This window comes from Terrisporobacter hibernicus (genome assembly GCF_020809405.1).
GTDB classification, from domain to species: Bacteria; Bacillota; Clostridia; order Peptostreptococcales; family Peptostreptococcaceae; genus Terrisporobacter; species Terrisporobacter petrolearius.
The window spans coordinates 3,344,945-3,402,615 of sequence record NZ_CP081135.1 but is presented as its reverse complement, the minus strand read 5'-3'; the positions used below and the strand labels follow the sequence as shown (position 1 = coordinate 3,402,615).

The window sequence follows — 57,671 nt, the reverse complement described above, 5'->3', positions numbered from 1 at the left end:
AATAGCATCTTGAAGTTGTTTTTCATTTTCCGCGTCTACATTTGCTGTAGCTTCATCTAAAATTATAATGGGTGCATCTTTAAGCATGGCTCTTGCTATAGATATTCTTTGTTTTTCCCCTCCAGAAAGGGATGTTCCTCCTTCACCGATTACGGTATCATATCCATTTGGTAGATTTATAATAAAATCATGGCAACTAGCTTTTTTAGCTGCTTTTATTACGTCTTCTCTAGATGCATTATTACTACCAAATTTTATATTATTAGCCACTGTGTCTTGAAATAAATAAACATCTTGAAATACCATACTAATATTTTTTAGTAAACTATCTAATTTATATCTTCTTATGTCATTTCCTCCCAATGTTATTTTTCCCTTATCCACATCAAAAAATCTAGCTATTAAGTTGCATATGGTAGTTTTACCTCCTCCAGAAGGCCCTACAATTGCTGTGGTTGTATTTTGTGGAATATCAAACAACATATTATCAATTACTTTTCTATTGTCATAACTAAAACTTACATTATCAAAATTAATATCATAATTTTTAGGAATTATTTCACTACCCTCCACATCCATTACAGGAGTATCAAATACTGTATTAACTTTGTCTACACAATTATCCATTACTCTAAGAAGAGCAGAATAATTACCTGCTGATTCCAATTGTCCATAGATTATAAATGAACAAATTATCATTAATACACAGTTTATAAGAGTCATTGAATTATTTAAATAAAAATAGATTGAGGCTAATATTACTAATATTCCCATAGATTTTAGTACAAAAGTTTGAAGCCCCATAATAGGTATAAATGTTTTTTCCATTTTATAATTTATATCATTATTATCATCAATAGCTTTTATTACTTTTTGATTTGATTGATGTGATAAATTATAAGATTTCACTATGGAAATTCCTTGTATATATTCTAATATTTTATCTACTAGTCTGCTGTCACTTTCAGTTTTAATAGGTGATAATTTGTTTGATTTTTTCTGCATAATATTATTTACACCAAGAAAAAATAATATTCCTAAAAATATAAGAATACCTATTCTATAGTCATAAATCAAAACACATATTCCTATGATACACGTATTTATAAACCCTTGAGTAGATAGCATTATAACTCTTGTTGCCACATCTTGTAGCATTTCTAGTGTATTAGTAGTAATAGAGGTTATATATCCCAAGCTATTATCATTTAAATAACCCATTGGCACATATTTTAAATGCTGTGCAATATCAATACGTTTATTTGCACATAATTCATACCCCCCTATGGTTTGCTTCATTGTGATTTTGTTTTTTAGTATGGAACAACCTACTATACTTACAATCATAATACCTAAACTTAAAAACATGGTTTTCTCAGTCATATTATTTTCTAGCATATCTTTAAGTACAATGGCTATGGCAGGGATTCTTATTGCTTCAAATATGGAATAAAAAACACTCAATATAATAGAATCATAGAAGTGTTTTTTATATTTCCCAGAAAAATCAAAAAACTTATTAAATATTTTCAACATTATATAGCCACCTCTTTTCTATCTTTAACACTATTATGAGCTTTCCACATTTCTTTATATAATTTGCACTTTTTAAGTAGGTCTTCATGTGTTCCTGTGCTTTCTATTTTCCCATTATTAACAACTATAATTTGACTAGCATCTACAATAGTAGAAAGTCTATGAGCTATAACTATCAATGTTTTTCCTTTTACAAGTTTTCCTACAGCCTTTTGCAAAATCAATTTATTTTCTGGGTCTGTATATGCAGTTGCTTCATCTAAAATCACAATATCCGCATCTTTTAACATGGCTCTTGCAATACTAATTCTTTGTCTTTCTCCACCGGACAAATGACCTCCACTAGAGCCAGCAACTGTATTGTATCCATTTTCAAGTTTCAAAATAAATTCTTCGCATCCACTTTTTCTAGCTACTTTCTTTACATCCTCATCTGAGGCTTTTAGATTTCCCATACGAATATTATTCATTATAGTATCATTAAACAAATAACTATCTTGAGATACATAAGCTATTTTTTTATTAAGTATTTCTAAAGGTATATCTTTAATGTTTATTCCATCAATTTCTATAGACCCTTTATTCACGTCCCAAAGTGAGGCTATTAATTTAGCTATTGTAGATTTTCCTCCTCCTGATGGTCCAACTAATGCATTTACTTGACCACCTTTTATATTTAAGTTTACATTATTTAATACTTGTTTTTTATCATAAGAAAAGCATACATTTTTCAGTTTTATATTATTAAAGGATAATTTTTCATTTAAAACATTTGGTCTTTTTAAATCATCTTTTTCTAATACACTATTAATATCACCTATTATTGTTTTTATTTTGGCTATATCGTCTGAATAAGACACAGCTGTTATAAGTGGTGTCATAACTCCTAGGGCTAAAATTATAATATTTATAAAATTTTCTGAAGTTAAGCTTCCATTTATATAAAACATGCACCCAATAGGTAGTACTCCTATTAATACTGCTGGAAATACTGATATGGCAATTGAAAAATAAACATTGCATTTATCCATCCAATCTATAGCGGAATGAGCTGCTTCGTATGCTGCTTTAGTGAATTTTTCATAGGATAATGCAGATTGATTAAAAGCCTTTATAACTTTTATTCCTGCCACATACTCAACTGATGTGGCATTTAATATTTTGTTTTTGTTAATATAATTGCCATAATTTTTTTCATAATCTTTGGTCATCATCATATAACATAATATTCCAAGGGGAACGGTTATTAAAGATGCAAGTGCCATTCTCCAATCTATGGTAAAGATGTAAATAACAATTGCAAAAGGAACGAGTAAATTAGATGTCATTTCTGGAACAACATGGGCTAGTGTTGTTTCTATACTATCTATCTTTTCTACTATTATGGATTTCATAGTGCCTGAAGGTATGTTCAAAACATCTCCAAGAGGCATATTAGCCAATTTTTCAATAGATCTTTTTCTCACATTAGCTATAACTGTAAAAGTAGCTTTATGAGATAAGGTAGTTGATATGCTATGAAATAACACGCGCAAAAACCAAGACACTATACATATAACACAAAGATTAACATAATTATTAAAATCCTTAACTCCATTTACCAAATCAACAACTATTCTCGCAACCAAATAGTAGGGTAATATACTACAAGCAACTCCTATTACTGCACATATAACTGAAATTATATAATACTTTTTGTGATCACTTGCGAAATCAATAAGACTTGCAATAGTGCTTTTTTTATTCATTTATACCACATCCTTATTAAAATTCATTATTTCTATATCTTAATGGTGTAAACCCAATAACAGATTTAAAAGCCGCTGCAAATTTACTAGGGTTATCATATCCTAAATAATTAGCTATATTGCTAATATTGTCATTACTTTCCTTCAACAAAATACAAGCTTCATTCATTCTATAGGATTTCATATAACTATATATTGAATCTCCATATACTCCTTTGAAACATTTTTTCATTGTAGTTAGTGGATAATCAAATTTATTAGATAATTCTTCTAAAGTAATATGTTTATCCATATTTTTGATCATATATTTTTCAATTTCCTTTACTTTGTCCACTTGAGATTTTGTAAAATAATTTCTATCTTCTTTATCTTTATTTACATCTAAAGTTTTGAAAAAAAGTAACAACTCTAATATTTTTATTTTCAAATAAGAATCTCTTATTTTGTCATCTACTTGGTACAATTCATTAAAGACATGCTCTATCCCACTTTTTGTTCTCATTATAAATGGTTCGTTTTTTTTGCATAACTTGTCTTTTAGGTCATATAAATCCACATCAAAATTATCCAAAACTTTCTTTATGCTCTGATTAGCTTCGTCTAAATAGAAAACCACTGTTATACCAGTATATTTTTTTAGAGGAAATCCAAATATTTTTCCATGATGCTCTCTTATACTTATTTGCATATCCCCTTGTTTCAAATACAAATAATCATTATTGTGACATATCCACTCCATTCTGCCTTCTTTGCAATAATCTATACAAAACATATTAATGTCGCTTTTAAAATTAGACGTACACTCCCTCATATTAAATTCATTATAAGTAATATAAACTCCAGGAAATACTTTATATGATTTGAATCCACCACTACCTGTATTATTTTTTATCTTGAATATTTCTGGATTATTACCTTTTATAATTTGGTCAAAACTTTCAAATACATCAAATGAATATCTTTGTGATAAAAACATCCCCACCCCTCCTACTATATTAATCTTTTTCACGATACAGTTAGTTTCAACTAACTATATAGTAGCAAATATATTTGTCTTTCTTCAACTCCATATTGGTTTTTATAATCCATTTGGACGTTGACTTTAGACTTATTGTTTTTACATAAAATTTATGATAATGTAAAATTAATAGAAATGGAGGTAACTTATGAAAAAACAAGAATCTATAGAAAATTATTTAGAAACTATTTTAATACTGTCTAATAGATTAAGTTCAGTTAGATCCATAGATATAGTAAAAGAACTAGGCTATAGTAAACCTAGCATTAGTGTTGCCATGAAAAACCTTCGTACAAAAGGATATATAAACATGGACGATGATGGCTATATTACTTTAACTACTGATGGAAATAATTTAGCAAAATCCATTTATGAACGTCATATAGTTTTATCTAAAGCTTTAATGTCAATTGGTGTATGTGAAGAAACTGCAAAGGAAGATGCCTGTCTTATAGAGCATATTATTAGTGAAGAATCTTTTGAAAAAATCAAATTATATCTAAGTAAAAAATAAAAGTATAAATGATTGTATTAAAAAAGTGATATAACCCATAAATTTTCATGAGATATATCACTTTTTTATAAGAAACAATAAATAAAAGTAGCATATATTTTAATTATTTTTTCACATTATTATAGTTTTCCAAAGCTTTTTTCCAATTGATCACATTAACCCAATTATCTATATAATAAGCCCTGTTATTTTTATACTGCAAATAGTAAGCATGTTCCCACAAATCTATACAAATAATCGGTGTTAAATTATCTGATATAGGTGAGTCTTGATTAGCTGTTGTAATTACAGATAATTTCCCATCACCATCAGATACAAGCCATGCCCATCCTGATCCAAATACACTTGATGCAGCTTTCTTAAATTCATCCATAAAATTATTATAAGTTCCAAAATCTCTTTCGATTGCCTTTTTCAATTCACCAGAAGGAGCCGTTTTACTAGGTGTCATAATAGAAAAGAAAAACTCATGATTATATACTCCACCAGCATTATTTTTTACAGATTTGTAGATTTCTTTTGGTAGAGAATCTAGATTTTTCAACAATTGCTCCAAAGAATAACTTTGGTATTTGGGGTAATTGTCCAAAGCTTTGTTTAAATTAGCTACATAAGTTTCGTAATGTTTATCATGATGATATGTCATAATTTCATTGCTTATAAATGGTTCTAAAGCATTGTAGGAATATGGCAGTGGCACTGCTTTAAATTCTTGAATGTCCTTTAACCCCAAGGAAAATATACTTATGTAAGTTGTAAAAAGAAGTAAAAATCCAAATCCTACTGCTAATAATTTTTTTCTCATATTTTATCACCTCAACAATAGTATGTCTTAAATAGTGCAAAAATATTTTACATTATAAAAGAGCCTCTGAAATTTTCATAAGCCCTTATAACCATTACAATTACTTTCTTCACCTAAACCATTATTATAATCCAATTGTATAATATTACAGCATATCTATCTCATTTAACCTGGCCAAACATGCTTACAATTTAATGTTATATTTTGACACAATAAGACAATATTTAGAATATATTACTTTAAAGGAGGTGATTTGTATTAATATATTCTATCAATTATTAAATAAAATAAAACACCCATTTACAAAGTCCTTAAGCAATACAATAGATGATAATTTAGTAAATATAATGACAGAAGAATTTACAACAGAGTCACCTACAGTTAGTATGGATATATTATTTCCCATTCCAAAGGAATTTTTAAAATCTCCTAATAAAGAACTTACCCCTCAACTTTGCTGCTCATACATTTATGATTTTCAAGTATTAGATTCTTTGGATAAGTATTATACACCTATTGATAATCCATGTGGTAAAGATTTACCACAGATTATAGGCACATATTATCTTAATAACAAGTATGTAAGTTGCTCGGTTTCCTATAACGTAGCCATTTTGCAAAATAGTGATGTGTTTGCTTTAGAAAGGAATTTTTATACTGTGTTACCATTTTTATATTGTGGAGGTCAATATATTAAAAACCCAACAGAAGAAGACTTTGTTGTTAATTTAAATGTATTAGAAAATCCTGTAAGTCCCATAGGTGAAACTGAAGAGTATTATTTCTATCAAATTACTGTGGAAAGTAATATTTCTTTGATTACCTTAGTAATTGTTGATGAAAGTGATGTTAATACTTTGAGACAGTTAAATAGTATTTTAGGTAAACCAAGTAATAATAATTCCTTTACTTTTAATGAATTATCCTCTATTACAGATTTATCTTATAATTCTGTTGATACAAGTAGTATTGATTTAGGTATATTTAGATATTTGCCTAATTTAAGAAATTTAACTATGACTAATTGCCAAATTGATTCAATTTTTCCTCAGATGTTTACCTTAGGTAACTTAGAAAATTTAAATTTATCTAGTAATAATTTAAATTCCTTGCCTGCTGAAATTGTTGGTTTACCTCATTTACAATCTATAAATTTAAATAATAATAAACTTGCTTATTTGTCTGTATTTGAAAATACTAGCATTGCAGTTATGGCTAAAAACCAAGAAATTCATATTGATATGCTTGATAAAAACACTATTTCTAATAGATATGAATTAGACTCAAGCTTTTTGCGTGACTGTGATAATAATGTTTGTGATGTAGAATCTACTACAGGAAGTGTAACTGGAGGTATTATATCATGGAATAGCACTGAAAGTGGCAAAACTGTTGATTTTCAATTTACTAATCATGATAACTTCTCTGGTAATGTTTTTGTATATTTAAAAGATTATAATTATACTATTACTGATGAAGGTGTTATTACTAAGTATACTCCTCAAAATCCTTTAGTTACTGATGTGAGTATTCCTAAGTTTATTAATGGTATTGAGGTAAAAGTTATTGGAGAAATGGTCTTTGCCGGGTACAGTAATTTAACTTCTATTATAATTCCTAATAGCGTTACTTCTATTAGGAGCTTTGCATTTTTCTATTGCCCTAATTTAACTTCTATCATAATTCCTGATAGCGTTACCTATATTGGTGGCAGTGTATTTGATTATTGCAGTAATTTAATCGCTGTAACTATATCATGCAAATTATACTATCCTTATAATAGCTGGATTCATTATTCTCATATAAGTACCCTAACAATTACTGCCTCATCAGAAGATATAGATCCTGACTCTGATTTTAGCATATTACTGAATTTCTGGACAAATTGCGCAAATAATCTAAATTTAGATACTTTTTATATTAGAGGTAAATACCTAGTTATTGATGGAGAAACAAAAAACTTAAATTCATAAAGTGTTTGAGTATATAATCGAGTGGCTCAATGCCACTCGATTTAGAATGAGCAAAATATTTCGCATTATAAAAGGCTTATGAAATTCTCATAAGCCCTTATAATCCTTGCAATTACTTTCTTCATCTTCAGTTTTCAAAATCATTTCACATCATATCTATCTGCGTTCATTACTTTATTCCATGCATATACAAAATCCTTCAAGAACTTAACCTGAGACCCTTCACTTGCGTAAACTTCTGCAATGGCACGAAGTTGGGCATCAGAACCAAAAATAAGATCAACTGGAGTTCCTTTCCACTTTAGTCTTCCTGTTGTTCTATCACGTCCTTCAAATATTTGTTCATCGTTAGAGCTAGGTTGCCAAACTGTATCCATATCTAAAAGATTAACAAAGAAGTCATTTGTAAGAGCTTCTGGTTTCTTTGTAAAAACACCATATTGAGATTTTTTATAGTTAGTGTCTAACACACGCATACCACCTAATAAAACTGTCATTTCAGGAGCAGTCAAAGTTAAAAGCTGTGCACGATCAATTAATAATTTGTCTTGCATCATTGAATATTCTGGCTTTACATAGTTTCTAAATCCATCTGCTTTTGGTTCAAGTACAGCAAAAGATTGAATATCAGTTTCTTCCTGTGATGCGTCTGTGCGCCCTGGAGTGAAAGGAACTCTGATTTTATATCCTGCTTTTCTTGCTGCTTTTTCAATTCCTACACATCCTCCTAGCACAATCAAATCTGCCAAGGATACTTTCTTATTTACTTTATTTGATTTTAACTGTAAGTAATTAAAGTCTGATTGTATTTTTTCAAGAATTTGTAAAACCTTATTTAATTGGTCTGGTTCATTAACCTCCCAAGACTTCTGTGGTTCTAGACGAATTCTTGCTCCATTTGCACCACCACGTTTATCAGATCCTCTAAATGTAGATGCAGAAGACCAAGCTGTATAAACAAGCTGTGACACGGATAAATCAGACTCTAAAATTTTATTTTTAAGATATTTAATGTCTTCTTTGTTAATTTGTTCATAATCAGCTTTTGGCACAGGATCTTGCCATATAAGTTGTTCTTTTGGAACCTCCGGACCTAGATACCTTGAAATAGGGCCCATATCTCTATGGGTCAATTTAAACCACGCACGTGCAAAATCATCAGCAAATTTTTCAGGATTATTCATATAATTTCTAGCAATTGGCTCATATATTGGGTCAAAACGAATACCTAAATCAGCCGTCGTCATCATTGGACGATGCTTTATAGATGGGTCATGGGCATCTACTATCATATCTTCCTCAGCTACATCTTTAGCCAACCATTGATAAGCTCCCGCAGGACTCTTAACTAATTCCCAGTCATACTTGAACAATGTTTTAAAATATCCCATATCCCATTTTGTTGGGTTTGGCTTCCATGCACCTTCAAGTCCACTAGTAATTGTATCAATACCTTTACCTGTTTTATAACTATTTTTCCAACCAAGTCCCTGTTCCTCAATAGGAGCAGCGTCTGGTGCAGGTCCAAGATATGTGGCTGGAGCTGCTCCATGGCATTTTCCAAATGTATGCCCACCTGCAACAAGGGCCACAGTTTCTTCATCATTCATAGCCATACGAGCAAATGTTTCTCTAACATCTTTTGCAGACCCAACTGGATCTGGTTTTCCATCAGGTCCTTCTGGATTTACATAAATAAGTCCCATCTGAACTGCAGCAAGAGGATTTTGGATTTCGTTTGTACCAGGAATTTTGTTACTTCCAAGCATCTCCTCTGTAGAGCCCCAGTAAATTTCTTGTGGTTCCCAAACGTCCTCACGTCCACCACCAAATCCAAAAGTCTTAAGTCCCATAACCTCAAAAGCACAATTACCTGTTAATATCATAAGATCTGCCCAGGAAATTTTATCGCCGTATTTTTGTTTGATTGGCCAAAGCAACCTACGAGCCTTATCCAAATTAGCATTATCAGGCCAACTATCTAATGGTGGAAACCTTTGAGTTCCATCACTTGCTCCACCTCTACCGTCCCCTACTCTATAAGTACCTGCACTATGCCATGCCATACGAATAAACAGAGGTCCATAATTCCCAAAGTCTGCCGGCCACCAATCCTTTGAATCTGTCATTAAATCATATAAATCTTTTTTCAATGCATAATAATCAAGTTTTTCAAATTCTTTAGCATAATTAAAATTACAACCCATTGGATTACTTAAATTAGAGTTTAGGTGAAGAATGTTTAGATTTAACTTATTAGGCAACAAATCCATGTTGTTTGTTGTAGCATTTGACATTCTAGTTCTTCCAGTAAATGGACATCTCATCTCTCCCATTTCATAATAACCCTCCTTTACTTTAATGTATTAAATGTTCCATTACATAATATGTAAATAAATTTTTACTTATGCAATATCACATTTGTGTTTCATATAGGGCTGTAATCATTAATACTATTTATATTTGTCTATAAATTTATCAAGTTCACTATTTATCTTATTCTCATTGCCTGTCATTAAGTGGCCACCACTTTCAAATGAAATAAAAGTACAGTTTGGAAATCTTTCTACAGATGATTTAGTACGACTGTACACTGCCATTTTATCATCCTTTGCATTAAAAACAATTGTAGGAACTTTTAAATTCTCCACATTATACTGGTCAAAGTTTTTATTCATATCTGTATTTACTACTTTAGAGTCAAATACTATTCCATCACGTTTTTCATTTATTGGAAGAATCTCATTAATAGTACTTCTATCCATTCCCATAAGGGGTTCAAACAAAGGACTGATAAGCCACATTGTGAAATTGTTACAAACTTGCTTAGGTGGGCCAACATATTCTTCATTTGTATCTGGTTTAACTGAATATGGCATAGATGAGCAATATAATATAAGTCCCTTTGTTCTCTCAGGATAATCTAGAGCAAATCTTATGGCAGGCGTTCCTCCTGCTGATGTTGCAAGTACATAGACCTTATCTATTTCTAACTTGTCAAGAAGCTCTTTATATGCTTTTGCTTGATCCTTTACTGTTGCATTTTGTGGCATATCACTTCCTATATATCCAAATCTTGATGGAGCAATTATTCTATAATCATCCAACCTATTTTTTAAAGCATCATAAGCTTGATCATATCCACCACAAATTCCATGACAAATAAGGACAGCTTCTCCACTTCCCTTATCTATATAAGTCATCTTTCCAAAACTAGTATTTATGCTTGAGGTCATTTTCGTATAAGAATTAAGGCGTGTATTAGCCCTATCAATACATATAAAATATCTAACTACAATTAATAATAGAAGGAAAGCTAAAGCTAAAAGAATTATTTTAAAAAACATACTCATTTTCATTAATTATTCCTCCAATCGATAATTATCAGAAAAAACTCTTACATGCTCTTTTATCATAAGTTTTAGTTCATCTTCCCTGGAGTTATCTATATCGTACATTTGGAACATTAGAAAAATTGGTGCATAGAAGTGCATTGCAATTATTTGAGGATTTTCCTGTCTAAAAAATCCATCCTTTACAAATTTATCAAAGATGTGAGATTCATTTTCTATAGGACCACTGATAAAAGTTTTATCATAAATTTCTTTGGCATAATCGTTGTTGTATTGTTCTCTACATAGGAGTTTTCTATAACTTGAAACTACATTGTCTTTCACATAAAGTTGAAATATATTCCATGATATTTCACTTAGTTTCTTTACTGCTAATCTTTTGTAATCACCACTTAAATCTTGGCTTTTTATGTTTGGTACTGCATTTTTTAGATAGGTTTCTTTTAGGCGTTTGTCTACTTCTTCGATTATTTTGTTTAGTATATCTTCTTTATTTTTGTAGTGTTTGTAAAGTGCGCTTTGGCTTATACCAATTACTTTTGAGATGTCTCTGACAGATACTCCACTGTATCCTTTTTGTGAGAATAATTCTAAGGCTACTAATAAAATTTTTTCTTCTGTTTTTAAGTTATCCATAAATTTTACCCCTTCTAATAAATATATAATTAAACTTTATATTTGGTGAACGATCGTTAACTAAATTGTAGTTAACGATTGTTCACTTGTCAATTTATATTTTTGCCTAATGCTGATGACATGTAGATTCCATCTTTGGGTGTATTTAAATTATTAAATTTAGGCATAATTTAAGGGGTGTATCAAAAATGATACACCCCTTGAGATTTTTTATTAAAGTAACTTAATCAGCTCTTCTAAATCCTCTGATAAAGTTCTTGCACGTTCAAAATCAGTATCAGCTAAAGCTAATGCTACTTTTGTTTCAACTGATTTTTTCTTTTCTTCTATTGCTAAATAGTCTTTATCAAAATGATTAGCATAAATCATTCTTCTAAATTTTTTCATACTCATTTTTCTAACTGTCTTATCTTCAATAAATAAAACATAGTCTGCACAATTAACTATAAAATGATAATCATGAGAAATCATTAAAATAGCGCCTTTATAATCTTCTATAGCTTTTTCTAAAGCCATTTGTGAATAAATGTCTAAGTGGCTTGTAGGCTCATCCATTAGTAACATATTTGCCCTACTTGCAGAAACCTTAGCTAGTTGAAGTATATTTTTTTCTCCACCAGACAAAGATTCTATCTTTTGTGTAAGTGTATCTGCATCAAAACCATATTTTCCAACATATCTTCTAATCTCACCATAAGTTTCAAATCCTACATCGTAGAACTCTTGAAGGATTGTATTAGATTCATTTAATGCTTCACCTTGATTTTGTGATAAATAAGCTACTTCTATGTTTTCATTTATTTCAATAGCTTTGTTATTATTTTTAAATATTTCTTTTAATAAAGTAGTTTTTCCCACACCGTTTGTACCAATGATAGCCACTTTATCCGTAGATTTTATCTCAAAATTAACATTTTCTAAAAGTACCTCATCAAAGGCAACGCTGTAATCTTCAACTTTCAAAGCAATAGTTTCTTCTATTTCATTATTTGTAACTAAGTTTATATACGGTTGTTTTATATCTACAAATGGAGCTTTGATTCTACGCTCTTCTAATCTTTCTTGGATTTTTACCCTAGCTTTTAAAGCTCTTCCTCTAGAAGCATCAGCATTGTAAGTTGCTTTTTCTCTTAATATATCAATTAAAGCTTCATTTCTAGCAATTTCTTCTTCATCAGCAAGAGCCATTTCTTGTAACTCTATTTTAGTTTGAAGTAAAGATAAGTTATAATCAACATATCTTCCATCAAATTCTTGAATTTCCGTATTTTCAAGATGAACAATTTTATTAAAACAATGATTAAGCAGATATCTATTGTGTGTAATAACTAAAATTGTTTTTTTGTGAGAATTAATTAAATCTTTAAGAGAATTAAGATTTTCAAAATCTAAGAACACATCTGGCTCATCCATAATTATTAAATCTGGATTATTAAGCATTTCCTTAATTACTTGAATAAGTTTAAATTCCCCACCACTAAGTTCACATATCATTCTATCTTTATGCTTGCTTAAGTTTGCAAGATTTAGTTTCTTGTTGATGTTACTTTCAAAATCATCCCCATCAATTGCCTCAAATGCGTCTAATGCTTCTTGGTACTTTTCTAATAAAGTTTCAATATCATCAGATGTTCCCATTTCAGCGCAAATAGATGATATTTCATCTTGTAGCTTAATGAAGGGTTCAGCTATATATTCAAAAACTGTAATTTCCTTTGTTTTGTCTACTTGTGAGAACTGGCTTACATACCCGATTCTACAGCTTGGATCCATTTCTAACTTACCATCAAACATATATCTTTCTGGGTCCATAATTATATCTATAAGTGTACTTTTCCCGCTACCACTCGCTCCTATAAAAGCGCAGTGTTGATTCTCTTCTAATGTAAATGAAACCTTATTGTATAGATCTTTTAGCGGAAATGAGTAAGACAAGTTGTCAATTTTTATCATATTATTACCTCTCTTTATGATTTAAAAAGAGCTTATAAAAATAAGCTCTTTAATATATATTATAACGACATTTTTTTAAATTTTCTTTTGATAGCATAACACTTTTTACAACTAATTTCAATGATTTTATATTTTTAGCTAACAAGTTATATTAACTCTTTATCTCCACTTATTTTGTAAAATACATATTACATCCAGTAATAGCTCTTATACCTAGTATGCTTAATTTCTCTCTTGATATTATTTATAAAATTATTAATTTGTAAAGTTAGAGTTTGAAAAAGTACCCTTATCCTATATAATCTTTTATTTTTTGGATTTCTTTCTTCGGATTTTGCCACCAATCCTTACTCCAAATTCTTACTATTTTCCATCCTCTTGACTCTAAATATCTTTGTCTGTGTATATCTCTTTCTCTTGCTTCTTTTGAACTATGGTAGGCTGCACCATCACATTCTATTCCTAATATATATTTTGAATTATTCCTATCATATATCCCTAAATCAATTTTATAACCTGAAACCCCTATTTGAGTATCTACATCAAATCCCTCTTTACTCAATGCATCATATACCTCTTCTTCAAATACACTATCAAAAGTAACTGCGATATTTCTTTCTACATCACTATCTAAAATACTATTTAGTACTATTGATGCTCCCTCTTTGTTACCATCAGATACATTTCTCACATATTCAAGATATTTTTTCAGTAATTTAGGTCCTCTATTTTTAGTACTTTCAACATTTGATAATTGTTCTGGTTCAATAGACGTTATTACATAAATCTTTTCTTTAGCCCTACTTATAGCAACATTTAGCCTATTTTCTCCACCATCTTTTGATAAAGATCCAAAGTTTAGAGATACTCTATTTTTTTCATTTGGAGCATATCCTGTAGAGAATATTATTATATCTCTTTCATCCCCTTGAACATTTTCAATATTTTTTATAAATAAACTGATATCCTCATTATTCTCTATTCTGCTTTTTTCAGCATTATATAAATTTCTAAATTCTATATCATTAGAGCACTCATATTCTAGCATATCTTCAATTAAATCTTGTTGGCCAATATTAAAGGTTATAATTCCTATAGATTCATTACTTTTCCTAGTATGCAATATTTTTTTTACAAGCTTTACTACTTCTTTAGCCTCAATTTCATTTTTTCTATCTATCCATCTACCATCTACTTTAACTCTTTCTATTGGTTTATCTTTAGCTAAATCTGTTTTTACAGTATTAGGGGATACATCTAATTTCCCACCGTAGAATGCATAGTTAGAGAAGTTAATAAGCTCATCATATTTTGAACGATAATGATAATTAAGACAAACTGAATCATAATTTACTTTAGCTAAATCTAATAAACTTTCTTCTTCTAAAGCTGCTGCTACCTCCAATTCATCATGTTCTTCATCTTCATCAATTTTAGCACTAAATGTTGATGAAGGCCTTAGCTGTTTATCATCTCCCGCTATTATAACCTTATTTCCTCTATAAATAGTCGGTATTGCAGTTTCTATAAACATTTGAGATGCCTCATCAAATATTACTATGTCAAACATTCCAGAATCTAAAGGTAATATTTCTGATACAGTTTCAGGACCTAAAAGCCAACATGGAAATAAATCAAGAAGTAACTTATCAAATTCCTTTACATACCTTCTAATTGGCCATAATTGTCTTTTCTTTTTAGCTTGTCTTCCAAACTCTTTTGAAACTTGTCTACTTACGTTACTTTCTACATTTTCTTCAAATCTATCATTAAGTTTATCTAATATATATTTAGGAACTAATCCTCTTCTTCTAACTAAATTCATATTTACATCATATACAATATTTGAAAACTCTTCATAAATATCAATATTTACTCGTTCACATTTTTCTATTTCGTTTATTTGATATAGTATGGTAAACTCAAGAATCTCATTTAGCAGTTTTTTCCCCTGATTTTCATTATTTGATTTTTCAAATATATAATTAAGTATTTTTATAGATGTATTTTCTAATTTATTACTTTTAAATTTAATTTCACTTACTTCTTCATATACTTTAAATGCTTCAATTATATTATAAATATATTCATTTAAGTTGTAGCCAGTAATCATTTTTTCTTTATATTCAAATTGTTTATTTTCTAAAATTATAGAATCAAGTATTTTCATGTCTGATTTAAATTTATCTATATTATCTTTTATTAACTTAAGCTCTTCATAAATAATCTGGTATCTTTTTTCATACTCTACTTTATTTTTATATTTATTTTCTTCAATATATTTTTCTATATCTTTTTTATATCTGTTTAATTTATTATATATTTCATTTTTTCTATATTCATACTCTTGTTTATTATTCCTTTTCGTTACTTTTACATATTCTGTTATATCATTTCTATATTCAGTTAATATTTCATGGATACTTAATTTTCTTTTGTTATATAGTTCTTGATTATCAATTTCTTTTTGTTTATTAGATTTCTTATTCTTCCAATATTTTAAAGTATACCATTTACCATAATTTATCGGTTCTAGTAAATAGTTATTTGTTTCTTTGTTTAAGTCATCTGCTAACTGCAAAATTTCACTTTCTTCAATAACTACCTCTAAATCGGTATATAACTCTAGATATTTAGATAAATATTTTTTATTTTTCACTTCTATTTTATCTTCATATTCTTTCTTAGTTAAAGTTTTTAATAAAAATGAATTTTTACTTTCATTAATTTTACTAGCTAAATCTTTTATTTGTGTATTAGTGACTTCATCCTCTAACTCATTATGCAATGAGATTAGTTGTGTAAATTCACCCTCTGTTTTATATGTTACTTTAGATATATAGTCTTCTTTCTTTAAAGAGTTTAATAAAAATGAATTTTGATTTTTATTTATTTCTCTTGCTAATTTAACTAAAACTTCATCTGAAACTTCATCATCTATGTTTTTATAGTACTCAATAACTTCCATATAATAGTTCTTGTCTTTATAACCTATATAAATCTTATTCTTGTATTCAGACTGTATTTCAGTTAATTTATTTTCAAAGTCATCTATATCAAACCTGTCCAATCCATCTTTAATATTTAATAACATTGGATATTTATTAACTAATTCTTTATATTTATAATAATCATTAAAAATATTTTTATTTTCTATATCTTCAATACTATCTTTAATTTCGTCGTAGGTATTATCTTTTAAAATATTGTTTATTCTAAAAATTCTATAATCCTCATACCTAGAATCTTCTTTACTATTTATTTGTTTTGAATTTGAATACATTTGTTGTAAAGTCATTCCAAACTTTCTGTTTTTAGTTAATGTATATCCTAATACTTCAAGTCTTTCTATATTTTTATCAATAGATTTAGCTTTATCATACAAACTATTGCTTAAATCATCAGTTTGAGAATATGCAGCGTCTTCTATTCCATTAACCACTTTTGCATAAAAAGCTTTCTTATCTTTATTTGCATCATGTATTATTATAGCTTTTTTACTTAACTCACCTAATCTATTATATATAACATCCAGAGCCGCTCTTTTTTGAGAAACCATAAGAATTTTTTTATTTTTTGCCATAGCATCAGCAATTATATTTGATATTGTTTGTGATTTTCCAGTTCCAGGAGGACCATATATAACTAATTGATTAGTTTCATTAACAGTTTTAACAGCTTTTTCTTGGCTAAAATCTAATGGAGTTATGAAATAATAATCCTCTTCTTTCAATTTTCTATTTCTATAATACTCATTTGATTCATTTAAATCATACTCATTTTGTGGTTCATTTAACAAAAGCTGATTTAATAAATGATTTTCTGAATCATCTTCATTTATTCCATTGTATATCTTTCCTAAATCCTGATAGTCATCATAAATTGAATTAGCAACAGGAAATTGCCCTAAAATTAAATAAGGATTTAAAAATAACTCTCCATATTTGTAAATTGAATCTTCTTCTCTTTTTCTTTCTACAAATTTTGTTGATAATTCTTTGTTCTCTCTTTGTATATAAATTCCATACTCAGATAAATACTTCAATAAATCGTCTATACTTTTGAATGATCCTTTTATACTTTCATACTCAGTTTGAATTTTATCAACTTCAATGGAATTGTACTTTGATATTGCGAGAAGAAATACTTTGTTTAATAATATGTCCTGTTCTAATATATTTTTTAGTTCCCAATTTCCCTTATTATCAATTATTCTTATTGGAAACATTAATAAAGGAGCCTTTACAAATGTACCATCTTTAAATCTCCCCTCTACAAAATTATATCCAACATATAACTCATATCTACCAGTCTCTTTTTCAACAGCATTTATCTCTCTAAGGAGATAATTAATACCTTTAGATAGATCTGCTATATCTTCAGACTTTTTCTTTACATCTTCGCTCTTTTTTCGTAGTTTTAATTCCAGATTGTCTTTTATCAGTTTTTCTTTATTCTTTTTAGTTTCATCATCTAAAGATTTATCACTCCCAATTTTTAAAAGTTCTAAACTTTCTTCTTTTTTAATTTCTGCTTCTATCAAGGATAGATTTTGCTGTAAATACTTTACATGATCTTCTAGCACCTCTATACTAGAATTTTTTCTATCCATTATAAAATTAATAATGTCTTCATCTATATTTTTATTGAATTTTTTTAATTTATGTAAATCAAAAGCTCTTTTTTTATATAATTTCCTAGTAACTAAACTTCTATTTCTTGCACTAATATTTACTAGTCTTTCTTTATATGTATTTAAAATACTTTCCATTACTCTACTATCTCTCCTTTATTCCCCTAAAATTAATTTTCTAGTTATCCAAATGTTAAATTTTAATTATAAATATTCACTTTGTAAATTATATTTATAACTTCCACAGCTTATACTATAGTAAATATAGTCTTTCAACCGGCAAAATTAATTATACTATGCATCTTCGTTTATTATTGTCGTATTATGTAGAATTAGAGAAATTTATTATAAAAACGTTTATCTTCTCCATAGATAATATTTTTATAATAAAAGTATGATATGTATTACCTTTCTGATAGACCTACACATTTTTGTGTACACCTAAAAAAATAGAATCAGATAAGTCTGATTCTACTATATTTACTACGAAAATTTTACCCCTAATTTCTTTAGCACTAATACATATACTTATTTACTAGTTTATAACATCTCTCCCTAGTTAATTCAACTTTAACTGAACCATATTCTAACGGAGCCATTGTACCACCTTCATATTCTGAAGCTGCTTCATCTGCTTTACTATCTCTATACTTTATCCAGTTTATTTGTTTATTTTTTAAGTCACTCATTTCACTTTCTGATAACTGAGTTTTTAATACTCCATATATTTCATTTAATAAATCATCCCACTTTAAGTAGCATTTGCCTATTACATTTCTTAACTCAAGGGTAGATCCTTCAGTGAATTCTGGTGAATTTTCTAAATCTTTTACTTGTCGCTCTACTTCTGCTAATCTTTTTATGTAATCTTCTTTTTGTGAGCTTTTAGTAGTTGTTGTATTATTCTTAGTTTGTTCTTCTACCTTTTTATCCGCTTTATCTTCTTCCATAAGTTCATTACACTCTTTTTTTACTTTTTCTGCTGCTTCTTTTACTATATTTGTCTTACTATTTATTTTATGTATTGTCTCGCATATTTGTATAGAAACAGTGTAATTCTTTTTTTCTTTAGAATCTATGGCTTCTACCAAGTTCTTTGTTTGGCTGTATAATGAATTTAGTTCTTCATCTCCTTCTTTTTCTTCCTTTGCTAAAGTGAAAAAGTTTAGTGCTTTTTCGTATTCTTGGTTAGCAATTGCCACTTTTCCTTCTTCCATGTACTTTTCAAAAGATTGACTATCCTCTTTGCTACACCCCGTTATAGAAAGTATGCATAGCATTAGTGTTAAAATTATTTTTTTCAATTTACTTATTCCCCCTATATTTTTATACCACCTTCATAATAGTTACTTCACATATATACTAAAATTTATCCAATCCGAGTGGAATTTTTTATATATACTCTAATATCTTCATACTACCTAAGCTCATTGGCTATTTCGTCATTATTAATAAATCCAATTTATTAAATAACTTAAGTTTGTAATTATTAACTACTTATTTTTACAATTTATATCTATATAAATAGTACTATTATATAAACATAAAGTCTATTATGCATTTTAAAATATTAATAAAATAATAAATTTATAATCATGACCAATAACAAAAGTGGTGCAGTAAATATTTGTGTAACCTTTTGCTAATACATTAGCCTGTGGTTACCAATTTATTTTATTGGTAACCACAACTACTATTACACAATTCTTAAGATCCATTGTAAATAATTACACTTTCTATTATTTTTCATAAGAAACTTGTTACTGCTCTTACTATTTTTCACCATTAATTTCCACAATACTCTGTTCAAGTACTATCTTTTCTCTCAACTTGTTTTTATCCTTTTTAATTGTTTTAATCATATTATATTTTTATGAATTACATACAAGCTCTCTTTATACAAAAATAACCTGGGGCGTTTAACTCCAGGTTTTTATATTTATTACTTGATTCATATGTAAGTGTATAATTTCCTTTTTACTAATCACATAATTATAATTTAATTACTCTCTTATAATCCTTTTTATTTCTTTTTTTAGTTTTGGATCAAGATTTTTATTTGAATATACTTTTTCCCATTCTTCATTCAATGACTTCTTTTGATCTTCTGAAAGAGTTTCTGAATTATAAGGATTAAAACTATCCACTATTTCATTACTATCAAAATCAACATACTTGCATAAGTCTTCTATATTTTGAATTACAAACTTCATATTTTCATATGACATAAATTCACCATCTCTTCCATTTTGGGAAAGATAATTTCTTAATTGAATATTTTGATTTATTACATTAAAATATTCACCTGAAGCATCCATTACATCATTATTAGAATTTATATATCTAACAAGCTCAATTTCTCTTATCAACTTCTCTTTTTCAGTTAAATCTTTATAATTACCATTAACAAAACCAACTAAGCCAAAGTCCCAATCAGGATCTAAAATACTCTCTTTACGCTCTTTAATTTCTTCGTCTGTAAAATCAAGCTTTTTAAGTTGTTCTAAATTTTTATCAATTTCTTTATCCCTAATTTCTGTTAATTGGTTAATATTTAAGTCTTCTAGTTTTTTTGACTTATTATCACTATTTCTAAATATAAATACCGCTGATAATATAGCGCATATTATTAAAATAAAAACAATTAAACTTACTTTTTTATTTTTTATCATTTGTTCACCCCTGTTTCCCCTGATTTTGCTGCATTACCTATTCCACTAAATGATGATTAAGTCCACATAATCAACTTAATTATATCAAACTAAAAGTTTATGTAAATAAATGGAAACAAACTTGTACCCTTTCAATATCTTAAGTTTAATGTGAACTATAGTATTTTGAACATCTATACAGATACAAATCATACTAAATTGCATTTTAGTGTAGCAAATTAATACATTATATGATATGACAGTGTGATGTACCATCTTCATAATAGTTACTTCACATATATACTAAATTTTATCCTATCAGAGTGGATTTTTTTTATGTATACTTTAATATCTTCAAACCCTCTAAGCTCATTGGCTATTTCATCATTATTAATAAATCCAATTTCACATTTTACAATATTATTATTTTCATAAAAATACGAATTAATATATATGCAGTTATCTCTATCTTCAAATCCAAAATCCATACTAATGTTTTTACCATGCTTTATCTTTTTATTAAATAACTCAAGTTTATAATTATTAACTGCTTTTTTATTTTCACAAAAATGTAAATAATCAAATGAACCGTAGATAAAAATATCCTGTCCATACTCGGAGATTTTATTGTATGTTTTGTATCCTTTTGGTTGGAATGTATAAAACTCTTTTTCCATAAAATCTGAATATATGTATTTCAAAGGCTTTGGCAGGTTATTATTTTCCTTTGTAGTCATATTTTTATTAAAAGCAGATTTAAAATCATTTAATAAACTACCAAAACTAAAACCATTTTTATTTTTACTTTTTAGTGTGTTTTGTCTAACTTCCTTTAAACTTTTTTCAAAACAACCGATTTTATAATCTAAAGACTTTTCATCACAAAACTCACACAGTAGTCTTAGGTCCTCTATGCCTTTAGATATAACTTTTATAGCATTTTCATATTCATTTCTTTCTTTATATATTAAATACAATCTTTCATAGACAAAGGGCACACTGTACCCTATTTCTATAGCTTTTTCATAATTTAATATGGCATCAGATATATTTTTATTATTTTCACAATCTACGCCTAAAGTTACAAATTGATATGCAATTTCTTCATTTGCCAAACGGATTTCTAATAATCCTTCTCTTGCTTCACTTTTTTCTTCTAATTCTTTTTTGTATTGTAAAATTACTTTATATTCATCCTCTTTAACATATATTTTAAATCTAGGTTTATCTAGAAACATATCTTCTAATTGAATTATTTTTTTAGAACATAAAGATAACTGTGAGTTAATTTCCTCATTTGTTATAAATCCAATATGTCCTTTATTTAACTTATTATCTTTTTCATAATAAGCATATATGTGGAAAATATTATTTTCTTCTTTTAGTTCAAACAATACCCTATGCTCTTTATCATAATTTAAATTTGAATATAAAGGACTTATATTTGCATCGTAATTGTATCTATCATAATAGAAAAATCCATCATTAAGATAACTAACTCCTTCAAATTCTGTATACCCTTCTGGTTTTCTAGTTTCAAATTTTGGAACGCAAACACTATAACTTTCATTTTTTTTAGTTATAAAGGGTAAATCATTTATATTTTTTATTTTTGTTTCTTTCTTATATAAGTCATCTTTACTTTCTTTTATTATGTTTAGATATTTAGAATTATCTAAATTTATTATATTACTTTGCATATTTTCTAATTCAAATTCACTGTGCTTAAGTTTCAATGGACAATATGTTTCATCAACAATATTTGTGTATTCCATTTCAAAACAGGATGTCACATCTTCTATATATAAACCACCTTGTTGGTCAAATTCATTTTGCTCATCATCATTGCAATAAACATTATTAACTTGTCTTATATTTCCACTATATCTATAAACCGAAGTGTAATCACTAGTATTTTTTATACTTCCATCATGATTATAACTTGACCCTGAATAACAAGATGATTTTACACTTCTAGTCTTTGGCTTATATGCTTTTAATTTGATTTGTTTGTAAGAATATGAACTACTCTTCCCACTTGATTTTGACTTTGTAAAACTCTTAGATGAAGTTTTTTTGTATAAACTAGTAGTAGTTCTGTTATATGTATAATTATATAAGGCCTTTTTAGGATTTTTAATTACTCCTACACCCTTTTTCCCATATCCTGGACTTGTTAATTTTTTTATACTTCTTGTTGCTCTTCCTTTTGTCTTAGCACTAAAACTTTTTTTGTAACTTGGTTTTCTAATGCCTACTTTCATAACTGTCTCCTTTTTAATCTGTACTACATTCATGTGTATTATAACATAAGTTTAACAATGTCTCTATTTCTACAGACAATCATCTAATTTCTTCACCTACTTACCTAATATATATGAATAATTAGAGCTTTATTTATAATGAAAAAGGCATACACATTTTTGTGTATGCCTTTTCCCAATCATAAATATTAGATTAACTTTTTTATATTATTTAAAATCCTTTTCAAATTCATCTATAGCATCTTTTAATAAAGTTACACTATAAGCCATAGATGGTCCTCCACCAAATCCTACAGCAACCATAGCAGCCTCTATTATTTCTTCTCTTGTAGCTCCAAGCTCTAATGATTTATAAACATGATAAACTATGCAATATTCGCAACGGTTGTACACTCCAATAGCAACACTCATAAGTTCTTTAGTTTTTGTGCTTAAAGCACCTTCTTTGTAACCAGTATTTAAAAGTCTCATAAATGCATTAACATTTGACTTATTAGTTTCTGCAAGTTCACCTAACCCCTGTGTAAATGAATTTAATATTTCCCTAACATCTCTTTTCATAATATCCTCCTTAATTTAATGTCATAGCAATAATTGCTATAGCAAGTATTTAAGAAAATTGTAGCACCTTGTGCTACTGTTGTAAAGTATTTACTGTGATTTATTTATATTTTTTACCATTTTATTTAGAACTTCTTTGAAAGTTTCCAAATCTTCTTCACTGATTCCTTTAATACAATCTTTTGAGAACTTTTCTCCTATAGGTAGTATTTCATCTCTTTTTTCCATTCCCTCTTCTGTAAGAAATAACTTGGTGATTCTTCTGTCTTCTAAATCTTTTTCTCTTCTTACTATGTATTCTTTTTCCATACGATCTACTAATCTAACTATTGATGATTCGTTGGAATCTAGTTTTTTAGCTAAATCTCTTTGAGTTATTCCTTCATTTTTACCTATATAAAATAAAGCCGTCCATTGAACTCTTGTAATACTATGTTCTTGAAGTCTTTGGCTAAATAAATCAGTAATCTCTTTGTTGTATTTATTAGTCATAAAAGCTATACAATCTTCTAGATTAAACATATTTATCTCCTCTTTTATATTTGTTTTTCATATTAAATTTATTATAAGCTCAATTTTAGTGTATCACTAATAATATGATTTAGGCAAATAAATTAACAAATACAAAGGTTCTTCATTTTCAGTAAAATAATAATTAAATCTCCAATATATGGTATTATAATTTATACGGAGGTGTTTTATGAAAGCTTTATCAATGGATGAATATTTACATAATTTACAATTTTTAAATACAAAAAAGGAAGAAATACAGACTATTAATGAAAACAACTTGTCTGTAATAAATGAATTGGCAAATTTTATTTCTTCAAATACACATTATGAGAATTTAAATACATTTATTTCTTTGGCTGATATTATTGTTGAATTTATCGAAAAATTTAACAATAATCAAATAAGCTCAAATGAATTAAAAAAATACTCTTATAACTTAAAAATCATTTTAGAAAATCTTCAGTTAGAATTAAAGAAACAATTAATGATTAATTTTTATTTCTACGGTGAGGATAATTTAGGAATAATAGAGAACAATCTTATAAAATACAATATTAAAGAAATATATGATGAAAATGAACTTAAATCATTACAATTGAAAGAAAAGAATGGAACTGATTATAATATTTTAGTTTTTAATAAAGATATCACTCATATTGATAATAGATATTTTGACGAAACTATAGATTATTCTAAAGTAGGTAATTCTCTAAAAAACCTGACTAAAATTTTATATACAAATAATTATGACTATAGTTACTTGAGTAATTCATTAATAGAAAGTATACAAGGAGATGCCAAAGCTATTATTGTTGGTAATTCTTACCCTTTAGTTGGTATAGAAGAACAATTATTAAGTAAAAACACAATTAATTTATCAATGCATTCTCAAGATTTATATTACTCTTATGAATTAGCAAAAAAATCTATATCACAAAATAAAAATATAAAACAATGTATATTAGGTATTAGTCACTATGTGCTAAATCATGATTTGTCTAAAGGAGAAAGTTCATACTCTAAAAATATGATAGAAAAAATTTATTATCCTTTATTAAATGATGTACATAACTACACTAAAACTAATATACCAACTCAACAAACATTAAATGATTTTGCCGCAGATATACTAATAAAAAGCTTTTTTGATTTTGATAAAATAGATTATCATTTCAGAAAACAAATTTATACTAATAATAAAACCTATTATAATGATTTAAATCCAAGAAATGTAAATAATTCATTTATGGATTATACCATGGATGAAAAAGAAAGCATAGGTTATAATAGAGCAAATCAACACAACAAATTATTTAAATATGATAATACAAAATCAGAATATGAAAATATATTAAAAGAGTTTATAAATTGGTCTAAAAGGGAAAATGTAGAATTAATAATAGTTATTTTGCCTACAACAAAATATTATTTTAATAATCTAAAAATTGAGTACAAAAATGATTTTGATAACCTTATAGAACACTTAAAAGATGAAGATGATGTTAAAGTAGTTGATTTGAGAAATTTAGATTTTGATGATTCTGATTTTGCAAATTCTGATCATCTTAACCAAAAGGGCGCTTTAAAATCCACAAAATATCTAAATCAAATATTATAAAAATATAAACAAAACTTGGAGGCGCAAAATGGATTTTTTAAGCATTAAAGAGATTGTAAAAAATACTATCTCTTATACAAACAAAAAGAAAAGAGATTATATTAAGTTATTTATATCAATACAGATATTTTCTTTATGTGTGTCCATGGTTATATTAAAAATATCCTTTAATATATTTTTGAAAATATCAAATCTTGATAATATAAACAACAGCAATATAATTACTTTATTTAAAAATCCTGAAAGCATACTAGGATTAATCTTATTATTTACACTAGCAGTAATTGTTGTTTACTTGGAATTTTCCTTATCAGTAACCGTAATTATAACTGATCAAAAGGGCATTAGGGTTTCCATCAAGGATATTATAAAATTAAGTTTTAAAAATATGAAAAAAATACTTGGAGTCCAACTAATTCCTCTATTTTTATACTTTTTACTTATGATACCCCTAGCAGAACTAGGATTAAATAGCTTAATTACAGGAAGTATCTCTATTCCAGATTTTATTATAGGTTCTTTATTAAAATCAAAAGCAGGTAGCATTTTATATATGGTTGCAATGATACTTGTGATTTACATAAATATTCGATTGATATTTGTAATACCTCTTATCATAGGAAGAAATATTACTGCCTTCCAAGCAGTTAAACAAAGTATGGAGTTAACAAAGAAAAAATCAATATTCTTATTGTTATCACTATTTATACTAGAAGTCTTGTTGGCAATAGGAAGTATTTTAATAATCTTACTTTTATTTGGAATAATTATTATTTTAGAAAACACTAAAATTCTTTATAATTCCATAAGTATTGGAATAATGCTAACCTTAATTCAAATAGTAATATTTTTCACTACTATTTTAGCTAAGGTGTTGCTACTTCAAGGCTTAATATATATCTTGAATAAAAATAATCTCCTTGATTTAGAATACAAATCCTCATTACTAAATAAAAACAAAAAACTTTCAACATTATTTAATATATCAGCTGTAATATTTATAATAATTACTATAATTTTCAATGTAAGCCAAATAAGTAATCCTGACTATTATATAAAAACAAAAGTAATTGCCCATAGAGGATATGTTGCAAAAGGTGTGGAAAATTCCATCACTTCTATTAAAGAGGCTGCTAAATTCAAGCCTGATTATGTTGAAATTGATATAATGCAAACTAAGGATAAGGAGTTTGTAGTAACTCACGACTCAAACCTTAAGCGTTTAACAGGTAAAAATATTAACGTATGGCAACATAATTTAAGAGATTTGACAAAACTCACTCTAAAACAAGGACAATTTACTGATAAGGTTTCTTCCTTAGACGAAGTTATTGTTGAAGCTAAGAAGCTTGGAATAAAGTTAAATATAGAAGTAAAGTATAGTGGAAATGAAAGCAGGGACATGATTGATGTTTTTATAAAAAAACTAAGACAATATCATGTGGAAGATGAATTTATTGTGCAATCACTTAGCCTTCCATATATGGAGGAGATCAATGAAAAAGCACCAGAAATTAAAGTTGGGTATATTATTCCTATTCAATTTGGTAACTTTGGAAAAGACAATATTGATTTTATAGTTATTGAAGAGTCTTCATATAAGAAATCCTTAGTAAATGAGGCACATAAAAATGGCAAAGAGGTTTATGTATGGACAGTTAATAAGGAACAAAATATTAGAAAATATTTAATGGATAACTGTGACGGTATTATTACAGATAAGTTAGAATTAGTTGAACAGGTTAAGAAGGATTTAAAAGAAAATACTAAATTTACAGATAGAGTAGTCCAATTATTAAAACAACTATCTTAGTTGAAGTTTTATGGTTTTTGAATAATAGCCAAATTAAAAAAGGAGCCTTTTTAGGCTCCTTTAAATCTTTATTACAAATTTTATTTCTTTATTTTGAAATCTACCAAGTACTTTGCTACTAACTAATTATTTGTAGCTTTATCCTTGCTTAGTTTAAATCTAGATATTAACTCATTCATTGCATATGATTGTCCCGTTAATTCTTCACTTGCTGCTGCACTTTCTTCTGAAGTAGCAGAGTTAGATTGTATAACTACACTAACTTGTTCTACAGACTCTCTTATTTGATTTACAGATGTAGATTGATCTGATAAATGACTAGATATATTATCAACTAATGTAGCTGCCAGGTTGGCATTTACTACTACCTCTTCTAATGATTTTGCTGTATCTTCAGCAATGCCACTTCCTACATTTATAGCATTTACAGTTTCTTCAATAAGTAAAGCAGTATTTTTTGCTGCTTCAGCACTTTTAGCTGATAAGTTTCTTACTTCATCTGCAACAACAGCAAATCCTTTCCCTGCATCTCCTGCTCTTGCTGCTTCCACTGCTGCATTTAATGCAAGTATATTTGTTTGGAAAGCTATATCATCGATTATTTTTATTATTTTACCTATCTCATTAGATTTTAAATTTATTAAATCTATAGCTGACATCATATCTTTCATTTTGTAGTTACTATCTTGTATTTTTTGTCCAGCTTCTTTTACTACCTCATTTGCTTTATTAGCATTTTCAGAACTACTATTAATCTTGTCTGAGACATCTTCTATTGCTGCTGATAGTTCTTCCACACTAGCTGCTTGCTCTGATGACCCTTGTGCTAATGACTGTGCACCCATAGAAACCTCATTTGCTCCAGACGCAACTTGGTTAGATGTAAGTGTTATATCTTCCATTACATCATTTAATGATTTGATTATATTATCTGAAGAATTTTTTATACTAACAAATTCCCCTATATAATTAGCATTTGTTTCTACAGTTAAATCTCCATTTGATATAGATGTTAATACCTGGTCTATATCGTAAATTATTTCTGATATATTTTGTACAAGATCAGATGTTGCCACTGCTAAAATTTCGATTTCATCCTTAGTATTTGCAGATGGTACTGGTGATGACAAATCCCCCTGTGATAGAAGTTTTATTCTATCCACACAAGCTATAATAGGATTTACTATATTGTTTGCTGATCTTAGAGTTATATATATTCCTAATGCTAGAGCTATCAATATGAATAATACTACTATTTTTCCACCGTCTAAAATAGCTTGCATAAATTCAGCTTTCTCTGCTGTTATTGCAATATTCCATCCATTTGTATTTTCAATTGGAGCGTATCCTATAAATTCTTTACCTTTTGCTCCTTTAAATTCTGTAATTCCTGAATTTCCTTTAATTCTGTCTTTATATATTTCTGCTAAAGGCTGTAATGATTGATCTTTATTTGCTGCCTCTATTACATTGTATTCTTCTTTTACCAATTCTTTATTACTGTTTCCTATATCAGTTCCATTAGAGTTTACAATAGATACTTTTCCTGTTTCTCCAATTTCTACAGCTGAGGCAACTTTTGATAACATCATTGCATCAGTAATAACACCTACAACACCTTGGACTTCACCATTTACTACTATAGGTGCTGTTGTAGTCAAAATAGCTTTACCATCCTCTTTATTTATTACAATGTCATTTGTTAATGCTTCTTTCTTTTCCATTGTTTGTGTAAAATACTGTCTATCAGAAAGATCCAAACCACTTACTAAATCCACTCCATCTTTCCCAATTACTACCATATCATAAATATCTGGGTGCATTTCATAAATTCTCTTTATTTTATCAAGCATCTTTTGTTTATTTTTCTTTGACTTATCTTTTGTAACATTTATAAATGCATCATGAGCAGACATTTCATTTGCCAATTCTCTATATACTTCTAACTGATTGTCAATTCTTTTTGATGTAGTTGCTACTGTTTCTTTGAGTATTTTTTCTACAGTTAATTCCGTACTTTTATATGAAGTTAATAAAGATACTAAACCAATTACAACAGCCATTAACATAAGTGTAATTATTGATGAAAATAATAGCTTTTGTTTTACCCCAAGCTTAATATCTTTTTCAACCTTATCTTTTTTTAAAAATCCTCTTAGCTTTTCTAGTTTAAATTTTTTATTTATCATGCTTTTTCTCCCTTAGTTGATTTTTTATTTTATAGTATGATAAATTCAATCCACCTCTTTCTTTAGATAATATCTGGAAACTATAAATACCCTTTATTTATTATCGGAATTAATAAAACTTACTTTATAGTTAAGTCCAAATTTTAATAATTAAATTTCTAAATTTTCTTGATTAAAGTCATACTAAAAAAGGAGCCCTTGGGCTCCAATTAATCTACTAGTACTAATTCTTCTTTTTCTTTTGTTGTAAAATTTAATACATGATAAATTATATTTATAACTATATTAGAAATTAATATAACTATGATCCCATACATAAAATGATTAAGGTTATTTCCAACTTGTATAGGTGATGAGTTCATAAATCCATAATTTGACTTTGCCATATAGTTAAATATATATATAACTACACAGTATGTATTAGTAAATGTTAATATTCTTTTCAAGTCTGTTTTTGTTATTCCAATCTTCTTTGCATATAAAACATATATACTTCCCCATAACAGGAACATATGCCCCATAAAAAAAGATACCATGGTTATATGTGGAAACATGAACGGATCCATGTCTGCTGGAATTACTAAAGCAATTATAGCACCTGCTAAGCCCCAATATGCTCCAAGTTTCATTAATGGTACTTTGTTAAAAAGCAATCCTATACTTAGGAATAATATGGCTATTCTACAATGATATAATGGTAGTCCTTGTGTTAAAACATTGTAATTAGTAGCAGTATACCACATATATAAAGCCCCTTGCTGAATAATTAAGACTGTTCCTATGAAAATTTCAAGTCTACGATTTTCTTCTTTATGTTTAATAATAATATAGCTTACTAAGGTTGAAACTATTAATATCCACAAATGAGATAATCCAAATTGGACAAACTTTGTATTATCAGGAACTCCTCTAAAAAAGTATTTTATATTTTGCATCATATTTGCCCCCCTTTCTAAATTTTTCTTCGCTTATTTATATTTAGTTCTTTACTAATTAATTTCATTACAATACATATTCCATTATAGAAATAGGTCAAGAAATTTAAAGCTTAAGTTAAATGCATTGAATATTATATCATAAAATTAAAGAAGTTTGATAAAGTTATACTTTTATGTTATTTAAATTATTCTAAATATTGACAATATAAAAAGTTCTTGATAAAATATCAAGAACTTTTTGATTTAATATAATTTAAATTATTTATAAATATTAATGACTTATCCCTAATTACATCTTATTTAAACTGTCATCAATGTATAACTCTACATCATCTTTTTCTATACCTAATACAATTGAAAACTCATTTTCAATTAAATTTTTGGCAGTTTTCATAAACTTATCATCCATTTGGCTAAGTTTTTTTCCATTATTACTTGCAGTGTTTTTCTTATCTTGAAGTGTTATCATTATCGTCAATAAATCCATACAATCATGATTTTTTATTAATTTCTTATAATACTCTTGTAATTCTCTTACACTTTTGTCATCATGGTCAATTTCTTTTATTGATGGAATCTGTTTAATTAATTTTTGAACTTCTTCATATGATGAAATTGGTCTCATAAATACAGTAGTATCAATAGGTGCAAACACTGTTCCATTATCATGCATTGGTTTTAGAGTATAGTAAGTTTTTCCTTTACTACTACCTCCAATACTTAATTCACTTATGTCATCTACCCTACAAACACCTTCATTTCCATAAACAATAAATTCTCCAATTTTATACATATTAATTCTCTCCCATCTTATTTTTTATTTTATAGAAGTTTTACTTCTAGAAATAATTGCTTTTCTAACTAACCTACAAAGTGTTTAAAAAAAAAGACCCTATAAAGGATCTTTTTTCCCGAAACAATGTATATTATTATAATATAGTTATGTTTTCTGCTTGAGGACCTCTAGCACCTTTAACTACATTAAAGCTTACTTTTTGACCTTCTTCTAAAGTTTTGTATCCATCAGTTTGTATAGCTGAGAAATGAGCGAATACATCTTCTCCACCATCAACTGTTATAAATCCAAAACCTTTTTCACTATTAAACCATTTTACTATTCCGTTAGTCATATTAATTCTCCTATCAAAATCTCTTCAAAGACTTTTTTACCATTTTGTATTACTACAATAAGTATATTATAGCACAGTTTGAAATAAATAGATACAATAATTATAAAATACTTAATTTTCTATTTTTTCATTAAATTATCAGATGTTATTTTAAGCTATTCATCAAATCTTCAAATTCATTAAAATGAAGTGATTGCATTCCATCTGACAATGCTTCACTTGGATTTGGATGAACTTCTATCATTAAACCATCAGCTCCACATGCCATTGCCGCAAGGGACATTGGTTTAACAAGTTCTCTAACTCCCGTTCCATGGCTTGGGTCTACTATTACAGGTAAACCCGTTTCCCTTTGTATAATTGGAACTGCAGCTAGATCAAGTGTGTTTCTAGTATAGTCGTTGTAAGTTCTTATACCTCTTTCACACATTATGATTTTTTTGTTGCCCTCGTAAGCAATATACTCAGCTGCTCCAATCCATTCACTTATAGTTGCTGAGATTCCTCTTTTTAGCATAACAGGCTTGTCTTGCTTTCCTACTTCTGTAAGTAAAGTAAAGTTTTGCATATTTCTTGAACCTATTTGAATTATGTCACTTACTGCATAAAGTTTTTCCAAATCTCTAACGTCCATAAGTTCTGTGATTACAGCTAATTTTGTTTCTTCTCTTACTGCTTTTAAAATTTCTAAACCTTCTTCTTTTAGTCCTTTAAATGAGGATGGTGATGTTCTTGGCTTAAAAGCCCCACCTCTAAGTATATTTGCTCCTTGTGATTTAACAAATTTAGCAGTTTTTAAAAGTTGTTCATAACTTTCTATTGCACAAGGTCCTGCCATTATTACTTTGTCTTTTTTGAATGCTATTGTTTTATCACATGAGACGACTTCTAAATTTACATCCTCATGGAAAAGTGTTTTTTTCATGAATATTAAGCTCCTTAATCTTTCTTTAGTAAATATATTTATATATAAGATATTATTCTTTTAAATACTTCATTATTTGAAGGGTAAACTATTTTATCAATTTGTGATATTTTCATAGCTTTCATTAAACTGTTTGATATAAATGCAAAGTCAAAATTCTTAATGTCTTCCAGTTTTATTTCTCCTTCTATAACTTCAATATTTAAGTTTTTACAAATATCTAAGATTTTTCTTTTCATTATACCATTTAAAATGGGTAACTCGCCATGGGGAGTATAAATTTTATCTTCTTTTATAAAAAATATATTACTCATAGAACATTCTAATATAATATTTTCATAATTTACAAATAATCCATCGTCAAAATTATTTTCAGTAGCATATCTTTTAGTATAAATATTTTCATAGTAATTTGTAGTTTTATGCTTGTATATTATACTATCTCCTCTTTTTATAGGAGATATTGTTAGCTTAAATCCTTTTTTGTAAATTTCTTCATTATAAGTTATAGGTCTAGTAGAAATATTATAACCTTCATCAAATACAGTTATTCTTAATGCTTTGTTTTTTATTTTATTTTCATCTATATAATTTAAAATAGACTGTGTTAAAAACTCCTTATGATATTTAATATTCATATTTAGTGACTCAATAGATTTAAACATTCTATTCATATGTAAATCTAAATCAATAGGACCATCTTCTATCTTTATTGTTTCAAATAAACCAATGCCAAATTTACTTAGCTCACTATTAAAACTTACACTATTCTTCATAGTAACCTCTTAGGGCCTTCATTATAGACTGTGCTTTATCAAGAGTTTCTTGATATTCTTCTCTTGGGTCAGAACCCCATGTCATTCCTCCACCTACTTGGAAATACACATCCTCTTCTTTTTTTATAACAGTTCTTATGGCTATATTTAAATCCATATCTCCATTAAAACCAATATAACCAATAGAACCTGTGTATGCATTTCTTTGAGTTGGCTCTAATTCATCTATAATTTCCATTGCTCTAATTTTTGGTGCTCCTGTTATTGATCCTCCTGGGAAAGTAGCTTTTATTGCATCTACTGCATCCTTGTCATCATCTAACTCTCCTACTACTGTTGCAACTAAATGATTTACATTTGCATAAGGCTCTATTACAAATAGCTCTGGTACTTTTACACTTCCTATTTTTGATATTCTTCCTATGTCGTTTCTCTCTAAATCTACTATCATAAGTAGCTCAGCCTTGTCTTTTTCACTATTTCTCAATTCTTCTTGAAGTTTTAAATCTTCTTCTTTATTTTTACCTCTAGGTCTTGTTCCTTTTATTGGTCTTGTTTCTAATTTTTTCTCCATACATTTTATAAATCTCTCTGGAGAGTTTGATAAAATATTAAAATCATCAAAATTCAAGTATGCTCCAAAAGGTGCAGGACTTACCTTTCTCAAATCTCTGTATAATTCATAGCTGGATAAAGTAGTTTTCCCACTAAATCTTTGTGTTAAATTTGCTTGATAAATATCTCCATTTTTTATATATTGTCTAACTTTTTCAACTGAGTTTTCAAAATCTTTTTTTGTAAAATTAGACTTAAGCTTTGTTGGAGGAACTTCTTTTTCTTCATAACAAATTGGGTTTACTCCATTTATTTCAGCCTCATTAATTTTATTTTCAATATTTAAAACTATATTTTCTTCTTTTTTCACATCTAAATCTGGTGTAGCTATATATGTTTTTTCTTTTAAGTGATCCACTACTATTACACTATCATATAAACCAAAGTACAAATCATAACCATTTAAATCGTCTTTTGCACTTCTTGGTAGTTTTTCTATGTAATTTCCCAAATCATAAGACAAATAACCTACTGCTCCTCCTATAAAAGGAAGCTGGGTCTTATTTTCTACTTTATATTTATTTAACTCCTCTTGTAAAAAATCAAGTGGGTTTTCATTGCTGTTTTTATATTTTAAAGTTTTAAATGGGTTGCTACTAATAAAAGAATATCTGCCTAATTTGTTTTTATCCATAGCACTATCTAAAATAAAACTATCTTTTTCATCTTTAAATATGGTAAATATCTCAAAAGCACTTAGTTTTGTATTAATTTCTTTTATCATTTTACGCTCATATCCTTTCTCTAGCTTCTTTTATAAAGTTTCTAAGTATTTCATGACCTTGCTGGGATAATATAGCTTCTGGATGAAATTGTACTCCTTCTATAAGATAGTTTTTGTGTCTAAGACCCATTATCTCTCCTTCTTTTGTCAAAGCAGTTATTTCCAAATCATGTGGTAAATTTTCTTTGTCTACTACTAAAGAATGATATCTTGTTACATTTAGTGGGTTGTTTAAATCTTTAAATACACCTTTATTATTATGTTTTATAGCATGAACTTTTCCATGTACAGGCTCCAATGCTTTTACTACCTTTGCACCAAAAACATGTCCTATAGTTTGATGACCTAAGCATATCCCAAGGATTGGCTTTTTCCCTTTAAAATGATTTACCACATCTATACATATTCCGGCCTCCACAGGCGAACATGGCCCTGGAGATAAAACTATTATTTCTGGATTTAAATTTTCAATTTCTTCTAATGTTATTTCTTTGTTTCTTCTTACTACGATTTCTTCTCCTAATTCTCCTATATATTGAACTAGGTTATATACAAATGAATCGTAGTTATCAATCATAAGAATCATGTAAGTACCTCCCCTAATGAAATGCGCAATTTTTAACAATCATCAATATAATTATAGTATAGTTTTGCCTTTTATGTGTTTATATGTTTAAATTTGTTACAAATGGTTTTTTTAATCATTAAAAGAGATATATTCTTTTTACTATCTATGCATAAAATATTTTTCTACTATTTGAATTATATTAATTTGTACACAAAAGGGATGAACTCTATGTGAGTTCATCCCTTCATTTTTGTGGATCTATGTTTTTATTTTGAAACAGATCCATTATTTTTTGTATAAAATATATGCCCATGCAGAAATTATTCCTGCTAAAAATAATATTGCTAATTGAATGGAAACCATAGATTGAAGATATGCATCGTCAATAGTATATGGTTCTTTTCTGATAACAGTCTAATTACTAAATCTTCTTTGTTTCATAATCACAAGAGCAACTGCCAGTATAGCTATTGCAAATCCAAGTACAATAAGCATACTATAAATTATAGGAGTTACATTTGTGTCAGTAAAATTCACCAATACTGAAATTTCTTCATTTGCTTTTACATACCAGTAAGTAGGGTTAAATTTTGCTATAGAAATTACTGTTTTTCCCAGAAATTCCTGTGGTACAAATACTCCACTTATAAAACAACATCCCAAAGATACCACATTGGCTGCTGCTGACATTGCACTTCTAGTTTTAATTAGTGTAGAAATAAGTAGACCTACACTTAGAGCTGCTAAAGTAAATATAAATGAGTTTACTAAAAATAAAACTCCATTCATACTAAACATATAACTTTTGTACATTACGAAACTTGCTAATATCATAATTAACCATGCCACAACTGCATAACTAATGTTACCTAACACTAGTTGAAAATTCATGCTTCTCATAGTTAATGCAGATGATAAATTTCTCATTTTTAAATCTTTGTTTTCAAATGTTAACATAACAGCCGTTACTCCAAGTATTAATATTGCAAATATGGAATAAGCCAGATAGTTATAATAGTTTTTGCATCCTGAGTTGCTTACATATCCATTTTCATAAGTACTTACATCTACTTTTGTGCTATAGTCCAAATCCTCACTTATATACTTTACAAGTTCTGACTGAGATATATTATCTATAGCCAAAGTATATGTTTTGGCAGTATTTAAATATCTATTTACTAAATTATCTATATAAACTTCACTAACTGAATTTGGTCTTGTGTTTTTTTCAATAGTTACTTTTTCACTATTATTTAGTATCTTTTGTGTAAATCCTTTTGGTATAGTTACTATATACTCCGCTTCTCTAAAATAAAGAGCATCTTGTAAGTCTTCTTTTGTATTTCCTATATCCACAATATTTGTATTTCCCTTAAGATATTCTTTTAATCCATTTACAATTTTTGAATCTTCATCTTTATTTATAAATGCTATATTTACTTTTGTATCTTCAAAATTTATATCATTTGGATTTTGCTTTGAATTTCCAAGAGCTATGGCAAATACTACAAACACTACCATGTATATTGAAAGTTGACTTAAGTTTTTACGAATAACTTTGAAAAAAGCTTTATAAACTTGCATATTTTTGCCCCCTTAAAACTAAGTATGTGATTCCACCACATATTATAGATAAAATACAAAGTAATCCTATATTTATAAAATACTTAGTTGCACTATCGTAATAATATAGTGAATAAAATGAATCTGCTATTAGATTTACAGGATTTATATAACTTAATATAGGCATTTTTGAGTTTACAATATACTTCATTTTGTCGTACATCATGCCTGACAAAAATGACATTGTCATAGTTGCTCCTACTAATATACCTACCTTAACTCCCTCTGATTTTTTCAGCGCTACTCCTAAACATGTTCCAAAAGATACTCCTGTAATAGTACCTACTACACATGCTAGTAATATATATCCTATCTGATTTGAAAAGCTTACTTTTAGTACAAAAGTAAGATAGGCCATAAGTACTCCAATATCAAATAATTGAACTGTTGTTGCAGCTGCCATAGATGACATAAATACTTTTAGTTTGTGAGTTGGAGCTACACTAACTCTAGCTCCCTGTGGAGATTGATTAGCTTGAATTTGAGATATTTCTTTAAGCCCTAAAAATCCTCCATACAAACAAGCCATTGCAATAAGTGTGTAGAAGTAATTTATACTTTCGTCTATGGAAGTATTGCTTATTGCCACTTCTTTAATATAATCTGTTTTTTTGAATAAGTTATCTACACCAATACTTTCTATTGCCATTGGATTTTCTTTTAAAATTCTTTTTATTGTAGATTCTGTTTGTTTGTATTCATCTACAAAACTCTTTATTATAGTTTGGTTTATTCCACTATCTTTTACTACTATTTCTATATTTTTATCTAAATATAAATATCCATCTATTTTATTATTATCTAATAAGTCCTTTGCATTAGCTTGTGATGTGTATTTTGTACTAAATAAAGGATCATCACTTTCTCCCACGGAAACTGAGTTTACAACATCTATAAACTCTTTATTATAACCTTCTTTATCCTTTACAATAGCTATGTTAACTGCTGAAAAATCTTCAGCACTTGAAAGGTTGGAAAGAGATAGATTAAATAGTGTTGCTAATAATATGGGAAATAGTAATGTCCAAAACATCATATTCTTATCTCTTATAATACATTTCAGCCTATATTTATAATTATGCATAAACAATTTTTCTCCCCCCTTAATCCCTTAGCGCTTTTCCTGTAATTTCTAAGAAAACATCATTTAATGTAGGTGGTTCTGAATAAATTTTACCTATTTGCACATTATTTTTTCTTAGATAGTCTATTACAATGGATAAATTATTTTTTCCTTTACTTGATTTAACTACTAGATAATTATCTTTGTATTTTACATAAGTTACATTTGGTAATTCGTTTAGGCCTTTTATAACTTCTTCTTCTATTTTGAAAGTTTCAACTGTAATTGTTTCTCCGCAATTTATCATTTTTTTTAATTCTTCACTAGTTCCTGTTGCTATTACTTTTCCCTTATCCATAATTGAAATATTTGTACAGATTTGTTCTACTTCTTCCATATAATGAGATGTGTATACAATAGTAGCTCCTTCTTTATTTAACTTTTGTATTCCTTCTAAAATATTGTTTCTGCTTTGAGGATCTACTGCTACTGTTGGCTCATCTAAAATTATTAGCTTTGGCCTATGGGCTACTCCACAAGCTATATTTAACCTTCTTAATAGTCCTCCACTTAATTTTTTAGGATAGAATTTTTTATATTCATCAAGTCCAACAAATTCTATAGCATCTTTAACATATTTTTTCCTAAGATTCTTATCTGAAATGTATAGACCACAGAAGTAATCTATATTTTCATATACTGTTAGCTCTTCAAATACAGCCACATTTTGCATTATTACTCCTATATTTCTTTTTATATCATAAGCTTCTGGACTCATTGTTTTTCCATAAATCTCTATATCACCTTTGTCGTATTCTAATAAAGATAAGATACAATTTATTGCTGTACTTTTTCCTGAACCGTTTGGTCCCAAAAGACCAAAGACTTCTCCTTCTTTCACTTCTAAATTTAAATGATCTAATGCCAATAAATCATCGTACCTTTTAACAAGGTCTTTAACTTTTATAATCATATTTATTCCTCCATAAATCTCTTATTTAAGCAACAGATTTGCCTTAGTAAAATCTTCATTTTCACTTTTTATACTATTATTGTATTAAATTTCCATGTAATGGGTAAGTGACTAGGCTCCAAAATACATGTGACAAATGTAATAATTTTATTGTTGCAATATGAATCTAATGATAAAATCATTTTAAGAGATTGTGAATTGAGGTGATTATACTGAGTAATAAAATAATTGATAAGGTTATAATCTTATTTATTTGTTTATCAATTTATTTACATAATGTGGCTAATACTTATTTAGTTGTACCCATACTTATATGTGTGTTTTTAAGTTCAATCATTAGTTATAAAGAAAATGGCAAAGTCTTAATTACACTGTCTATTTTTTTCTTAATTTTATGTTTTTTTAATTTAGACTATTTATTTTTTATTCCACTTATGTGTTATGACTTATTTTCATATAAGATAAAGTGGTTATGGCTAGTCCTAATCTTTCCTATTATAATATATAGTTTTGAAATAAGTCCTTCATCCATATTTTTAATACTTGCTTATACTTTTATTAGCTATATGTTAAATTACCGTACTAAATCTTATGAAAATATTAAGAAAAATTATTATTATGTAAGTGATAGTGCCAATGAGCTGTCTATGAAGTTCGAAAACAAAAACAGAGAACTTTTAGAAAAGCAAGATTATGAAGTTAATTTGGCTACTCTTAGAGAACGTAATAGAATTGCTAGAGATATTCACGATAATGTTGGTCATTTACTATCTAGATGTATTCTTCAAATTGGAGCACTTTTGGCTATAAATAAAGATGACAATATTGATTTGAATCTTAGACTTGTAAAAGATACTTTGTCGGAAGCTATGGATAGTATTAGAAGTAGTGTTCATGATTTACACGAAGATGCTGTTGATCTTCAAGTTGAAATCCAGCAATTAGTTGATAGTTTTGAGTTTTGCTCCATAAAACTTGATTATGATTTAGAATCAAATCCCATAAAGAAAATAAAATATAGTTTTATTTCCATAACAAAAGAGGCTTTATCTAATATTATAAAACACTCCAATGCTACGGAAGTTTCTATTTTCCTTCGTGAACATCCCTCTCTATATCAGCTTGTTATTCATGATAATGGAAGTAATATTAATTATAATATTGAAAATGGAATCGGCATAAAAAATATAAAAGATAGAATCGCTTCCGTTAATGGAAGTTTGAATATAAGTACTGATAGTGGTTTTAGAATTTTTATTTCTGTTCCTAAAAAATTAGATTAGAAAGGATGTAAAATATGCGTGTATTAGTTGTTGATGATGATAAATTAGTATGTGTTTCTCTAAAAACCATACTTGAAGTTGAAAATGATATAGAGGTGGTGGCAACTGGATGTAATGGTAATGAGGCTATAGAACTTTATCATAAATTAAATCCAGATATCCTGCTTATGGATATTCGTATGGATGGTTTGACTGGACTTGAAGCAGCAGGAACTATTTTAAAAGAAGATAGTAATGCTAAAATACTGTTTTTGACTACTTTTTCTGATAATGAATATATAATCAGGGCTTTAAATATTGGTGCCAAGGGTTATATTATAAAACAAAATTTTGAGTGTATAGTACCATCACTAAAGGCAGTATATGCTGGTCAAAATGTTTTTGGTGATGATATTATTTCTAAAATCCCTTCTCTTCTTGATAATTCTAATTCTACTGATTTCTCTGAATTTGGAATTACCCAAAAAGAGCTGGAAGTTATTACTCTTATAGCTGAAGGTCTTAGTAACAAGGAAATTGCTAATATTCTTTTTTTAAGTGAAGGTACTGTTAGAAATACCCTTAGCAATATTCTACAAAAGTTAAACTTGAGAGATAGAACTCAGGTAGCTATTTTTTATTATAAAAACTTGTAAAATTTCAGCCAAGAATTTTTCTCAAATTATTCTAATAAGTAAAATAGGCCCTATAAAGTAAGACACACAAAATGTTCTACTTGTATAGGGCCCTTTTTAATTTATCATAGTAAAATTAAACTAATTTAATACTATTCTACTAAAGTATTGAATTTCTTATCTAATGACCATAATACTACACCACAGATAAGAACTATTGCTCCAACTATACCATATGCTGGTGCAAATGAGTATTTACTTAAATATTCATATAAGTATCCATAAGATTTACCTGCTATAAATATTGCAAATGGCCATACTCCCATCATAAGTCCTAAAACTCTAGGTGGTGAGAACTTAGATATAAATGAGTTTCCTAGTGGTGAGAATACCATTTCACCAAGAGACATTAATACACCTACTACTACAATCCACATTAAGTTTGCTTGATTTTCTCCTCTTATTACTTCAGCTCCAGCCATTATTACAAATGCTACACCAAGAAGTAACATACCAAGTGCAGTTTTCTTAAACATACTTAAATCACCTTTTGGTGAATTTGCACGTTTAGTCCATACAGCAGCAAGTATTGGTCCAAAAGTTATACAGCATAATGCATTTAGTGAGTCAAACCATGCAGATGGTACTGTAAAGTTACCAATCACCCAGTTTGCTTTGTTAGCATAATCAAAGTCAGGACCCCAGTGATACATTATTGGCATGTATGTTAAGTACCATACAACCCAGAAAATTACAGAGAATAAAGTTACAAGGAAAATAGCTCCAATTCTATGTTTTTCTTTCTTAGTTAAAGGTTCGCTATCACTCTTTTGCTTGTCTTTTTCACTTTCAATATTTGTTTCGTTGATTTTAAATGGTTTTTTACCTATATCACCGAAATATGCTCTTCCTCCAAATATTAACCATAGAGTATCAAGGAATAATAATAGAGCACAAACTATAAATGTTGGTCCAAAACCTATTCCATAAGCTACAAAAGATATAGCTGTAGTACCTATAAATGAACCTATATTTACAAATGAATATTGAATTGTAAATGCTGAATCCAGTTGATCCTTATCTTCAAATAATCTACCATTTATACCTGATATATTACCTTTGAATAAACCTGTTCCAATAGAAACTAAAATAATCATTAACCATATCATTGCGACTGAGCCTTGTGTTGCAGATTGCCATCCACACAAATATCCAAGACCCATTAATAGTGTTCCCAAAGGAACACAAATTCTAGGACTTACCCATCTGTCAGCTATCCATCCACCAAATATTGGTGTTAAGTATGTAAATGCTACTAAGTTTGCACTCATTTTTGCACCATCTGCAGCAGTTAAGCCTAAGCCACCTTCAATCAGTGTTTTTGCAACAAATAATGCAATTAGCCATTTACAAGAGTAAAATGCCATACGCTCTAATGTAAATGAAAATGCACATACATAAAAGCCTTTAGGGTATTTCTTCTTTGTTTTTACAGTGTTTTCCATATTTCCCCTCCTAATTTTTTGTCTATGTCAATACATTTATGCCCCTAAAAGGAGGGTATCAGAAATTATATGTATGGTCAATCATTTATATATAATTATTTTTGTATACAATATATTTAATAATATATACCTGTCAAAGACCAGTTCATATGTATAGCAAACATAAATAAATTAGAAAGGTTTTAGAAAGATTCATAAACTAAAATGAACTTATCAAACAACACAGGAGAGTGAAATGATATGAAAGAAATTTTAAAAGTTGAAAATTTAACTAAAAAACGTAGAAATGTAGTTGCAGTTGATAATTTAAGTTTTACCGTTAATGAAGGTGATATATTTGGATTTCTAGGACCTAATGGAGCTGGAAAAAGTACAACAATGAAAATGATATTAAATTTAATAAAAAAAGATGGTGGAAAAGTTTATATAGATGGATTTGACATAGATTCTAATTTTAAAGATGCTATAAAAAATGTATCTGCAATAATAGAAAACCCGGCAATATATCTTGACTTAACAGCATACGAAAATTTAAAAATTGCAAAAAACTTTAGCGATTCATATAATGTAAGCCTGGAAATTGAAGATGTTTTATCAATAGTTGGATTAAAAGGTAGAGGAAATGAAAAAGCTAAAAACTATTCTTTAGGTATGAAACAACGATTATCTATTGCTATGGCCCTTATAAAAAATCCTAAAATTATACTGTTAGATGAACCAACAAATGGACTAGATCCTAAAGGAGTTGTAGAAATGAGAGAATTAATAAAAGAATTATCTCATAAACACAATAAAACTATAATTATATCATCACATATTTTGCATGAAATAGAAATTATGTGTAATAGAGTTGTAATTATAAATAAAGGAAAACAAATTTTAGAATCTGATATGGATAGTATTGTTAATCAAAAGAATTTATTTTTTATCAGAACTACAGATATTGATAAATCAATTGAACTGATAAAAGGAAAAACTTATGCAAAATTACACAAAGTAGAACAACATGGAATAACAGTACAAGCAAATGAAACAAGTATATCTTTATTAACAAAAGAATTTATTAAAAATGATATATGTGTATATGAAATTTCATCAAACAACAAATCATTAGAAGATTTATTTATGGAAATTACAGGAGGAAAATAGAATGATAAATATAATAAAAAATGAATTTATAAGTACAAAAAAAAGCACCCTAATAATATTAAATGTTATAATCTTAGCATTTGTAGGTTTATCGTACTTTGCTAAAATAAAATTCTCTGGAGTAGGTTATTTTACCCAACCTGAAATAGTGGACATGTTTTTTAGTTCAACAATAAATATGTTAGCACCATTTATAGTAATTCTAATAGCAAAAGTTATTACAGAGGAATTTAACAACGGCGGTATGAAAATATACCTTATAAATCCTTTGAGTAGGAATGAGGTTTTAATAGGGAAATCCATGTTTATACTTATTAATATACTAATAACTATGATAATACAAATATTATTAAGTTTCATAGCTGTTTGCATATTAACTCAAGTACCAAGTGTAGATTTTATTATTTATTCACTGCTTGAATATTTAGTTACACTTATACCTGTAACAGGATTGATATTAATACTTTCTATCCCAGCATTTTTAATGAAGACATCTAGAAATACAATATTATTTGGATTTGCCGCAATAGCTGCATTCGACGTAGTTGCTTCATTTTACGAAAAATTAACACCATATAGCATACTATATGTTCTAAAAAATATTGCAGTTTCAAATCAAAGTTTAATAAATAATAGCTTAATAAGTCTTGTTTATATAATAATAGGCTTCTTAATTTCAAGCTATATATTCTCAAAAAGAGAAATTAGATAAATAGTTAGGTAAATTTTATAAAATTTAATATGTATAAACATAAATATACAAAAACAAGAAAAAATATATTTAATATATAAAGGAGACAACTTATGAAATATTACATGAAATCTAAGATATTTAAACTTAAAGAAGATTTTTGGATAAAAGACGAAAATGATAAAGAAGCATTCTTTGTAGATAACAAGCTAATTTCTCTTGGTCTACAGTTTAATATACAAAAAGATAATAATATATTGTATGAAATAAAACAAAGATTATCATTGACACCTAAATATGAGATTATAAAAGGTTCTGATGTTGTAGCATCCATAAATAAAAAAATAACATTTGTAAAAGACAAAATAAAAGTAGATAGTAGTTATGGAGAGTTATTAATATATGGTAACTTATTTGACCGTAATTACAATATATACAAATACGATAATATAATAGCAACTGTAAAAAAAGAAGCCTTCTCACTTACAGATAACTACAGTATAGATATAGATTTTGAAGATGAGGCATTTATACTTTCCCTAGTAGTAATAATAGACGACATAAGAGATAAACATTAAAATATAAGTTAGAGACTATAGTTTTATAGTCTCTAACTTATATTTAAAATACATAGGAGGAAAAAATGTATAATATTTTAGTCATAGATGATGAAAAGGAAATAGTTGACTTAGTAGAACTTTATCTTAAAAATACTGACTATAACATAATTAAAGCTTATGACGGAATAGAAGCAATTAACGTTATAGACAAAAATAAAATTCATTTGGCAATAGTTGATATAATGCTTCCAAATTTAAATGGATACTCAGTAATATCGAAAATAAGGGATAACTTAAATATACCAATAATAGTGATTTCAGCAAAGGTAGAAGGATATGATAAAATACTTGCACTAGATATGGGTGCGGATGATTATGTTACTAAACCATTTGATCCATTGGAACTAATAGCTAGAATTAATGCTCAAATAAGAAGAGTCTATGGATATTCTGATTTTTATAAAAATGTAAACAATATAATTGAAATTGAAGATTTAAAATTAGATTTAGAGGGATGTAAATTAACTAAAAACAATAGGGAAATAAAGCTTACATCCACGGAATTTAAAATAATTGAACTTTTTATGAAAAACCCAAATAAAGTTTTTACTAAGAAAAATTTGTTTGAATCAATATGGGATGAGATGTATATAGCTGAAGATAATGCAATAATGGTTCAAATAAGTAAGATAAGGGACAAAATTGAAGATAATACCAAAGATCCTAAATATATAAAAACAATAAGAGGAGTAGGATATAAATTTGAAAAGAAATAATCTTAGTCAAAGTAAGGGAAAAAGTTTATATGGTATATTCATTATTAATTCAATAATAGCTGTATTTATATTTATTTTAGGAATAGTAATATTTTTCAACTTACTTATTAGAATGCCTGCATTGGTAAATGATAAATATCTAGATATTAAGGATTATAAACTAGATTATTTATTTAAAGAAAATTATAAAGATCTAAATATAAATAAAATAATATCTGAAGGTGGTTGGATAGAAGAAATAGAAAATGGCGAAGTAGTAAATGTTAAAGGCACTAAAAAAGATGAGAAATACGAATATTTAATAGAAGATTTTATAAATAAAAAGCATACAAATGAAAAATATGAAACTAAAGCATATAAAGCAAATAACAAATTGTACATTGTAAAAATACCTGATTACAGTCATAAATTAGCTAATGCACTTAATAATAATAAAAAAATTAAAGTATATATGACTTTAAGCTTAATTTTAACCATAATGATAGTTTCCGTTATGCTTTTATTAGTAACAATAATTTCTATAAAAAAATTATCTAAACCACTTAAAATACTCGAAAATGAAATAAATAAAATGAGTGAAGGCTACTCCAATGTATCGGTAAAGTATAACTCCTACAAAGAATTTAATAGAATAAAAGAAGCTTTTAATACTACCGTTAGTAAGCTTGAAAAATCTGAAGAAGAAAAAAAGATGGCTCAAGATAGTAAAAAAAGAATAATAAGAGATATCTCCCATGATTTAAAAACTCCTATAACTTCTGTATTAGGCTATTCAAAAGCTATGTTAGATGATGTAGTAACTGATGAAAATGATAAAAAAACTTATTTAACTTATATATACAATAAAACTAAAAGAATCAATTATTTAGTAGATGAATTATTTATTTTTTCTAAACTTGATAGCCCTGGCTATAAGTTAAACTTAGAAAAATATGATGTTTGTGAGTTTTTGAGAGAGCTAGTAGCCCTTTATTATATTGACATGGAGGAGAAAAATTTCTTACTAGATGTAGATCTACCTAACGAAAGTATATATTCTATGATAGATGCCAAGCAGTTAGAAAGAGCCTTAGGAAATTTAATAACTAATTCAATAAAATATAATAAAATGGGAACTAAAATTTCTATAAGTTTAATTAAAGGAGTTGAAGATATATGCATAGTAATAGAAGACAATGGAATTGGAATATCAGATAATGTAATAGATAAAGTTTTCGATGAATTTGTAAGAGCTGATGAATCCAGAAAAACAGATGGAGGAAGTGGATTAGGTCTTGCTATTACTAAAAAAATCATTAAGCTTCATAAGGGAGATATTAAATTATATAGCAAAATAAATTTCGGAACAAAATTTATAATAAGGCTTAAAAAATATAAAGGTTCCAATTAATAGTATTTACACCGCAATATAGCCTAGGAAGGGCTGCACATTTTTGTGTAGCCCTTGATAAACTAAAAATTAATTAATAAATATCCATCAATAAATTTAGCGCCTGTAATCTCTTTCTCATACAAATTCACAGGCAAAGGAAAACGCCTTGTTTCATTTTTTACACTGAGAATAATTTCATTATTATCTTGTCTTAAATTCAATTCTCTTTTATCTGCAAAAGGTAGAAGTATTTTCATAGTAGTGCTTTCTTTACTTTTTTCTATTGTAAATATATTTTTTTTGAAAAGCACCTTTGCAATATCATGATCCTCAAACAATTCATTCCCCACTTTTTTAAGTACTTCAATACTTCTAATCTCACTCTTTTGTAGTTTCAAATAATATCTTGGTACTTCTGAGAATCCTTCTTCTATTTCTTTTAATCCTTCTTCTTGCATTTTTATCCACTTATTAAAATAACCTTCCATTGCCTCTTTTGGATAAATTTTATTTACAATTATTGCATCTACATTGTAATTGTATAAATGCAAACAAGTAAAGTTTCTTTTCGCTTCATTTATAACGATTTTTTCTGGTGTTGTGACTATTCTAAGACTTACTATGTCTTTGTTTAACATTAAGTTTTGTAAGCACTGCATTTTATTCATTACATATTCTATATCATCAAAAACATTATCTTCAGGCATGGGTATTTTCATCACTTTTTCCATGGCAGGTCCTGCTATTTTTGCTCCTTTTCTCTTTATTGGAAGTACTTTTTCTATAAAGTTAGATAGCATTTCAGGATATTTTAGAAGAGATAAAGTTTCACCAGTAGGAGCACAGTCTACTATTAAAACATCGTATTCATTTTTATCGTATATTTCTAAAATTTTAAATAAAGCAAATAGTTCTTCCAATCCAGGGAACACTAAAAGTTCTTCAACCTCAATGCTCCCCTCGCCTTTAATTGTAAGCAATTTTTTCATATACTCTTTTAGATTTGCCCAACTTTTTTCACCTTCATATACTGTATCTATTTCCATAGCGTATAATTTTTCATTAACTTTTGTAGGCTCTTTATCTAATTTCATATTAAAGGAGTCTGCTAAACTATGAGCTTGATCAGTACTAATTATCAGTACTTTTTTCCCATCTTTTGCAATTTTACAAGCACTGGCAGCTGCCACACTTGTTTTTCCTACTCCACCTTTTCCTGTATATAAAATTACTCTCATAGTATCTCCTCCTTCAATCTATATTCACCTTTTTTACACTTTTATTTTCTACTTTCTTATCTTTACTCTCAAAAATATTTGGTGATATTAAATCACTTATACACTCCACGATCATAACTTTTATTTCTTTATCTATAATGTCTATATGATTAGCCATATTTTCTGAAAATAATGATTTTATGGCCATACTTTGATACTTTTTAGCTTCACATAATCTATTAAATAATTCTTTATTCATTTTATTATTCTCCTCTTTCAAATTGAATTTTGAGTATTCCTTCTTCTAATTTTGCTGAGGTTATTAAATAATTTCGTAGAATGTTTGGTAGTGGTATATTTCTTTTAAAATTGTTAAGTTTAATGACCATATCACTTTCAGATTGATATAAATCTAAATCACCTTTCTTCGCCAGTGGTATGAACACAGAAAGTAAATATCCACTTTCATTTTTTTCATAAACTTCTCTTTTTGTTATTTCCAAAAAATCAAAAACTTTGTTGTCATTAATAACATCATTACAAATTCGATTTACTGCTTTGAGACCTCTTAATTCTTCATCATACCAAGGAATATTATAAGTAGGTATTCCATCAAATATTGCTTTTAGTTCCTTTGTATATTTTGTTTGAATATTTAACCATTCATCAAAGAATGAATTATTGATATTCTTTGGTAATATTCGATTTATATAAATACCATCCACATTAAAATTATATAAATTCATATACATATAATTTCTCTTCGTTTCTTCTACTACCATTTTTTCTGGCATTGTCACAAGTCTTATACTTGTTGTTTTTCTGTTTTTTAGTAACTCTTGTAGCTGAGATAATTTTAAATACAGTCTTTCTATGTCATTCATGGCAGACTTATTTGGAAGCTCAATTTTAAAGAACTGTTTTGAAATAGGTGCTAAAACTTTCACCCCTATCTTCCCTAAAGGAAATAGTTTTTCCATATACCAAGAAAGTAGTTCTGGAAACTTTAATAAAGATAACGTTTCTCCTGTAGGTGCGCAATCTACAATTATTTTGTCATATATGTTTTCATTATATATTTCATTAATTTTTAATAAAGAAAACAACTCCTCTGTACCTGGTAGTATGCCAAAGTCCTCCCTGTAATCGTCTCCCGATTGGAGAAACATATCGTTAATACATTTCATAATATCTGAGAAATCCTTTTCTATTATATAAGTTGGATCAATCTCATAAATATTCAGATTTTCAATTATGGATATTGGCTCTTTTCCAATATAAACATCAAATAAGTCACCTAAATTATGTGCCATATCCGTACTTACTAACAAGGTTTTATATCCATCTTTTGCGCTTTTTATTGCATGGGCTGCTGCTACACTAGTCTTACCAACACCACCTTTCCCAGTAAATATATAAATTCTATTCATATTTATCCCTCCAAATTTTTATTATTTAAAACAAATTATTTCTTATCAAGAATAATTCCTTTATCGAAGTATTTATTTTTTTATAAGCTGTTGTAAATTACAACAGCTTATTTTAATACTTACATTATTAATCGATTGAGATTTTTCGAATCTTTGGTTTAGCTTTTTCTTTGTTTTTTTCTTCTTTCATAATATTTATTAGTTTATTTATCATTCTAAAGAAAAGCTCTATTTCTTCATCAGCAAATGATTCAATAACTCTTTTTCCATAATACATAAACTCCTTCAATATAGCTTCAATTTGATTATTTCCCTCTTCATCTAAGCATATAGTAACTATTCTCTTATCTTCCACACTGCGCTTTCTAGATACTAGACTTTTCTTTTCCATACGGCTAATAATTCCTGTTGCTGTATTTAAAGGTACATTTATGTACTGCGCTATTTCAGTCATGTTTACTTCCTTGTTTCTATAAAGAAACCATAATATAAATATTTCATTTTTGGAACAATCAAATAATATATTCTGCCATAGCTGAGGAGATAATAAATCTTTCATACTATCAATATAAGTATAAAAATCTTTTTCACATATTTCTTTATTTATTTTCATAAGTCTCACCATTTATTTCTATTCTCGAATTAATTTAATTCTATATTCGAAATATTTTTTTGTCAACCATATTTTTGATTTTTTTTAATTTCAAGCTATATACTTACCTAAAATTTCATACCGCCCCCAGTGAATTAAGAAAAAGGAATTTTTATTATTGATAACTTTCACATTTTATAATTTCAAGTATTTTATTTTCTTTTAGAACATTATTATAAAATTCATTGTTTTGTGCTAACACCATCTCACACCATTTATTTGCTTCCTTCAAATCTTTTTTTACATAAATCCCATGACAATGCATGGCCGCTAACTCCAGTTGAGCATACACATATCCTTGCCTAGCAGATTCTTTAAATAATTCCAATCCTTGCTCATAATCTTGCCCTACATACAATCCATCAAAATACATTTCACCTAATCTAAAATAGGCATCAGCAACTCCTTTTTGTGCTGCCTTATTAAAATATAAATAGGCCCTTTTGTAGTCTATATCGATACCTTGTCCTTCTCTATACATCAAGCCTGCAAAATACAATCCTTGCTTATTATCTTTCTTTGCACATTCTTCAAAGTAAAAAAAAGACTTTTCATAGTTTATCTCCACACCGCAACCTTCATAGTACATGCACCCAAGCATTATTTGAGCATTAATATTTGAGCCTTGTGCAGATTTTTCAAACCACATGAATGCTTTTTTATAATTTTGTTCAAAGACCTCCCCATTGTAATACTTTAGCCCCACACTAAAGCACTCTTGATAATATTTAGCATCATTTCGCAGTCTATTATCAAGTATAGTCTTTTGGTTTAAAACCATCTAAATCCCCCCTGATTAAACACATTATATAATAAAATAAGTACACCCCATTAGTTGCTTATTTTATACACACATTAATTTTAATAATTAATCATTTTTAGATATTTTAAGTTTATTAATTTGTAGCTTACTATAAGTTTACTATGTTTTTTAATTTTTTTACATATTATATTTTTTTATTATAATTTTTTCTTTATAATCATAAACATTCTTTACAAGTGTCATAGATATTATCATATATTACTTAATTCAAAAAACATTAAAGAGCTGCCTAAATTAGACAGCTCCATAATTAGTAATTAAAAGGATAATTACCTATTAATTTTATTTACCTTTTTTTCTAACAGTATATCTGCCAAGCATTGGTTGTAAAAACTCTTGAAGCTGTGGCATATATGGCTGTAATTTGGCAAATCCTTTTTCTAGTTCTTCTTTAATTTCATCTAAATCCCACTCTTTATAATCATCACAATAACAATATCCACATTGAGAAGCTTTCCAAACTTCTAATCCTTGATATGGATTTGCTGTGCCTATATATAAATCGTCTTCACTGTCTACAAATAATATTCTTCCACCATAGTTATATCTGTTATCTAATCCATTTAAAAATACTGGATCAAAATCTAGTCCATTTTTAGATACATATAAATTAAATCCAAATGGATATTTAAATCTATTTAGTAGTTCTACAACCAGTTCATATATTCCTATTAAAATATCTACTATCCATCCTGGCAAAGGTATATTTTGTCTATTAGCTAATAATAATTCTAATATAAGTTGCATATTTGTAGAATCATCAAAAGTACTTACAAATAATTTATCCTCATATTCTTGTATTTGCCAAGCATATACGTTAAATGGATTAAAAAATCCTGACCAAATTCCAGATACACTATCTGGTCCTACTACTACTTCGTAATTGTCATATTTATCTATTCTTACTATATCGCAGCCTCTTGGTATAGCCCATGCTAGTGGCAGTTCTTTAGTACCACTTACATATAGATGATTTTTGAAAACTCCCATACTCAATGAATATACGTTATCTTCATCACCAAAACCATTGTCTACTACAAGTGTCCAATCATTAACTTCAGGCTCTTCTTTATTAGTTCTCCATACTTGAACTCCAGTATCTGTACTTGTTGCCACATATATACGTCTGTTGAAAACAGCCATATTGGAGATTGCCCCTTGAGGGTTTTTATCTGGGTCTGTTCCTTGTGGAGTTTCTAACTTCCATGGGAAAAACTCAGGATCTTTACTACTATACAGTAAAGTTTCTGGTCCCATACCAGTTTCATCTATTGCTGCCAAATATAACTTACCTTTATGAACTACCATAGCTCTTGAGGAAGTTCCAGTTATAGTACTATTTGGTAAAACATCAGAAAGCACCGGCTCCCATACTACACCATTGACTGATTTATAAACTTGCATATATCCTTCAGTAGCTGCTGTTGCTGCATAAAGAGCTGGATTTCCATCAAAAGGTCTAAAATTAATCATATATCTAAATCCGAATTCTCTTTCCTCTTCAACTGTAAAAACTTTTTCCCAAGAATCTGGGCAGTCTTTTTTATATCTCCAAATTTCAGCTCTATTATCTTGATCTGGCGCATATATGGATGTTGGTATATTTAAACTACCTCCAAAATAAGTCTGAAGTATTACTAATAGTATATTTCTACCTGTTCCCACATATATATAGTCATCTAGTTCACTCATAGACCAACAATAATTGTTTTGTCTAGCATTTTCTAGATCATTATAATCCAATCCATTAACTGGTGTTAAATTTTTAAATTTATACATTATTCCACCAACTTTTTATTAATATAAGTAGGTATTTTAAATAAAGGCCTACTTATAACAATATATGCTATATTTCGTCAATATGTTTATTAATTTCAAAAATTTATGTTATACTTATAAATAAATTAATCTATGCTTTTAAGGAGAGTAGCTATGAGAGAAATAAAAATAAATAAAATTTCAATAAATACCTTTTTATTATTTGTTGATATACCACTATTACTATTGTTAAGTAAAAATCTTTATATTGATAAAATTTATATATATATTAATATTAGGCTTATTATGATTTGCATTATTCCTTTAATACTAATATTTAAACTACTAAAAACTACTATAGTCATATTAAAAAAATATGGATTTTTTAGTAAGGTAGTATCCTTAGCAACTTTAAAAAAAAGCATTTCAAATATGACTCATATTTACAAAGACTTTTTAAGTCTTCTTATATTCTATATTGAATGTAATATACTTATGATTCTATTTATATACTCTATGGAAAGAGCCAAACTCATATTATTATCATCAAATAATATGGCAATTTTTCTTACCGTAATATCATTAAATATTGTGCTAGTGTTAATAAATAAATATATAAACAAACGATGTGAAATTATTTTAAATCTTTACGAAGAAAAAAAGAATATGGCTGTTTAGTACTAAAAAAAAGCTACTAATATTAAATTAGTAGCTTTTTTCAACTCTATATACTACATTAAGCTGCCATAACGCTTAACATATACTTTTTTCAAAATTGTTACTAAGCACATATATAAAAATACTGTAGCTCCCAAGTATAAGAAGTATACTCCTGGAAGTGGAACAAAACCAAGTGCCTTTCCAAATGGTGTAAAAGGAATAACTGTTAATAACCCTATTCCACCACAAGTAAGAAGAGTTAAAGATGCTGACGCTCTGCTTTGAATAAAAGGAATCTTTTGAGTTCTAATCATGTGTATTACCAATGTTTGTGTCCACATAGACTCTACAAACCAACCTGCTTGGAACATTGCTACATAAGTTGCCTTCATATCTAATCCAGCAAACACACCACTTTGAATAATTGTTCCATCTGCAATTGTATTATATAATGCTCCATTAGAAACAAATTGTGGACATATTATAAAGTACATTATCAAGTATGTTGTCCAGTCAAATACAGAACTTGTTGGCCCAATCCAAATCATAAAACTTCCAATTGATGAAGCATCCCAAGCTTTTGGTTCTTTAATAAATTCTTCGTCAACATTATCCCATGGAATAGCTATACAAGATATATCATAAATTAAGTTTAACATTATAAGATGAACACTCATCATTGGTAAGAATGGAAGTAATGCACTTGCAGCTAATACTGAAAACATATTTCCAAAGTTTGATGATGCTGTCATTTTAATATATTTAATCATATTAGCATAAGTTTTACGTCCTTCAATAATACCTTCTTCTAATACCATTAAACTTTTTTCTAATAAAATTACATCTGCTGATTCTTTTGCAATATCAACGGCAGTATCTACAGAAATTCCCACATCTGCTGATTTCATAGCTACAGCATCATTAATACCATCTCCCATAAATCCAACTGTATGACCATTTTCTCTTAAAACAGTAACAATTGTTGATTTTTGCTCTGGTGAAAGTTTAGCAAATACTGTAGTTTCTTCAACTGCTTTCTTTAATTCATCTGATGACATTTTTTCTATATCAGATCCTAATAATATATTCTCTACTTTTAAACCAACTTGACGACAAATACAACGAGTAACTTTTTCATTATCTCCAGTTAATATCTTTGTTGTCACTCCGTGTTCTTTCAATACTCTAATAGCATCTTTAGTGCTTTCTTTTGGTGGATCAAGGAATGCCAAGTATCCTAGCAATACCATTTCACATTCATCTTTTACTCCAAATGATCCAACTGGAGATGGGTTTGTTTTTTGAGCTAAACCAATTACTCTCATTCCATCTTCATTTAAATCATTTACCCTAGCAAGAATTTCTTTTTTTACTTTTGTTGTAAGGGGCATTATTTCACCATTGTACTCTGCAAAATCACATATGGATAACATTTCTTCTACGGCACCTTTTGTAATCATTTGAGATTTTCCACTTGAATCCTCTATTACTACACTTAAGCGACGACGTGTAAAATCAAATGGTATTTCATCCACTTTGTGATAAGCTTCTGATAAATCTGTCAATGTCTTATCCTTAGCTTCTTCCTCTTCTGTTCTAGAAATAATTGCTCTATCCATTAAATTTTTATATCCTGTTTGGAAAAAACTATTTAAATATGCATGACGCAATATACGAGAATCTTCTTCGCCATGTAAATCCATATAATACTCCAAAACAACTTTATCTTGAGTTAGTGTTCCTGTTTTATCAGTACAAAGTATATCCATAGCTCCAAAATTTTGAATAGAATTCAAATTTTTAATAATTGTTTTTTTCTTAGACATGGCAACTGCACCTTTTGCAAGACAAGTTGTCACTATCATTGGTAGCATCTCTGGAGTTAATCCTACTGCCACGGAGATGGCAAATAAGAATGCTTCTAACCAATCACCCTTTGTTATTCCATTTACAAAGAACACAATAGGTACCATTATTAACATAAATCTAATTAATACCCAAGATACTGCATTTACACCTTTTGTAAAGTTAGTTTCAACAGCTTCTCCTGCTACTGATTTAGCCATTGAGCCAAACATTGTGTTGTCTCCAACTGCTATTACTACTGCTTTAGCAGAGCCACTGATAACATTACTACCCATAAATGCAAGGTTGTGATATTCTGTTATAATATCGTAGTCTTTTGTAGCCTTAGTATGAACCTTTTCCACTGGTTCACTTTCTCCAGTAAGAGCAGATTGGCTTATAAACAAATCTTTTGCTTCAATTATACGAACATCTGCTGGCAACATATCTCCCGCTGACAAATGTATAATATCACCTGCTACTACCTCTTCTAGTGGAATTTCTTTTGGTCCCTTATCTTTTCTTTCCACTGAACATGTTGTAGTTATCATAGATAATAATTTTTCTGCTGCATTGCCTGAACGTGTTTCTTGAATATAGCGAAGTGCTCCTGATGCTATTACCATTGTCATAATAATAATTACTGTTAAAGGATCCACCTCGTCTAAAACTCCTTGAGTATAAGGTAATATAATATCTGTTATTGTTGATACAATAGCAAGACAAAGCAGTATAATTGTAAATGGATTAATAAATGACTCTACTAATTTCTTTGTTAATGACTTTTTTCTTTCACCTGTTATCTCATTTTTACCATAAGTATTACGACTATTTATTACTTCTTTTTCTTCCATACCGTTGACAGAAGAATTTAATTTTTCTAATAATACTTCAATATCTAAAGATGCTGCTGACTCTAATTTTTCCAAATTATAATTTTTATTAGCAACCTTTCTTTTATCATTTAACTTTTCATTTCTTTTTATAGTATTCATTTTGATACCTCCTTAATTTTGTTTTAGAGCAACCTGATTTTTAGGCACAAAATTAAAGGAAGGAATGTGTAAATTATTTATTATAAATTTGTGATAAAAAATGAACTCTAGGAACTTCCTCATCATCATTATTAATAATTTTGCTTCCTTGACCTTCTATGCCTTCATTACTTTGGGAATCCACTTTCATCACCTCTTATCTTTCTTTTTAATATCTATATAAACTCTAAAAGCATTTAGCTTATTTAAATTTTCACTTCTTTGTTAAAAACTAATTTTCATATTTTTTTGATTTATCAATATACCATAGATTAATAGCACAACCTATTATCCAAATAACAATGAACAATTGAAACAAATTTTCTCTAAATTGTAATGAACACCCTGCTATGAAAAATATAATTGCTGCTATTAAAATTGCCACGCTTATATTTTGACAAAGTGGAATTATTCTTATTTTTCCTTTTTCTTCATCACTTAATCCTTCATAAGATTTCATATATTTTAGTGCCTTTCCAGTATATAAGGCAAATGACACAACCAGAAATATAATACTAAACATAAACAAAACCATAATTTCTTTTAACATTTTCTCTTTCTCCTTTCTTATACATCTTCTCATTTTTCTTAAAAAAGGCCACAAAAATACACCCCTTGCTCTCCAAAGTTTTTTTGCATAAATAAATAGTTAAATTTACTATTTTTTATTCCTTACCATTGGAAATTATTAAGAGGTGTTTACTATTAATTGTTATATATAAAAATATTTTTATTTTAATAAATATATATTATGGGAGAAAAATGATACCAAATAGACATTCTAATCCCATATTCCAATTTTTGTTTTACACCAACTATTTTCCAACAGTAATTGCTACTATGACTACCTGATTCCACAATCTCACCTTCCTTCTTATTATTTTTAGAATTAAGTAAAAAAATCCCAGTTAAGCCATAGCTAAACAAGGATTTGTATACAATAAATAATATATTAATAATTCTCGTTCAAGCTTTAGCTTCTTAGGGCAATGTAATTGAATTAGAATACACCTTCTTTTTCCGATGTATCCTGCTAACCATCTAATAGTGTTTCCACTATTTCGCGGCACCAACCCGTATCCCTAAGGTAACCTCACCTACCGATTTTTTTTAACTTGTAATACCATTATATTCGTATTTTTAAATTAATGTCAAGATATTTTTAAAATTCACACTATTATCTTTTCAT

46 protein-coding genes and 1 riboswitch (1 of these 47 cut by a window edge) are annotated in these 57,671 nt (G+C 27.9%); of the genes, 12 read left to right on the top strand and 34 right to left on the bottom strand.

Going from position 1 to position 57,671, the window contains the following annotated elements:
• The 3 genes in view from JW646_RS16415 to JW646_RS16405 are tightly spaced (at most 16 nt apart) and all read right to left on the bottom strand, a layout consistent with a single transcriptional unit that may run on beyond the window.
• Positions 1-1,536, bottom strand: partial view of an ABC transporter ATP-binding protein gene (locus JW646_RS16415; RefSeq protein WP_228415680.1) — the 5' portion only. 195 nt of this gene lie to the left of the window's left edge; the window shows 1,536 of its 1,731 coding nt (coding positions 1-1,536); it begins with the start codon at positions 1,534-1,536; its stop codon lies beyond the left edge, outside the window.
• Positions 1,536-3,284, bottom strand: a complete 1,749-nt coding sequence (locus JW646_RS16410) for an ABC transporter ATP-binding protein (protein ID WP_228415679.1) — start codon at positions 3,282-3,284, stop codon at positions 1,536-1,538. Before JW646_RS16410 ends, JW646_RS16415 begins: the two co-directional genes overlap by 1 nt.
• 16 nt (positions 3,285-3,300) lie before the next feature.
• A complete protein-coding gene (locus JW646_RS16405; protein ID WP_228415678.1) occupies positions 3,301-4,260 on the bottom strand; it encodes a helix-turn-helix domain-containing protein in 960 nt (319 codons plus the stop codon).
• Positions 4,261-4,450: 190 nt separating this feature from the next.
• On the opposite strand from JW646_RS16405, the gene JW646_RS16400 reads away from it, so the two are divergent.
• Entirely contained in the window at positions 4,451-4,816 is a 366-nt protein-coding gene (locus JW646_RS16400) for a metal-dependent transcriptional regulator (RefSeq protein WP_206923767.1), read from the top strand.
• Positions 4,817-4,919: 103 nt separating this feature from the next.
• Here JW646_RS16400 and JW646_RS16395 read toward each other — a convergent pair whose 3' ends face one another.
• Positions 4,920-5,621, bottom strand: coding sequence for a superoxide dismutase (locus JW646_RS16395; protein ID WP_228415677.1), 702 nt, complete (start codon positions 5,619-5,621; stop codon positions 4,920-4,922).
• A 194-nt stretch (positions 5,622-5,815) separates the two neighbouring features.
• On the opposite strand from JW646_RS16395, the gene JW646_RS16390 reads away from it, so the two are divergent.
• The gene (locus tag JW646_RS16390; RefSeq protein ID WP_228415676.1) at positions 5,816-7,594 is read left to right on the top strand and encodes a leucine-rich repeat domain-containing protein; all 1,779 of its coding nucleotides are present in this window, start codon (positions 5,816-5,818) and stop codon (positions 7,592-7,594) included.
• Positions 7,595-7,734: 140 nt separating this feature from the next.
• Here the strand turns inward: JW646_RS16390 and katG are convergent, their stop codons facing one another.
• The 10 genes from katG to JW646_RS16340 form a co-directional block, all read right to left on the bottom strand.
• Complete coding sequence (gene katG, locus JW646_RS16385) at positions 7,735-9,930, bottom strand: catalase/peroxidase HPI (protein WP_228415675.1); 2,196 nt, start codon at positions 9,928-9,930, stop codon at positions 7,735-7,737.
• A gap of 117 nt (positions 9,931-10,047) precedes the next feature.
• The gene (locus JW646_RS16380) at positions 10,048-10,953 is read right to left on the bottom strand and encodes an alpha/beta fold hydrolase (protein ID WP_228415674.1); all 906 of its coding nucleotides are present in this window, start codon (positions 10,951-10,953) and stop codon (positions 10,048-10,050) included.
• A gap of 3 nt (positions 10,954-10,956) precedes the next feature.
• Positions 10,957-11,583, bottom strand: coding sequence for a TetR/AcrR family transcriptional regulator (locus JW646_RS16375; RefSeq protein WP_228415673.1), 627 nt, complete (start codon positions 11,581-11,583; stop codon positions 10,957-10,959).
• Positions 11,584-11,796: 213 nt separating this feature from the next.
• Positions 11,797-13,536: an ABC-F family ATP-binding cassette domain-containing protein gene (locus JW646_RS16370; protein ID WP_228415672.1), complete on the bottom strand. Its 1,740-nt coding sequence runs from the start codon at positions 13,534-13,536 to the stop codon at positions 11,797-11,799.
• Positions 13,537-13,825: 289 nt separating this feature from the next.
• Entirely contained in the window at positions 13,826-18,307 is a 4,482-nt protein-coding gene (locus tag JW646_RS16365) for an AAA domain-containing protein (protein ID WP_228415671.1), read from the bottom strand.
• A gap of 377 nt (positions 18,308-18,684) precedes the next feature.
• Positions 18,685-19,473, bottom strand: a complete 789-nt coding sequence (locus JW646_RS16360) for a lysozyme inhibitor LprI family protein (RefSeq protein ID WP_228415670.1) — start codon at positions 19,471-19,473, stop codon at positions 18,685-18,687.
• Between the two features lie 699 nt (positions 19,474-20,172).
• Entirely contained in the window at positions 20,173-20,841 is a 669-nt protein-coding gene (locus JW646_RS16355; RefSeq protein ID WP_228415669.1) for a hypothetical protein, read from the bottom strand.
• Positions 20,842-21,107: 266 nt separating this feature from the next.
• Positions 21,108-23,084: a tetratricopeptide repeat protein gene (locus JW646_RS20240; protein WP_331478030.1), complete on the bottom strand. Its 1,977-nt coding sequence runs from the start codon at positions 23,082-23,084 to the stop codon at positions 21,108-21,110.
• A gap of 207 nt (positions 23,085-23,291) precedes the next feature.
• Positions 23,292-23,645 (bottom strand): carboxymuconolactone decarboxylase family protein, encoded by a 354-nt coding sequence (locus tag JW646_RS16345; RefSeq protein ID WP_018591274.1) that lies wholly within the window; start codon positions 23,643-23,645, stop codon positions 23,292-23,294.
• A gap of 90 nt (positions 23,646-23,735) precedes the next feature.
• Positions 23,736-24,167 carry a MarR family winged helix-turn-helix transcriptional regulator gene (locus JW646_RS16340; protein WP_074915993.1) on the bottom strand — a complete coding sequence of 144 codons (432 nt, stop codon included), beginning with the start codon at positions 24,165-24,167 and terminating at the stop codon, positions 23,736-23,738.
• A gap of 178 nt (positions 24,168-24,345) precedes the next feature.
• On the opposite strand from JW646_RS16340, the gene JW646_RS16335 reads away from it, so the two are divergent.
• Together JW646_RS16335 and JW646_RS16330 are read left to right on the top strand one after the other, a co-directional pair.
• Positions 24,346-25,776: a hypothetical protein gene (locus JW646_RS16335; protein WP_228415668.1), complete on the top strand. Its 1,431-nt coding sequence runs from the start codon at positions 24,346-24,348 to the stop codon at positions 25,774-25,776.
• 28 nt (positions 25,777-25,804) lie between these two features.
• Positions 25,805-27,589 carry a glycerophosphoryl diester phosphodiesterase membrane domain-containing protein gene (locus JW646_RS16330; protein WP_228415667.1) on the top strand — a complete coding sequence of 595 codons (1,785 nt, stop codon included), beginning with the start codon at positions 25,805-25,807 and terminating at the stop codon, positions 27,587-27,589.
• A 122-nt stretch (positions 27,590-27,711) separates the two neighbouring features.
• Here the strand turns inward: JW646_RS16330 and JW646_RS16325 are convergent, their stop codons facing one another.
• From JW646_RS16325 to JW646_RS16275, 11 genes are all read right to left on the bottom strand, one after another.
• Positions 27,712-29,778, bottom strand: a complete 2,067-nt coding sequence (locus JW646_RS16325) for a methyl-accepting chemotaxis protein (protein ID WP_228415666.1) — start codon at positions 29,776-29,778, stop codon at positions 27,712-27,714.
• A gap of 209 nt (positions 29,779-29,987) precedes the next feature.
• Positions 29,988-30,716 (bottom strand): YwaF family protein, encoded by a 729-nt coding sequence (locus JW646_RS16320; protein ID WP_074915985.1) that lies wholly within the window; start codon positions 30,714-30,716, stop codon positions 29,988-29,990.
• A gap of 289 nt (positions 30,717-31,005) precedes the next feature.
• Positions 31,006-31,509 (bottom strand): CarD family transcriptional regulator, encoded by a 504-nt coding sequence (locus JW646_RS16315; protein ID WP_148556509.1) that lies wholly within the window; start codon positions 31,507-31,509, stop codon positions 31,006-31,008.
• 136 nt (positions 31,510-31,645) lie between these two features.
• Entirely contained in the window at positions 31,646-31,846 is a 201-nt protein-coding gene (locus tag JW646_RS16310) for a cold-shock protein (protein WP_074915981.1), read from the bottom strand.
• A 145-nt stretch (positions 31,847-31,991) separates the two neighbouring features.
• Positions 31,992-32,771 carry a 3-deoxy-7-phosphoheptulonate synthase gene (gene aroF / locus JW646_RS16305; RefSeq protein ID WP_228415665.1) on the bottom strand — a complete coding sequence of 260 codons (780 nt, stop codon included), beginning with the start codon at positions 32,769-32,771 and terminating at the stop codon, positions 31,992-31,994.
• A gap of 38 nt (positions 32,772-32,809) precedes the next feature.
• Entirely contained in the window at positions 32,810-33,547 is a 738-nt protein-coding gene (locus JW646_RS16300; RefSeq protein WP_148556508.1) for an aminotransferase class IV, read from the bottom strand.
• A complete protein-coding gene (gene pabB, locus JW646_RS16295; protein ID WP_228415664.1) occupies positions 33,537-34,886 on the bottom strand; it encodes an aminodeoxychorismate synthase component I in 1,350 nt (449 codons plus the stop codon). The genes JW646_RS16300 and pabB overlap by 11 nt, the downstream gene beginning before the upstream one ends.
• Positions 34,887-34,893: 7 nt before the next feature.
• Positions 34,894-35,472: an anthranilate synthase component II gene (locus JW646_RS16290; protein ID WP_074915973.1), complete on the bottom strand. Its 579-nt coding sequence runs from the start codon at positions 35,470-35,472 to the stop codon at positions 34,894-34,896.
• A 396-nt stretch (positions 35,473-35,868) separates the two neighbouring features.
• Positions 35,869-37,038, bottom strand: coding sequence for an ABC transporter permease (locus tag JW646_RS16285; protein WP_148556506.1), 1,170 nt, complete (start codon positions 37,036-37,038; stop codon positions 35,869-35,871).
• Positions 37,025-38,161, bottom strand: a complete 1,137-nt coding sequence (locus JW646_RS16280) for an ABC transporter permease (protein ID WP_228415663.1) — start codon at positions 38,159-38,161, stop codon at positions 37,025-37,027. The genes JW646_RS16285 and JW646_RS16280 overlap by 14 nt, the downstream gene beginning before the upstream one ends.
• Positions 38,162-38,180: 19 nt before the next feature.
• Positions 38,181-39,113 carry an ABC transporter ATP-binding protein gene (locus JW646_RS16275; protein WP_074915967.1) on the bottom strand — a complete coding sequence of 311 codons (933 nt, stop codon included), beginning with the start codon at positions 39,111-39,113 and terminating at the stop codon, positions 38,181-38,183.
• 566 nt (positions 39,114-39,679) lie between these two features.
• On the opposite strand from JW646_RS16275, the gene JW646_RS16270 reads away from it, so the two are divergent.
• Both JW646_RS16270 and JW646_RS16265 read left to right on the top strand, forming a co-directional pair.
• A complete protein-coding gene (locus JW646_RS16270) occupies positions 39,680-40,396 on the top strand; it encodes a sensor histidine kinase (protein WP_228415662.1) in 717 nt (238 codons plus the stop codon).
• A 14-nt stretch (positions 40,397-40,410) separates the two neighbouring features.
• Positions 40,411-41,031: a response regulator transcription factor gene (locus JW646_RS16265; RefSeq protein WP_074915965.1), complete on the top strand. Its 621-nt coding sequence runs from the start codon at positions 40,411-40,413 to the stop codon at positions 41,029-41,031.
• Positions 41,032-41,162: 131 nt separating this feature from the next.
• On the opposite strand, the gene JW646_RS16260 is transcribed toward JW646_RS16265, so the two are convergent.
• Positions 41,163-42,515 carry a peptide MFS transporter gene (locus JW646_RS16260; RefSeq protein ID WP_228415661.1) on the bottom strand — a complete coding sequence of 451 codons (1,353 nt, stop codon included), beginning with the start codon at positions 42,513-42,515 and terminating at the stop codon, positions 41,163-41,165.
• A gap of 240 nt (positions 42,516-42,755) precedes the next feature.
• Between JW646_RS16260 and JW646_RS16255 the strand changes: the two genes are divergently transcribed.
• From JW646_RS16255 to JW646_RS16235, 5 genes are all read left to right on the top strand, one after another.
• Positions 42,756-43,664: an ABC transporter ATP-binding protein gene (locus tag JW646_RS16255; RefSeq protein ID WP_228415660.1), complete on the top strand. Its 909-nt coding sequence runs from the start codon at positions 42,756-42,758 to the stop codon at positions 43,662-43,664.
• A gap of 1 nt (position 43,665) precedes the next feature.
• Positions 43,666-44,376, top strand: coding sequence for an ABC transporter permease (locus JW646_RS16250; RefSeq protein WP_148556502.1), 711 nt, complete (start codon positions 43,666-43,668; stop codon positions 44,374-44,376).
• A 92-nt stretch (positions 44,377-44,468) separates the two neighbouring features.
• A complete protein-coding gene (locus JW646_RS16245; protein WP_148556501.1) occupies positions 44,469-44,933 on the top strand; it encodes an LURP-one-related/scramblase family protein in 465 nt (154 codons plus the stop codon).
• 65 nt (positions 44,934-44,998) lie between these two features.
• Entirely contained in the window at positions 44,999-45,691 is a 693-nt protein-coding gene (locus tag JW646_RS16240; RefSeq protein ID WP_148556500.1) for a response regulator transcription factor, read from the top strand.
• Positions 45,678-47,081 (top strand): HAMP domain-containing sensor histidine kinase, encoded by a 1,404-nt coding sequence (locus tag JW646_RS16235; RefSeq protein ID WP_148556499.1) that lies wholly within the window; start codon positions 45,678-45,680, stop codon positions 47,079-47,081. Before JW646_RS16240 ends, JW646_RS16235 begins: the two co-directional genes overlap by 14 nt.
• A 62-nt stretch (positions 47,082-47,143) precedes the next feature.
• Here JW646_RS16235 and JW646_RS16230 read toward each other — a convergent pair whose 3' ends face one another.
• The 6 genes from JW646_RS16230 to JW646_RS16205 form a co-directional block, all read right to left on the bottom strand.
• On the bottom strand, positions 47,144-48,301 hold the full coding sequence (locus JW646_RS16230; protein WP_148556498.1) for an ArsA family ATPase: 1,158 nt from the start codon (positions 48,299-48,301) through the stop codon (positions 47,144-47,146).
• 13 nt (positions 48,302-48,314) lie between these two features.
• Positions 48,315-48,539: a hypothetical protein gene (locus tag JW646_RS16225; protein WP_148556497.1), complete on the bottom strand. Its 225-nt coding sequence runs from the start codon at positions 48,537-48,539 to the stop codon at positions 48,315-48,317.
• A gap of 4 nt (positions 48,540-48,543) precedes the next feature.
• On the bottom strand, positions 48,544-49,710 hold the full coding sequence (locus tag JW646_RS16220) for an ArsA family ATPase (RefSeq protein WP_148556496.1): 1,167 nt from the start codon (positions 49,708-49,710) through the stop codon (positions 48,544-48,546).
• 127 nt (positions 49,711-49,837) lie between these two features.
• Positions 49,838-50,323 carry a MarR family winged helix-turn-helix transcriptional regulator gene (locus JW646_RS16215; protein WP_187359196.1) on the bottom strand — a complete coding sequence of 162 codons (486 nt, stop codon included), beginning with the start codon at positions 50,321-50,323 and terminating at the stop codon, positions 49,838-49,840.
• 154 nt (positions 50,324-50,477) lie between these two features.
• Positions 50,478-51,143, bottom strand: coding sequence for a tetratricopeptide repeat protein (locus tag JW646_RS16210; protein ID WP_148556494.1), 666 nt, complete (start codon positions 51,141-51,143; stop codon positions 50,478-50,480).
• A 324-nt stretch (positions 51,144-51,467) separates the two neighbouring features.
• Positions 51,468-52,964 carry a hypothetical protein gene (locus tag JW646_RS16205; RefSeq protein WP_228415659.1) on the bottom strand — a complete coding sequence of 499 codons (1,497 nt, stop codon included), beginning with the start codon at positions 52,962-52,964 and terminating at the stop codon, positions 51,468-51,470.
• A 153-nt stretch (positions 52,965-53,117) separates the two neighbouring features.
• Here JW646_RS16205 and JW646_RS16200 point away from each other — a divergent pair, with 153 nt between their 5' ends.
• Positions 53,118-53,621: a hypothetical protein gene (locus JW646_RS16200; protein WP_148556492.1), complete on the top strand. Its 504-nt coding sequence runs from the start codon at positions 53,118-53,120 to the stop codon at positions 53,619-53,621.
• Between the two features lie 53 nt (positions 53,622-53,674).
• Here the strand turns inward: JW646_RS16200 and mgtA are convergent, their stop codons facing one another.
• Entirely contained in the window at positions 53,675-56,443 is a 2,769-nt protein-coding gene (gene mgtA, locus JW646_RS16195) for a magnesium-translocating P-type ATPase (RefSeq protein ID WP_148556491.1), read from the bottom strand.
• 271 nt (positions 56,444-56,714) lie between these two features.
• The gene (locus JW646_RS16190) at positions 56,715-57,032 is read right to left on the bottom strand and encodes a DUF3784 domain-containing protein (RefSeq protein ID WP_187359195.1); all 318 of its coding nucleotides are present in this window, start codon (positions 57,030-57,032) and stop codon (positions 56,715-56,717) included.
• A gap of 401 nt (positions 57,033-57,433) precedes the next feature.
• A riboswitch (M-box (ykoK) riboswitch) is annotated at positions 57,434-57,594 on the bottom strand.
• Positions 57,595-57,671 lie beyond the last annotated feature (77 nt).

Excerpts from the sequence above, each read along its gene's own strand:
- JW646_RS16410 (WP_228415679.1), bottom strand. The coding sequence starts at position 3,284 with ATGAATAAAAAAAGCACTATTGCAAGTCTTATTGATTTCGCAAGTGAT.
- JW646_RS16405 (WP_228415678.1), bottom strand. The coding sequence starts at position 4,260 with ATGTTTTTATCACAAAGATATTCATTTGATGTATTTGAAAGTTTTGAC.
- JW646_RS16400 (WP_206923767.1), top strand. The coding sequence starts at position 4,451 with ATGAAAAAACAAGAATCTATAGAAAATTATTTAGAAACTATTTTAATA.
- JW646_RS16395 (WP_228415677.1), bottom strand. The coding sequence starts at position 5,621 with ATGAGAAAAAAATTATTAGCAGTAGGATTTGGATTTTTACTTCTTTTT.
- JW646_RS16390 (WP_228415676.1), top strand. The coding sequence starts at position 5,816 with ATGTTATATTTTGACACAATAAGACAATATTTAGAATATATTACTTTA.
- katG (WP_228415675.1), bottom strand. The coding sequence starts at position 9,930 with ATGGGAGAGATGAGATGTCCATTTACTGGAAGAACTAGAATGTCAAAT.
- JW646_RS16380 (WP_228415674.1), bottom strand. The coding sequence starts at position 10,953 with ATGAAAATGAGTATGTTTTTTAAAATAATTCTTTTAGCTTTAGCTTTC.
- JW646_RS16375 (WP_228415673.1), bottom strand. The coding sequence starts at position 11,583 with ATGGATAACTTAAAAACAGAAGAAAAAATTTTATTAGTAGCCTTAGAA.
- JW646_RS16370 (WP_228415672.1), bottom strand. The coding sequence starts at position 13,536 with ATGATAAAAATTGACAACTTGTCTTACTCATTTCCGCTAAAAGATCTA.
- JW646_RS16365 (WP_228415671.1), bottom strand. The coding sequence starts at position 18,307 with ATGGAAAGTATTTTAAATACATATAAAGAAAGACTAGTAAATATTAGT.
- JW646_RS16355 (WP_228415669.1), bottom strand. The coding sequence starts at position 20,841 with ATGATAAAAAATAAAAAAGTAAGTTTAATTGTTTTTATTTTAATAATA.
- JW646_RS20240 (WP_331478030.1), bottom strand. The coding sequence starts at position 23,084 with ATGAAAGTAGGCATTAGAAAACCAAGTTACAAAAAAAGTTTTAGTGCT.
- JW646_RS16345 (WP_018591274.1), bottom strand. The coding sequence starts at position 23,645 with ATGAAAAGAGATGTTAGGGAAATATTAAATTCATTTACACAGGGGTTA.
- JW646_RS16340 (WP_074915993.1), bottom strand. The coding sequence starts at position 24,167 with ATGTTTAATCTAGAAGATTGTATAGCTTTTATGACTAATAAATACAAC.
- JW646_RS16335 (WP_228415668.1), top strand. The coding sequence starts at position 24,346 with ATGAAAGCTTTATCAATGGATGAATATTTACATAATTTACAATTTTTA.
- JW646_RS16330 (WP_228415667.1), top strand. The coding sequence starts at position 25,805 with ATGGATTTTTTAAGCATTAAAGAGATTGTAAAAAATACTATCTCTTAT.
- JW646_RS16325 (WP_228415666.1), bottom strand. The coding sequence starts at position 29,778 with ATGATAAATAAAAAATTTAAACTAGAAAAGCTAAGAGGATTTTTAAAA.
- JW646_RS16320 (WP_074915985.1), bottom strand. The coding sequence starts at position 30,716 with ATGATGCAAAATATAAAATACTTTTTTAGAGGAGTTCCTGATAATACA.
- JW646_RS16315 (WP_148556509.1), bottom strand. The coding sequence starts at position 31,509 with ATGTATAAAATTGGAGAATTTATTGTTTATGGAAATGAAGGTGTTTGT.
- JW646_RS16310 (WP_074915981.1), bottom strand. The coding sequence starts at position 31,846 with ATGACTAACGGAATAGTAAAATGGTTTAATAGTGAAAAAGGTTTTGGA.
- aroF (WP_228415665.1), bottom strand. The coding sequence starts at position 32,771 with ATGAAAAAAACACTTTTCCATGAGGATGTAAATTTAGAAGTCGTCTCA.
- JW646_RS16300 (WP_148556508.1), bottom strand. The coding sequence starts at position 33,547 with ATGAAGAATAGTGTAAGTTTTAATAGTGAGCTAAGTAAATTTGGCATT.
- pabB (WP_228415664.1), bottom strand. The coding sequence starts at position 34,886 with ATGATAAAAGAAATTAATACAAAACTAAGTGCTTTTGAGATATTTACC.
- JW646_RS16290 (WP_074915973.1), bottom strand. The coding sequence starts at position 35,472 with ATGATTCTTATGATTGATAACTACGATTCATTTGTATATAACCTAGTT.
- JW646_RS16285 (WP_148556506.1), bottom strand. The coding sequence starts at position 37,038 with ATGCAAGTTTATAAAGCTTTTTTCAAAGTTATTCGTAAAAACTTAAGT.
- JW646_RS16280 (WP_228415663.1), bottom strand. The coding sequence starts at position 38,161 with ATGCATAATTATAAATATAGGCTGAAATGTATTATAAGAGATAAGAAT.
- JW646_RS16275 (WP_074915967.1), bottom strand. The coding sequence starts at position 39,113 with ATGATTATAAAAGTTAAAGACCTTGTTAAAAGGTACGATGATTTATTG.
- JW646_RS16270 (WP_228415662.1), top strand. The coding sequence starts at position 39,680 with ATGTTAAATTACCGTACTAAATCTTATGAAAATATTAAGAAAAATTAT.
- JW646_RS16265 (WP_074915965.1), top strand. The coding sequence starts at position 40,411 with ATGCGTGTATTAGTTGTTGATGATGATAAATTAGTATGTGTTTCTCTA.
- JW646_RS16260 (WP_228415661.1), bottom strand. The coding sequence starts at position 42,515 with ATGGAAAACACTGTAAAAACAAAGAAGAAATACCCTAAAGGCTTTTAT.
- JW646_RS16255 (WP_228415660.1), top strand. The coding sequence starts at position 42,756 with ATGAAAGAAATTTTAAAAGTTGAAAATTTAACTAAAAAACGTAGAAAT.
- JW646_RS16250 (WP_148556502.1), top strand. The coding sequence starts at position 43,666 with ATGATAAATATAATAAAAAATGAATTTATAAGTACAAAAAAAAGCACC.
- JW646_RS16245 (WP_148556501.1), top strand. The coding sequence starts at position 44,469 with ATGAAATATTACATGAAATCTAAGATATTTAAACTTAAAGAAGATTTT.
- JW646_RS16240 (WP_148556500.1), top strand. The coding sequence starts at position 44,999 with ATGTATAATATTTTAGTCATAGATGATGAAAAGGAAATAGTTGACTTA.
- JW646_RS16230 (WP_148556498.1), bottom strand. The coding sequence starts at position 48,301 with ATGAGAGTAATTTTATATACAGGAAAAGGTGGAGTAGGAAAAACAAGT.
- JW646_RS16225 (WP_148556497.1), bottom strand. The coding sequence starts at position 48,539 with ATGAATAAAGAATTATTTAATAGATTATGTGAAGCTAAAAAGTATCAA.
- JW646_RS16220 (WP_148556496.1), bottom strand. The coding sequence starts at position 49,710 with ATGAATAGAATTTATATATTTACTGGGAAAGGTGGTGTTGGTAAGACT.
- JW646_RS16215 (WP_187359196.1), bottom strand. The coding sequence starts at position 50,323 with ATGAAAATAAATAAAGAAATATGTGAAAAAGATTTTTATACTTATATT.
- JW646_RS16210 (WP_148556494.1), bottom strand. The coding sequence starts at position 51,143 with ATGGTTTTAAACCAAAAGACTATACTTGATAATAGACTGCGAAATGAT.
- JW646_RS16205 (WP_228415659.1), bottom strand. The coding sequence starts at position 52,964 with ATGTATAAATTTAAAAATTTAACACCAGTTAATGGATTGGATTATAAT.
- JW646_RS16200 (WP_148556492.1), top strand. The coding sequence starts at position 53,118 with ATGAGAGAAATAAAAATAAATAAAATTTCAATAAATACCTTTTTATTA.
- mgtA (WP_148556491.1), bottom strand. The coding sequence starts at position 56,443 with ATGAATACTATAAAAAGAAATGAAAAGTTAAATGATAAAAGAAAGGTT.
- JW646_RS16190 (WP_187359195.1), bottom strand. The coding sequence starts at position 57,032 with ATGTTAAAAGAAATTATGGTTTTGTTTATGTTTAGTATTATATTTCTG.